We start from the raw sequence: 57,671 nt of genomic DNA on the forward strand, positions 1-57,671 counted from the left end.
CAGCGCGATGAGGGTACGGCGCTGGCCGCTGGCTGGCATAACGCGACCTGGTCGGCTGACCTCGGTACTACGCCGCTGGGTTTTGAAGTCACGAACTGGACCGGCGGGCTGAGCTGGAAAACCGATGTGAAACAGCTCGGCGTCACACTCACTGCCTCACGCAGGCCGATCGCCAGTTCGCTGCTCTCCTATGCCGGGACGCGCGATCCCGCCGCCAATGGTGGCAAAAGCTGGGGCGGCGTAGTGGCCACGGGCGGCAGCATCGGGCTGAGTTACGATCAGGGCGGGGCGCATGGCGTCTGGGGCGACATCAGTGCGCATCAGATCACCGGTAAAAATGTCGCCGATAACAGCCGCGAGCGGCTGATGGGCGGCTACTACTACAAGCTCATCAACAGCGACAACCGCCGTGCGACCGTCGGGCTGAACAGCATGCTCTGGCACTATCAGAAGGATCTCAGCGATTACACCTTCGGCCAGGGCGGTTACTACAGTCCGCAGCAGTATCTCTCTTTTTCCGTGCCGGTGACCTGGCGGCAGCGGACAGAGAACTGGTCGTTTGATCTGGGCGGCTCCGTCTCCTGGTCCCATTCGAAAACCAGTGCGCAGCAGCGTTATCCGGTTAATCCGGGTTATACCCTGGCCAGTAATCCGTCTTCTGCCAGCAGTTCCGGCGGCGGTACGGGCTATACGCTGCAGGCAGTGATTGAGCGACGGCTGACGTCGAACTGGTTTATTGGTGCGGGTGTCGATATTCAGCAGGCGAAGGATTACACCCCGAGTCATGGTCTGCTCTATGTGCGCTATGCTGCCGACGGCTGGGAAGGCGATCTCGATATGCCGCCACAGCCGCTGATCCCTTACGCAGATTTTAAATAACACGGAACGGGAAAAAGCAGGACTTTTCAGACGGTAAAAAAGTCAGTTTATGGGATATACTGGCGGGCATTGTCCTGTCTGCTATCTGGGCTTTTTTCATCGTCGGGAGAGAATTTTTTTGCGCGTAAGCCGATCACTTACGATAAAGCAGATGGCGACAGTTTCGCTGGTTGCGGTTATCACCATCAGTATCTTTATCGTCATCCAACTGTTTCATTTTGTGCAGCAGCGCAGGATTGACTATGCCCAGCAGATGGAGAATATCGCACACACCGTCCGCCAGCCGCTGTCGGAAGCGGTGCTGCGTGCCGATATTTCTCAGGCCGAACGCATTCTTCATTCACTGAAGCCAGCCGGTATTTTATCGCGCGCCGATGTGGTGCTGCCGAATGCGTTCCAGGCCCTGCACGCCGACTTCGAGACGGAAAAACCGGTGCCGCTTCTGGTGGCCCGCCTGTTTGAGCTGCCGGTGCAGATTACCCTGCCGCTCTATTCGGTGGAAAATACCGGGATGCCGAAGCCGCTGGCCTATCTGGTGTTGCAGGCTAACTCGACGCGCGTCTACCAGTTTATCCTTAGCACGCTCTCGACCATGATCATCACCTACCTGCTACTGGCGCTGATCCTCTCTGTGGCGATCAGCTGGTGCATCAACCGGCTGGTGGTGCATCCGCTGCGCAATCTCTCACGGGAATTGCAGGAGCTGCCACCGCAGTCGATTCTGACGCATAAACTGACCCTGCCGCAGAGCCACCGCGATGACGAAATCGGCATGCTGATCCGCAGCTACAACCGCAATCAGCAGGTGCTGGAGTCGATTCATGACGAGATGAGTCGGCTGACTACCCATTTTGCCGTCACCGATCTGCCTAACCGTACGCTGTTTCTGGCGCTGGTCGAGCAGTTTATGTGCAACCCTGAACAGCCATTGGGTCTGATGGTGATCCGCATTGAAACGCTGCAGGAAGCTAACGGCGTACTGAGCGATGAGCAGCGCGATACGCTGATGCTGACGCTGGTGGAGAAGATCCGGCATACGCTGGATGACCATACCCTGCTGGCACAGACCGGTGTCAGCGACTTCGTGCTGTTAATGAAGCGCGCCAGTAATCCGTTCCGTGCGCTGCGCCTGGCGCGCAACCTGATGATTCGCCTGAATCAGCCGGTCAACCTGCATCAGTTGCAGCTGCGTCCTAACGTCAGTATCGGTCTGGCGCTGCGCGACGATCGGCCGCTGAGCGCGAATGAGCTGCTTGATCGCGCGACCTCGGCGATGATGTCGGCCCGTCATCAGGGCAAAAATCAGATCCTGTTCTTTGACGCCGCGCTGACCGAGCGTGCCCAGAAGCGTCTGACGCAGGAGCATGACATTCTGCAGGGGCTGCACGATGAGCAGTTCGCCCTTTACCTGCAACCTCAGGTGGATATGCGCACCGGCACGTTAACCGGCGCAGAAGCGCTGCTGCGTATGCGCCAGCCAGATGGCAGTTACGGTCTGACCGAAGAGTTTATTGCCAGTGCCGAAGAGATTGGCGTGATTAGCGCGATTGGCCGCTGGGTGTTTGAAGAGGCGTGCCGCATTCTGGCTGGCTGGCAGCGACAGGGCATTATGCTGCCGTTGAGTGTGAATATTTCCGCGGTTCAACTGCGGGATACCGGCGTAGTTTCTCATCTGCAATCTTTGCTGGCGCGCCACCGCATTGCACCTGGTACCCTGGTGCTGGAAGTGACAGAGACGGCTCAGCTTGACGATGCGGAACAGGCGATATCGATGCTGCGACTGTTGCAGCAGACCGGCGTGGCGGTGGCGCTGGATGATTTCGGCATGGGCTATTCCAACCTGAACTATCTCCATCAGCTCAAAGCGTTGCCGGTTAACAAACTGAAGATGGATCGCAGCTTTGTGGCGGCACTGCCGCATGACGACACCATGGTCCGCATCGTGGCGGCCATCGCCGAGATTATTCATCTTGAGGTGATTGCCGAAGGCGTGGAAACGGCAGAGCAGCGCGACTGGCTGCTGGCGCGCGGTATCGCTATCTGTCAGGGCTATCTCTATGCGGAAGCGCTGCCGGTGAGCCGATTCAACCAGACGTGGATCGAAAACTCCTCACTGCCGCAATAATTGCCTGATTCATTGATTTTGCGAGAATTTTAGTTACAAAACCCCTTGCTGAAGCGTTTCAGTTCAGAATTACGATCCCAGGGTTTCCTGGGCGTTTGTCACCCTGTATTAATCACGTAAACAGAGTGTTATTTTCGGGTTACTGTCAGGCGCCACCTCTGTTGCCCGCCAGTCACAATAACGAATCCGACAACATCACCTCACGGCGTTAGTGGACACCTGTTTATGAAAACCTCACTTTTTAAAAGCCTTTACTTCCAGGTGCTGATGGCGATTGGCATCGGCGTTTTGTTAGGCCATTTTTACCCGGAGTTAGGGACTCAGATGAAGCCGCTGGGAGATGGCTTTGTTAAATTAATCAAGATGATTATTGCCCCGGTGATTTTCTGTACCGTGGTGACCGGCATTGCTGGCATGGAAAGCATGAAAGCGGTAGGGCGGACCGGCGCAGTAGCCCTGCTCTATTTTGAAATTGTCAGCACCATCGCGCTGATTATCGGCCTGATCGTGGTGAACGTTGTGCAGCCAGGTGCCGGGATGAACGTTGATCCTGCCACGCTGGACGCCAAAGCCGTGGCGATGTACGCCCAGCAGGCAGAACAGCAGGGCATCGTTCCCTTCCTGCTGGATATTATTCCTAACAGCGTGATTGGCGCCTTTGCCAGCGGCAACATTCTGCAGGTATTGCTGTTCGCCATTCTGTTTGGTTTTGCCCTGCATCGCCTGGGTAACACCGGCACGCTGATTTTCAACGTGATTGAAAATTTCTCAAAAGTGATTTTCGGCATCATTAACATGATCATGCGTCTGGCACCGATAGGAGCATTTGGCGCAATGGCGTTTACTATCGGTAAGTATGGCGTGGGATCACTGGTGCAGCTCGGCCAGCTGATTATCTGCTTCTACATCACCTGCGTGCTGTTTGTGGTGATCGTGCTGGGGCTGATTGCGCGTCTGTTTGCCGGATTCAGCATCTTTAAGTTCATTGCCTATATCAAAGAAGAGCTGCTGATTGTGCTGGGAACCTCCTCTTCCGAGTCTGCGCTGCCGCGTATGCTGGATAAGATGGAGAAACTGGGCTGTAAGAAATCAGTGGTCGGGCTGGTGATCCCCACCGGTTACTCCTTTAACCTCGACGGCACCTCGATTTACCTGACCATGGCGGCGGTATTTATCGCTCAGGCGACCAATGCGCACATGGATATCTTCCATCAGATTACGCTGCTGGTAGTGCTGCTGCTCTCCTCGAAAGGCGCAGCGGGGGTAACCGGAAGCGGATTTATCGTACTGGCGGCGACGCTCTCTGCGGTAGGACATCTGCCGGTGGCGGGTCTGGCGCTGATACTCGGTATTGACCGCTTTATGTCCGAAGCCCGTGCGCTGACTAACCTGATCGGTAACGGTGTGGCGACCGTGGTGGTCGCGAAGTGGGTCGATCAGCTGGATCATAAACAGCTGACCGACACGCTGGCAGGCCGTAATAAGGAGAATAAAGCGTCTGAATCTTCAATTTAATCATTGAATTTCACTTAAATCCCCACAAATGCCCGCTGTCGCTTGCCCTGACAGCGGGCATTTGCATAATGAACCCCACTTGTTTTTTTTGACGTTTTTCACTTCGTTGCGCGACATCCTGAGCTTCCTGTGGTCAAACACTCTGTTGTTGGATAACAGCGCGATTCGGCGCCAGCCGATTCGTTAATAACAGCGGCAATATGCGCCAGTGATAACGATATTTGAATTATTTGAGTAGGGGTTCACATGCAGGGCACCAGAATTCGGCTTTTGGTTGGTGGATTAGTGCTGGCAGGCAGCTTTGGTCTCCAGGCAGAAACGCTGCAACCGGATCCGGCCTGGCAGGAAGGCAAGCTGGATAATGGATTTAACTGGCAGTTACTGGCCACACCGCAGCGCCCCAGTGACCGCATTGAACTGCGGCTGGTGGTGAACACCGGTTCGCTGGTGGAAAGTGCGCAACAGACCGGCTTCAGCCATCTGCTGTCGCGTCTGGCGATGGTGCATAACACGGCGCTCGATACGCAGCAGCAGCGCGCGCTATGGCAACAGGCGATGGATCCTCAGCATCCGCTGCCGCCCGTCATCGCCTCCTATGATTCCACCCAATATAATCTGAGTCTGCCGAATAACCGCCCCGAGCTGCTGAAAGAAGCGCTGAACTGGCTGGCAGCCACGGCAGGCAATATGGCGATCACTGAAGAGGTGGTTAACACCGCGCTGGCCGCTTCCGATCCGGTGGCGACCTGGCCGAAAGATCCGCAGGATGTCTGGTGGCGCTACCGACTGAAAGGCTCCGCGCTGCTGGCGCACGATCCCGCTGCACAGCCCCGTGCGCCGGTTGATTTAACCCAGCTCAGCGATTTTTATCATCAGTGGTACACCCCGGACGCGATGACGCTCTACGTGGTAGGCAACGTCGACAGCCGTAACCTCTCTGAACAGATTAACAAAACCTTCTCGGCGTTAACCGGCAAACGTGAAACCCCTGCGCCACTGCCCACCCTGTCGCCGCTGCCGCACGAGCCGGTGAATCTGGTCAGCAGCAACATGACCCAGGATCGCCTCTCACTGGTGTGGGATACGCCGTGGCAGCCGATCCGTGACTCTCAAAATCTGCAGCGTTACTGGCAGGGCGATCTGGCCCGTGAAGCGCTGTTCTGGCATGTGCAGCGTGCACTCAGCGACAGCAAGGCACAGGGCATCCAGGTCGGATTTGACTGCCGTGTGCTTTACCAGCGTGCGCAGTGTTCCATCAACCTGGATGGGCGCAATGAAAATCTGGCGCAGAATATGAATCTGGTGGCCCGTGAGCTGGCAAACGTGCGTGATAAAGGTTTACCGCAGGAGGAGTTTGATGCGCTGATGGCGCAGAAGCTGCTGGAGCTGAACAAGCTGTTTACCACGTATGCCCGTACCGACACCGATGTGCTGATGAGTCAGCGCCTGCGCTCGCAGCAGAACGCCGTGGTTGATATCGCGCCTGAGCAGTATCAGAAGCTGCGTCAGACTTTCCTGGCCGGCCTGACCCGTGAACAGCTGAACCAGGAGCTGCGCCAGCAGCTGACGCAGGAGCTGATGATGGTTCTGATTCAGCCGGAAGGCGAAGCAGAAACCAACGTGAAGAGCCTGCAAAACAGCTGGGACAAAGTGATGTCACCATCAGCGGCACCGGCGACCAGCAATGAAGCCAGTCCGCCGGATAGCAACGTCAAAGACGTTCCGCCCGCCGCGTAACGTCAGGTTTTTGCCCTGAGCCACTCGGTCACTAACATCGGCCAGCTGGCGAGGGGCAAATCTGCCACGCCACGGATACCAAATCCGTGCCCGCCTTTCTGATAGAAATGCACCTCTGCCGGAACCTTGTGCTCACGCAGCGCGCCGAAAAACGCCATGCTGTGATTCACGGAGACATCATCATCGTCGGCGGCGTGGATTAACAGCGTCGGCGGCACCAGCGGATGAACCCGGGTTTCCATTGAGTAGGCTTCAATCGTTTTCTGATCCGGCCACGCACCCAGCAGGCGGGTTCTGGCACCTTCGTGGGCGATGCCGTCACGCATGCTGATCAGGGGATAGACCAGTACCATCGCATCCGGACGCGGCGAGAAGTTTTCAGCGCCATCCTGCACCGGATAGAGTTTCTCTGCGAAACGCGTGCCCAGACTGGCTGCCACGTGGCCACCCGCCGAAAAGCCCATCATCACAATGTATTTACCGTTCAGGCCACGCTGCGCCCGATCACGCAGGACGCGAACCGCACGCTGTGCATCGGCCAGCGGCGCATCGGGGCCTTCGTGATGCCCGTCGTAGGGCAGACGATAGGTCATGACCGCCAGGGTATAGCCCATGGAGGTAAAGAAGGTCGCCAGCGCGCTGCCTTCACGATCGATCATTACACGCTGATAGCCACCGCCCGGTGCAACCAGCAGGGTAATGCCGTTGGATTCGACCGGATGCCAGATCGCCATCTCCGGGCAACGCACGCCGGTAGCGGCGCGATCGTAAGGCTCATACTCTTTTGCCATATCGACAATCTGCGGTTCGGCGCGGGAGTCGCTGGCGCCTGGCGCATCACCGTGTGGCCAGATATTAATAATTTCTGTGTGCATAAATAGATCCTGATGCGGGGAATATTTTAATTGTTTTGTTCGCGGCCGGAGAGAACAGCGTCCTGCTGTCTTTTGATTAAAAGATGGTCTTTTTTCAGGCGGTCGTCCATCCGAAAAGGGTGAATCTGACCAGATTCGGACTATGCCTGGAGTGAGATCTGTCTGCGTAAATCATTAATTTTAATCAATAAATTATAAGAGGGATTAACGGGGATTGCCGCAGGGTGTCTTTTATTAACCACTAATTTTCAGCTTAAGGTAAATGGTTGGCACGGGCCGCTTTGTTAGCCGCAATTTACCGGATATCACACTGTTTGCTGTTAAGACGACATAATGCTTTTAATGACAGAGTGATCTCCGCCTCGATGCTGAGATGAATGTGCCAGTCTCATTTGGGAATGGTCAGCATCATTGACCATGAGGCAGTTTCCTGTTGGTTGATGCGGTTTAACATAACATCATCCGTCTGTTCACAACGGTAAGATGCATGCCATGTTTGATACCGATCTCTCCACCAGACAAACCTTTGGTCGCCTGTGGCCGACAATTTCTCCCTTCAGGCTGGGACTGCTGGTTGCGGGTGTTGCCCTGATCGTCAATGCTGCTATAGACCCGTTTATGCTGACGTTACTGAAGACGCTGCTGGACGATGTGATTGGCAAAAATAACCACGGCATTCTGGCCTGGATGCCGCTGTTGATTATCGGGCTGATCCTGATCCGCGGTGTCAGCGGCTATATCTCCAGCTACTGCATCTCCTGGGTGTCAGGCAAAGTGGTCATGACCCTGCGGCGTCGGCTGTTCAGTCACATGATGGGCATGCCGGTATCGTTCTTTGATCAGCAATCAACCGGCACGCTGCTCTCCCGTATCAGCTACGACTGCGAACAGGTCGCGTCTTCCTCGTCCGGGTCGCTGGTCACGGTAGTACGTGAAGGGGCCTCGATTCTCGGCCTGTTTGTCATGATGTTCTACTACAGCTGGCAGCTTTCACTGATCCTGCTGGTTCTGGCTCCCATTTTGTCGCTGGCGATCCGCATCGTCTCCCGGCGCTTCCGCCGCATCAGCAAAAATATGCAGAACACCATGAGGCAGGTGACCTCTCATGCAGAGCAGATGCTGAAAGGCCATAAAGAGGTGCTGATGTTCGGCGGTCAGCAGGTTGAGACCGACCGCTTCGGCCAGGTCAGCAACAAAATGCGTCACCAGGGAATGAAAATGGTCTCGGCGACCTCGCTCTCCGATCCGATTATTCAACTGCTCGCCTCCTCCGCACTCGCCTTTGTGCTCTATGGAGTTTCGCGATGTCACCTTTACCTATCCGGAGGCGGAAACACCGGCGCTGCAGCATATCAATCTGACCCTTCCCGCCGGTAAAACCGTGGCGCTGGTCGGCCGTTCCGGTTCGGGTAAATCGACCCTCGCCAGCCTGCTGACGCGCTTTTACGACATCGACAGCGGCGAAATTTTGCTGGATGGGCATGACCTGCGTGATTATTCACTGGCCTCGCTGCGCGAGCAGATGGCGCTGGTCTCTCAGCATGTTCACCTGTTCAACGACACGGTCGCCAACAACATTGCTTATGCCCGCACCGACGTCTTCCGCCGCGAGGAAATTGAAAAGGCGGCAGAGATGGCTCATGCCATGGAATTCATTAATAAAATGGATAACGGACTGGATACGGTGATTGGGGAAAATGGGGTGCTGCTGTCGGGTGGACAGCGTCAGCGCATCGCGATTGCCCGCGCCCTGTTGCGCGACAGCCCGATTCTGATCCTCGACGAAGCGACCTCGGCCCTGGACACCGAGTCTGAACGCGCAATTCAGTCTGCGCTGGAGACGCTGCAACAGAACCGGACCACGCTGATCATCGCTCACCGGCTCTCAACCATTGAAAAAGCAGACGAAATTCTTCTGATTGAAGAGGGGAGAATCGTGGAGCGCGGCTCGCATCAGCAGCTGCTGCAACAGAACGGCGCGTATGCGCGGCTCTATCAGATGCAGTTCAGTCAGCCGCTTTGTGCGTAAGAGGCATGAATGCCCAAAGCTAAAAAATGCGCCCTGGGGCGCATTTTTCGTCATCTACATTCGCAGAGCGATCTTTACGACGCTAACTGCTTCAGTATCACTCAGGCATCGCCGCTACCGGAATAATCGCGCCGCGATGCTGAATCACGGTGCTGGCGGTCAGGTGTCCGCGCTGCGCGGCGGCCTCCGCTGAGGCACCCGTCAGACGACGCGCCAGATATCCGGCACTGAATGAATCGCCAGCGGCTGTCGTATCGATCACTTTCTCTTTCGCCAGATGTACCGCAGGCACCTCGATCAGCGGCGCATCGCCGATAGCGACCAGACAGGAGTCTGCACCCCGCTTAATGACGATTTCGCTGGCACCGGCCTGACGGGTACGCGCAATAACGTCATCGAGTGGCTGCTCGCCCCACAGCAGATGTTCATCATCCAGCGTCAGGAAAGCGATATCGGTACAGTTCAGCATGGCGCGATACGCAGCCTGCGCGCTGGCGCGATCGGCCCATAAACGCGGGCGGTAGTTGTTATCAAAAATCACCCTGCCGCCATTCGCCCGGCAGCGGGCCAGCAATGCCATCAGCTTCTCACGGCTTGCCGGCGGCAGAATCGCCAGACTGATGCCGCTAAGGTAGAGATAATCGTAGTGCGACAGCTGTTCGGCTATCTCTGCGGATTGCGGGCTGTCGAGCCAGTAACGCGCGGCAGCATCACTGCGCCAGTACCAGAAGGTACGCTCGCCATCGGCATCGGTTTCAATCACATACAGGCCCGGCATCTTATTATCGAGGCGCTGAATCAGGTCCGTATTCACCTTTTCCTGCTGCCAGGCGGCGATCATCTGATCGCTGAACGAATCCGTGCCCAGCGCGGTAACATAATCGACCCGTAACTGCTGCTCATCAACCTGGCGGGCAAGATAAACGGCCGTGTTAAGGGTATCGCCGCCAAAGCCCCGCTTAATGTTCTCACCCTTTTCGGACAGCTCAATCATGCATTCGCCGATGATGGCGATTTTCTTCTGCGTCATGGTTTCAGACCTGTAGTGAAATATCGCCTTAGTCTCGCGTCTGGTATGGCAGACGTCAATGATTTTAAAACGGTGTTTTAATTTAACTTAAGGCGCTGAAAGGCCCCGATCCGGGCGATAAGAGCGGCTAATTTCGGCCTGTTTTACCGATTATGCTAACGAATCGGCTGGTAAACTTCCCGTTTTCATACGGCCGCTCCATTCATCTCATTATCACAGGCATTTACGATAATCACTTCAGTCTCCCGTTTTGGAGACGTGTTACCAACCAGGAAAATAGCATGGTGATGGAGAATATTAGCCAATGGCTGCCGTCTTCAACCGACCTTAATCTCCACACGGAAACGCCGCTCTTCTGGCAACAATGTCATCGACGCTATCGGTTTCAGCCGATCTATCGGGTAACCGGTCGGTTACTCGCCATTGAACTGCTGACCGCCGTTTATCATCCCATGGCGCCGGAACGGAATCTCTCGCCTGAAGCCTGGTTTGCCGGACTCGACATCGCTCAGCGCCTGAACGTCGTGTATGAGCAGCTTGAACTTCTCGCCGAATGGACTGCATTTTTTGAACGCAATGATGTGGTCGCCTCGGTCAACATAGACGGCCCCTCACTGCTCGCCATTCAGCATCGACCTGCTATTCGCCAGCTTATCGCCCGGTTGCCCTGGATACGCTTTGAACTCACCGAGCATCAGGTGCTGCCGCAGGAGGAGAAAGTAGCGAAAATTCCTGAGCTGGGGGCGCTGTGGCTGGATGATTTCGGTTCGGGTATGGCCAATTTCTCGGCGCTGACCCAACTCAACTATGATTACATCAAGCTCTCGCGCGACCTGTTTGTTTTGCTGGGCACCACCGATGAAGGACGCAGCCTGTTTTCGATGCTGCTGGCGCTGATCAATCGCTATTGCAACGGCGTCATTGTTGAAGGCGTTGAGACGGAAGCGCAGTGGCAGCAGGTTAAAGTGTCCCCCGCTATCGCGGCCCAGGGCTACTACTTTTCGCGGCCTGTCCCATTTTCTGAACTGAATCATCTCACTATCCAGCTTCCCTGATGCCGTTGCTCGCCGTCTCGACTATCTTTAACGCAGACCGTGAATGTGCAAGGAGAAAGCGTAATGTCGCGTACCGGGAAAATAGTCAGCTGGGTAGCAGGAATTCTGGTGTTATTAATCGTGGTGATCATCGTCGTCATCGCCACCTTTGACTGGAATCGCCTGAAGCCCACCATCAATCAGAAAGTCTCTGCCGAATTAAACCGTCCCTTTGCGATACGGGGAGATCTGGGTATCGACTGGGCAAGAAATCGCGACGAGGCTGGCTGGCGGCGCTGGGTGCCGTGGCCGCAGGTGCACGCGGAAGATATCATGCTGGGCAATCCGCCAGACATTCCTGACGTCACCATGGTGCATCTGCAACGTGTGGATGCCACGCTGTCACCGCTGTCGTTGCTGCATAAAGAGCTGTTTATTCCGTGGATTAAGCTGCAGCGCCCTGATGCCCGGCTGATCCAGACCGCGGATAAAAAGAACAACTGGACCTTTACCCTGGCCAATAGCGACAAAGACGAGAAGAATGCTGCGCCGTCTGCGTGGTCCTTCCGTCTGGATAATATTCTGTTTGATCAGGGACAAATCCGTTATCGCGATGCCGTTAACCGTGCAGATGTCACGGTGCAGGTTAATCCGCTGGGTAAACCAGTGCCTTACGCGCAGATTGCCGGCGGCAACGATCAGCAGAAGGGCGCGGGCGATTTTGTCTTTGGCTGGAAAGCCAGTGGCACCTATAACAACGAGAATCTCAGTGGCGACGGCAAAATCGGCGGCATGCTGTCGCTGCGCAGCCAGAACACTCCGTTCCCGATTCAGGCCGATGTGCGCAACGGCTCCACGCGCGTGCAGGTGACGGGCGGGTTGCAGGATCCGATGAACCTCGGCGGGCTTAACGTGCGGCTGCGCTTCGCAGGCGATACGCTGGCGAATCTCTATGGCCTGACCGGCGTCCTGTTGCCTGACACACCCCCTTATGAAACTGATGGCCATCTGATTGCGAAATTCAATGGCGAAAAAGGTGCGGTCTACCGCTATGAGAAATTCAACGGACACATTGGCGACAGCGATATTCATGGCTCGCTGATTTACACGCAGGGCAAACCCCGTCCGACGCTGACCGGCGAACTGACCTCGGAGCAGCTGCGTATGGCCGATCTGGGGCCGCTGATTGGCGTGGACTCCGGCAAAGGCAGTGAAAAAACCGCGCAGGCCAAAGCCCGTCGCGGTGAGAAATCGAATCAGCCTGCCGACCGCGTGCTGCCGCATGATAAATTTGAGACTAAAAACTGGGACGTGATGGATGCCGATGTGAAGTTCAGCGGCAAACGAATCGAACACAGTAATTCCCTGCCGTTAAGCGATCTCTATACCCACTTACAGCTGAAAAGCGGCGATCTGCTGCTGGATCCGCTGCGCTTTGGTGTGGCAGGCGGCAGTCTCAACAGTACCATCCGGCTGGAGGGCGATCGATCGCCGATGCGTGGCCGGGTTGACCTTCATGTCCGTAAGCTGCAGCTGCGTCAGCTCTTCCCGACGGTGGACGCAATGAAGAACAGCCGTGGTCAGCTCAATGGCGATGCCAGCTTTACCGGCACTGGTAACTCAGTGGCCGATCTGCTGGCGACCAGCAACGGTCAGCTTAAGTTGCTGATGAATGATGGACTGATCAGCCGCAGCCTGATGGAGATTGCCGGACTCAACGTCGGTAACTACGTGGTGGGTAAGCTGTTTGGCGATGACCAGGTGCGTATCAACTGTGCTGCGACCGATCTCAGACTGCAAAACGGTGTGGCGACGCCTAACCTGTTTGTGTTTGATACCGAGAACGCGATTATCAATGTGTCAGGTAATGCGAACTTCGCCAGTGAGCGGCTGGATCTGTCGGTGAATCCGGAGAGCAAGGGCATCCGCATCGTGACGCTGCGCTCCCCGCTCTACGTGCGCGGCACCTTTAAAAATCCGGATGCAGGCGTGAAAGCGGGGCCACTGCTGGCCCGCGGTGCCGCTGCCGTGGCACTGGGTGCGGTCGTCGGTCCGGCAGCGGCCCTGCTGGCCATGATCTCGCCAAGTGATAACGAAGACAATCAGTGCAGCACCGTCCTGCAGCAGATGAAACAGAAGAAGTAACTAGTTGCGGTAGAGCACTTTGATAATGTGATAACCAAAGCCGGTCTTTACCGGCCCGTAAGGCGTCAGCAGCGGGCAGGTAAAGACCGCTTTATCAAAGGCCGGCACCATCTGTCCCTGCCGGAACTCGCCCAGATCGCCCCCCTTACGGCCGGAAGGACAGGTTGAGTGCTTCTTTGCCAGCTCCTGAAAATTGCCGCCTTTCGCCAGTTTCGCCAGAATCTCTTTTGCCAGCGCTTCCTCTCTGACCAGGATGTGTAAAGCCGCCGCGGTTTTCGCCATGTTGGTATCTCGGTTGTGTATAATTGCCGCCCAGTATAAACCCCTTTCTTTTGATTCAATCAGGCGATTTCTTTTATGCGTTTAAACCCCAGCCAACAACGTGCCGTCGAATTTGTTACCGGTCCCTGTCTGGTGCTGGCGGGCGCGGGATCGGGTAAAACCCGCGTGATTACCAACAAAATCGCCCATCTGATTCGTGAATGTGGCTATCAGGCGCGCCACATCGCCGCGGTAACGTTTACCAATAAAGCTTCGCGCGAAATGAAAGAGCGTGTGGCGCAGACGCTGGGCCGCAAAGAGGCGCGCGGCCTGCTGATCTCAACCTTCCATACGCTGGGACTGGAGATCATCAAACGCGAAACGGCGGCGCTGGGCATGAAGTCGAACTTCTCGCTGTTCGACGATCAGGATCAGCTTGCCCTGCTGAAAGAACTGACCAAAGAGTGGCTGGAAGAGGATAAGACGCTGTTGCAGCAGCTTATCTCCACCATCTCGAACTGGAAAAACGATCTGATCGATCCGCAGGGCGCTGCTGCGCAGGCGAAATCACAGCAGGATAATATCTTTGCCCACTGCTATGCCCTCTATAGTCAGCATCTCAAGGCGTGCAACGTGCTGGACTTTGATGACCTGATCCTGCTGCCGACGCTGCTGCTGCAGCGTAATCAGGAAGTGCGTGAGCGCTGGCAGCAGCGTATCCGCTATCTGCTGGTGGATGAGTATCAGGACACCAACACCAGCCAGTATGAGCTGGTTAAGCTGCTGGTTGGCACACGCGCGCGCTTCACGGTCGTCGGCGACGATGACCAGTCGATTTACTCCTGGCGCGGCGCACGGCCGCAGAATCTGGTGCTGCTGAATCAGGATTTCCCGGCGCTGGAGGTGGTGAAGCTGGAGCAGAACTACCGCTCTTCGCAGCGCATCCTGAAGGCGGCCAATATCCTGATTGCCAATAATCCGCACGTCTTTGAGAAGCGGCTCTTTTCGGAGCTGGGGCAGGGCAGCGAGCTGAAAGTGCTGACCGCCAACAGCGAAGAGCATGAGGCGGAGCGGGTCACCGGCGAACTGATCGCGCATCACTTTATTAACCGCACGCAGTACAAAGATTACGCGATTCTGTATCGCGGCAACCATCAGTCACGGACCTTTGAAAAGTTTCTGATGCAGAACCGCATCCCCTATCGCATCTCTGGCGGCACCTCCTTCTTCTCCCGGCCGGAGATTAAAGATCTGCTCGCCTATCTGCGTGTGCTGACCAATCCTGAGGATGACAGCGCGTTTCTGCGCATCGTTAATACGCCGCGCCGCGAGATTGGCCCGGCCACGCTGCAGAAGCTCGGTGAATGGGCCAACCTGCGCAGCAAGAGTCTGTTTAACGCCAGTTTTGATGTCGGTCTGGGGCAGACGCTGAGCGGCCGTGGTCTGGAGCATCTGCAGCGCTTCACCCACTGGCTGAATGAGATTATCCAGCTGAGCGAACGTGAGCCGGTGAATGCCGTCCGCGATTTGATTCGCGGCATCGACTACGAAAGCTGGCTGTTCGAAACCTCGGGCAGCCCCAAAGCCGCCGAAATGCGGATGAAAAACGTCAACACGCTGTTTCAGTGGATGACTGAAATGCTCGAAGGCAGCGATATCGATGAGCCGATGACGCTGGCGCAGGTGGTGACGCGCTTTACCCTGCGCGACATGATGGAGCGCGGTGAAAGCGATGAAGAGCTGGATCAGGTGCAACTGATGACGCTGCACGCCTCTAAAGGTCTGGAGTTCCCCTATGTGTTCCTGGTGGGCATGGAAGAGGGACTGCTGCCGCATCAGAGCAGCATCGATGAGAACAATATCGAAGAGGAGCGTCGCCTGGCTTACGTGGGGATCACGCGGGCGCAGAAAGAACTGACTTTTACCCTGTGTCGCGAACGCCGGCAGTATGGCGAGTTAATCCGGCCAGAACCGAGTCGTTTCCTGCTGGAGCTGCCGCAGGACGATCTGCAATGGGAGACCGAGCGCAAAGTGGTCAGTGCGGAAGAGCGTATGAAAACCGGGCAGAGTCGGGTCGCCGGATTGAGAGCGATGCTGGATAAGGCGAAGAAGAGTTAAACCTCGCAGGAGGCGAAGGAAATTCGCCTCACGCGGGTGCTATTACGACAGGGTTAACAACCAGTGGACGTAAGACTGATAGTGGCTTTCCTGCTCCAGCAGTTCGCTGCGCAGCGGATGCGCCTCCAGCCAGCCTGCGGGCAGGGTCAGATGCAGGGCATCATCGTCTGCCAGTAGCCGCACTGCAGGCAGGGTGTCATCGCGACGGCGGGTGGAGAAAATAATCGCCAGCCGCAGCAGACGGCACATCCGTTCCGCCAGACGCGGCGGCAGCGCGTTTTGCTGAGTCAGCAATGCCAGATCGATGCTGCCGCTCTGATTTTGCAGTAAACAGGCCAGCAGCTTCTTCTGCGCCGGTGTGAAGCCAGGCAGATCGAGGTGACGCACCAGATACGCCGCGTGCTGTGGCGCATGACGGAAGTCGACGCTCAGGCCAATTTCGTGGATCGCGCAGGCGCTGAGCAGCAGCTCACGACAGCGCTGATCCAGCTTCCACGGCGTGGAAACCTGACGGAAAAAACTCTCAGCCAGCTGACGCACGCGGTCTGCCTGTTCGACATCAATGCTGAAACGGCGCTGGACGTTGTGCAGCGTACGGGTACGGATATCGCGGTCAATCGGCAGATGAAGCATGCCGTAAACCAGTCCTTCCCGCAGTGCACCACCAGCCAGCGTCATGCTATCAATGCTGAGCGTCTGGAAGATAGCGATCAGGATCGACAGGCCGCTGGGGAACACCAGTGCCCGTTCCAGCGTCAGTCCTTCAATTTCCAGCTCTTCCAGTTTGCCGCACTGAATGGCGCGCTGCTTCAGCTGCTGCAGTTTATTCAGCGTGATGCGCTCATCCATACCCTGCGCCACCATGATCTCCTGCAGCGCCTGAACCGTGCCGGATGCACCGACACAGGCCTGCCAGCCCTGCGCACGCAGCTGCGCGGCAATCGGCTGGATCATCTCACGGGCCGCCTGCTCAGCCTGGTCGAAGTTCTCTTTTGCCAGATGACGATCGCTGAAGAAGCGCTCCAGCCACGTCACACAGCCCATCGACAGGCTGAACAAGACGGATGCGTGTGAGCCGTCGCCGGTAGCCAGTTCGGTACTGCCGCCGCCGATATCGACCACTAAGCGCTTGTCGGAACCGCCGGTAGTGTGGGCCACGCCCTGATAAATCAGGCGCGCCTCTTCTTCACCGCTGATGACGTTAATGGTACAGCCGAGAATCTGCTGGGCGGTGTCGAGGAAGGTCTGCGCATTGGCAGCCAGACGCAAGGTGGCGGTCGCTACCACGCGAATCTGATCGGGGGGAATATCCTGCAGTTGTTCAGAGAAGAGTCTGAGGCATTGCCAGCCACGCGACATCGCGTCGGCTGACAACAGGTTATTTTTATCCAGACCGGCAGCAAGGCGAACCTTACGCTTAATTTTTGCGACGGTCTGAATACTGCCAGAGACTTCGCGCACCACCAACATATGAAAGCTGTTAGACCCTAAATCGATCGCTGCATAAAGTGACGACGCGCTGAGCATGGTGGCCTAACCTGAACGTTTGCGGTTGTTGTTGCGTGGAGCTCCGCGACGATTGGCGTTATTCCCTCCGCGACGCTGGCCATTGCCGGTACGGCTGCGTTGCAGACGCTTAGGCGGCGGTAAATCGGTTAACAACGCTTCGCTGCTGTACTTGCTGACCGGAATGCTGTGGCCAATGTACTCTTCAATTGAAGGCAGGTTCAGTGCGTACTCTTCACAGGCCAGGCTGATAGAGTGTCCGCTGGCGCCGGCACGACCGGTACGGCCAATACGGTGAACGTAATCTTCACAGTCATCTGGCAGATCGTAGTTAAAGACGTGCGTCACAGCCGGAATGTGCAGGCCGCGAGCGGCTACATCGGTGGCGACCAGAATATCCACATCACCTTTGGTGAAATCATCCAGAATGCGCAGGCGCTTTTTCTGAGCCACGTCGCCGGTCAGCAGACCAACGCGGTGTCCATCGGCAGCCAGATGGCCCCAGATATCTTCACAGCGGTGCTTGGTGTTGGCGAATACAATGGCGCGATCGGGCCACTCTTCTTCCAGCAGGGTCTGCAGCAGGCGCATTTTCTCTTCGTTAGACGGATAGAAAAGCTCTTCCTGAATGCGATGGCCGGTTTTTTGTTCCGGTTCCACTTCGACATATTCAGCACTGTTCATGTGCTCAAACGCCAGTTCACGGACGCGGTAAGAGAGCGTCGCCGAGAACAGCATGCTCAGACGCTGCGTAGCGGGCGGCATGCGTCGGAACAGCCAGCGGATATCTTTAATAAAGCCGAGATCGAACATGCGATCGGCTTCGTCCAGCACCATGACCTGAATGGCGCCGAGATTGACATGATTCTGCTTCGCGTAATCGATCAGGCGGCCGGTGGTTGCCACCAGAATATCAACGCCCTGTTCCAGCACTTTCAGCTGTTTGTCATAACCGTCTCCGCCATAGGCGAGACCCAGTTTCAGGCCGGTTGAGGCGGTAAGGGGTTCGGCATCCGCATGAATCTGTACAGCAAGTTCACGCGTCGGCGCAAGAATTAAAGCCCGTGGCTGGTTAACCTGACGACCTTCCGCCGCAGGATGAGAGAGAAGATGATGAAACGTTGACGTCAGAAACGCCATCGTTTTGCCGGTACCGGTTTGCGCCTGGCCTGCAACATCACGCCCTGAAAGCGTAAAAGGCAGAGCTAACGCCTGAATCGGCGTGCAGTATTGAAAGCCTTTACTATCAAGGGCTTCCACCACTTTTGGGTGCAGGGCGAAGTCGGAAAACTTCTGTTCAGTTAAGTGTGTTTTGCTCATAGTGTGGTAGAATATCAGCTTACTATCGCTTTACGAAAGCGTATCCGATGAAATAAAGTCAACCAACATTGGTATATATTACGCCAATTCGCCAGGCATAATCTTTGGAGTAAAACATGAGCAGCGATAAAATCGTTCATCTGACTGATGACAGTTTCGACACCGACGTGCTGAAAGCCGACGGCGTTACACTGGTAGATTTCTGGGCTGAATGGTGTGGTCCTTGCAAAATGATCGCGCCCATCCTTGATGAAGTTGCAGAAGAGTATGATGGCAAGCTGACCATCGCTAAGCTGAATATTGATGACAACCCAGGCACGGCACCGAAATACGGCATTCGTGGTATCCCGACGCTGCTGCTGTTTAAAAATGGCGAAGTCGCCGCGACCAAAGTGGGCGCGCTGTCTAAAGGCCAGCTGAAAGAGTTCCTGAACGCCAACCTGGCGTAATTCAGGGCTGAACGTCTGGCAGTGGTGAATTTATCTCCTGCTGCTGGACGTTCGCTTTCGGGCGTGCTAAGTTACCAATACTGCATTACGAACTTACCTTGTAGTTTGCATCTGAAAGTTTTCCCTTGTTGAACCCTGTCGCCCTGTACCTTATAAAGATAGAACGGTTCAGCAATCTTACGGTTAGCTCCAACTCTGGCATCACATTCGGACATCTGCCTGCATACCGATCGCCATTTCATACGATGATCGTCGGGAAGAGCCGAAAAGAGCCATTAACGGCATGGATTAATTGCCATACCACTCACGACAAACATTCCGAGTATTACCCCGAGTTTAAGAACCCATCACTATGAATCTTACCGAATTAAAGAATACGCCGGTTGCTGAGCTGATTACTCTCGGCGAAAATATGGGGCTGGAAAATCAGGCTCGCATGCGCAAGCAGGACATTATCTTTTCCATCCTGAAGCAGCACGCGAAAAGCGGCGAAGACATCTTTGGTGATGGCGTGCTGGAGATTCTTCAGGATGGATTTGGATTCCTCCGTTCCGGAGACAGCTCCTACCTCGCCGGCCCTGATGATATCTACGTTTCCCCCAGCCAAATCCGCCGCTTTAACCTCCGCACTGGTGACACCATCTCTGGCAAAATCCGTCCACCAAAAGAAGGTGAACGTTATTTTGCGCTGCTGAAAGTTAACGAAGTTAACTACGACAAGCCGGAAAACGCGCGTAATAAGATTCTGTTCGAAAACCTCACGCCGCTGCACGCAAATAAACGTCTGCGTATGGAACGGGGTAATGGCTCAACGGAAGATTTAACCGCTCGCGTACTCGATCTGGCATCACCGATCGGTCGTGGCCAGCGTGGTCTGATCGTGGCACCGCCGAAAGCCGGTAAAACCATGCTGCTGCAGAACATCGCGCAGAGTCTGGCGTACAACTACCCGGATTGCGTGCTGATGGTGCTGCTGATTGACGAGCGCCCGGAAGAAGTGACCGAGATGCAGCGTCTGGTTAAAGGCGAAGTTATCGCCTCAACCTTCGATGAACCTGCTTCGCGCCACGTTCAGGTTGCTGAAATGGTGATCGAAAAGGCCAAGCGTCTGGTTGAGCATAAAAAAGATGTCATCATCCTGCTCGACTCCATCACACGTCTGGCGCGTGCCTACAACACCGTGGTGCCTGCTTCAGGTAAAGTCCTGACCGGTGGTGTGGATGCCAACGCCCTGCATCGTCCAAAGCGTTTCTTTGGTGCTGCACGTAACGTGGAAGAGGGCGGAAGCCTGACCATCATCGCGACCGCGCTGGTTGATACCGGTTCGAAGATGGATGAAGTGATTTACGAAGAGTTTAAAGGTACCGGTAACATGGAACTGCATCTCGCCCGTAAAATTGCTGAAAAACGCGTCTTCCCGGCGATTGATTACAACCGTTCTGGTACGCGTAAAGAAGAGCTGCTCACCTCTCAGGAAGAGCTGCAGAAGATGTGGATCCTGCGTAAGATTATTCACCCGATGGGCGAAATCGACGCAATGGAATTCCTCATCAACAAGCTGGCGATGACCAAAACCAATGATGAATTCTTCGATATGATGAAGCGTTCATAATCCGATACTGCCAGGCCGGACCACAGATTCGGCTTTTTTAGTTCAAATGCGCAGAAAATCGACCTTACGCCACGTCTCAACGTGGCGTTTTTCATTTGTGAGCTATAGGATTGAACACTGGCAGGAGCATTTATAATGACTGTGGTAGTGATGGCGAATTTATGACCGTTCGTCTGTCTCTTTATGCAGAATTCGGAATCCGACACAGCACCAGGTGCGCTTTTTCGCGTATTGTGGTGCGGGATGTTAGCTGAGAGCGTTTAACGTGAATTTACTCACTATGAGTACTGAGCTTGGTTTAATTTTTCTCTTTTCCCTGGCTTTCCTCTTTTTTGCTCGAAAAGCAGCTAAAAAAATTGGTTTAGTTGACAAGCCTAACTCACGTAAACGTCATCATGGCGCGATTCCGTTGGTGGGCGGCATTTCCGTGTTCGCAGGTATCTGCTTTACGTTTGCCATCACCAACTACTATCTGCCACACGCGCTGCTCTATCTGGGCTGCGCCGGGGTTCTGGTGCTGGTTGGCGCACTGGATGACCGATTCGATATCAGCGTCAAAATTCGCGCGGTCGTACAGGCCATCGTCGCGCTGGTGATGATGTTTGGCGCAAAACTCTATCTGCTCAGCCTGGGCTTTATCGTGGGTCCGTTCGAGCTTATCGTGGGGCCCTTCGGCTATGTGCTGACCCTGTTTGCCGTCTGGGCTGCGATCAACGCCTTTAATATGGTAGACGGGATCGATGGTCTGCTGGGCGGACTCTCCTCGGTCACCTTTGCCGCGATGGGCATCATCCTCTACTTCGACGGCCAGACCAGCCTTGCGATGTGGTGCTTTGCGATGATTGCTGCCACGCTGCCCTATATTCTGCTTAACCTCGGCTTCCTGGGGCGTCGCTTCAAAGTCTTTATGGGCGATGCCGGCAGCACCATGATCGGCTTCACCATTATCTGGATTCTGCTGGAAACGACGCAGGGCCTGAGCCATCCCATTACACCCGTTACCGCACTCTGGCTGATCGCCATTCCGCTGATGGATATGGTGGCGATTATGTATCGTCGTCTGCGCAAAGGCATGAGCCCGTTCTCGGCCGATCGTCAGCACATCCACCATCTGATTATGCGTGCCGGTTTTACCTCGCGTCAGGCCTTTGTCCTGATTACCGTTGCGGCGGCCATCCTCGCTGGTATCGGTGTACTGGGTGAATATCTGGCGTTCATTCCGGAGTGGGTGATGCTGCTGCTGTTCCTGGGCGCTTTTATGGTTTATGGCTACTGCCTGAAGCATGCGTGGCGCGTGGCGCGACGCGTCCGGCGTATCAAGCGTCGTCTGAGCCATCATCGCGAAGCAAAAAATAAATGAACCCGATGCTGAAAAAGGATACCTCTGCCATGCCTGCTGACGTTGTGGACAACGAACTGGATATTCGCGGCCTGAGCTGCCGTTTATGGCGTGGCAAACGCTGGATTGTCGGGCTGGCGCTGCTGTTTGCTCTGATCGCCTGGCTGGCGACGCTTCTATTGAAACAGGTCTGGAGCACCACGGCGATCACCGATCGCCCGACGGTGAACATGCTGGGCTCTTACTATGCGCAGCAGCAGTTCCTGACCAATCTGGATGTGCGCAACAATGCCCTGACGCTGGCTGCACCGTCACCGACGGTGATGGATCAGGTTTATCAGGAGTTCACCATGCAGCTTGCCTCCTGGGATACGCGTCGGGAGTTCTGGCAGCAAACGGATTACTACAAGAACCGTAAAACCGGCAATGCGCATAACGATGCCGCGCTGCTCGACGATTTGATCGGCAACATCCTGTTCACGCCCGCAGACGCAGCACATAACCTGCCCGATAACGTCAAACTTAAAGCGGAAACAGCAGGCGACGCTAACAATCTGCTGCGGCAGTACATCGCTTACGCCAGTGAGCGCGCCGCGCGTCATCTGAATGATGAGTTAAAAGGGGCCTGGCGGGCGCGTACCGATCAGTTGCAGGCGCAGGTAAAACGTCAGGAAGATGTGGCTAATGCGGTATTCCAGCGCCAGCAGCATCGGCTGGAGCAGGCGCTGAAGATTGCCAGCCAGCAGGGCATCAACGAGAAACAGACGCGCGAAGCGGGTGAGAACCTGGCAGACAGCGACCTGTTCCTGCTGGGCCAGCCCGTTCTGCAGGGACAGCTGGATACCCTGCGCGCCACCGGTCCGGAATTTGATATCAGCTATGATCAGAACAGAGCAATGCTGACCACGCTGCAGACCGGGCCAAAACTGAACAGCCAGTTCCAGACCTACCGTTATCTGCGTACGCCGGAAGAGCCGGTATCACGTGACAGTCCGCGACGTCTGTTCATGATGATTATGTGGGGTGCCGTTGGGGCATTAACAGGCGCGGGAGTGGCGCTGGCACGTCGTCCGCGTCTGATGTCAGACACGCATGATTGAGAGAAACAGTGTGAAAGTTCTGACCGTATTTGGTACTCGTCCGGAAGCGATTAAAATGGCGCCGCTGGTGCAGGCGCTGTCGCAGGATCCCGCTTTTGAATCGCGACTGTGCGTGACCGCTCAGCATCGCGAAATGCTCGATCAGGTGCTGCGTCTGTTCAAGCTGGAGCCGGACTATGATCTCAATATTATGCGTCCTGAACAGGGGCTGACCGAGATCACCTGCCGCATTTTAGAGGGCATGAAAACCGTCCTGCTCGACTTCAGACCGGATATCGTGCTGGTGCATGGTGATACCACCACGACGCTGGCGGCGAGTCTGGCGGCTTTTTATCAGCAAATCCCCGTCGGGCATGTGGAGGCAGGTCTGCGTACCGGCGATCTCGCCTCGCCGTGGCCGGAAGAGGGTAACCGTAAGCTCACTGGCCATCTTGCCCGCCTGCATTTCACGCCTACCACCCGCTCGCGTCAGAACCTGTTGCAGGAGAATCTGCCCGATGCGCGCATCGTCGTCACCGGTAATACGGTCATTGATGCACTGCTGTGGGTTCGCGATCGGGTGCTGGACGACAGTAATCTGAACGCACAACTGGCGGCGCGCTATCCGTTTCTCGACCCGGATAAGAAACTGGTACTGGTTACCGGCCACCGGCGTGAAAGCTTTGGCGGCGGTTTTGAACGTATTTGCAGCGCGCTGGCGCAGATTGCCCGCCAGCATCCCGAGGCGCAGATTGTCTATCCGGTACATCTCAATCCCAATGTCAGCGAGCCGGTTAACCGGATACTCAGCGGCATTGAGAATATCATTCTGATTGAACCGCAGGAGTACCTGCCTTTTGTCTGGCTGATGAACCGCGCCTGGCTGATCCTTACCGATTCCGGCGGCATCCAGGAGGAAGCGCCTTCACTGGGCAAGCCGGTGCTGGTGATGCGCGACACCACCGAGCGTCCTGAAGCCGTCGATGCCGGAACCGTCAGACTGGTGGGAACCGATATCGCCAGAATCGTCGCCAGCGTCAGCGAATTGCTGAGTGATGACGATGCCTGGCAGGCGATGAGCCATGCCCATAATCCGTATGGCGATGGCAAAGCCTGTGGTCGTATTTTACAAGCCTTAAAAGATAACCGAGCCGAATTATGAGTTTTGAAACCATCTCCGTGATTGGACTGGGATACATTGGGCTGCCGACGGCAGCCGTTTTTGCCTCAAAGGGAAAAAAAGTGGTGGGCGTGGATATCAACGCGCGCGCCGTAGAAACCATCAATCGTGGCGCGATCCACATTGTGGAACCCGATTTAGATCAGGTGGTGCATGCGGCCGTGACGCGTGGCGACCTGCGCGCCACCACGCAGCCTGAAGCCGCTGACGCTTTTTTGATCGCCGTACCGACGCCATTCAAAGATGATCATCAGCCCGACCTGCGCTTTGTGAAAGCCGCGGCGGAGTCGATCGCGCCGGTTCTTAAAAAGGGCGATCTGGTGATTCTGGAATCGACCTCGCCGGTGGGCAGCACTGAACAGATGGCCGACTGGCTGGCTGCGGCGCGTCCCGACCTGCGTTTTCCGCAGCACGGAGAGACGCCCGATATTTTTGTCGCCTACTGCCCGGAGCGCGTGCTGCCCGGCCAGGTGATGGTTGAGCTGATTAACAATGACCGGGTGATTGGCGGCATGACGCCTGCCTGTTCCGCCCGCGCCAGCGAGCTTTATCGGCTGTTTTTAAAAGGCGAATGCGTTGAAACCAACGCCCGTACAGCCGAGATGTGCAAGCTGACCGAAAACAGCTTCCGTGACGTGAATATCGCCTTTGCCAATGAGCTGTCGCTGATTTGTGCCGACCAGGGAATTAACGTCTGGGAGCTGATTGCGCTGGCGAATCGCCATCCGCGCGTCAACATTCTGCAGCCGGGTCCGGGCGTTGGGGGGCACTGTATCGCCGTCGATCCCTGGTTTATCGTGGCGCAGAATCCCGAATTAGCTCGCCTGATCCGCACCGCGCGCGAGGTGAATGACGCCAAGCCGCAGTGGGTGCTGGACCAGGTGAAAACCGCGCTGGCGGACTGCCTGACCCAGACCGGCAAGCGCGCCAGCGATATCACCATCGCCTGCTTTGGCCTGGCCTTTAAACCCAATATCGACGACCTGCGCGAAAGCCCGGCGGTGGGCGTGGCCCAGAAGATTGCCGAATGGCACAGCGGCACCACCTGGGTGGTTGAACCGCACATTGAGCAGCTTGCTGACTCGCTGGCTGACAAAGCAGAGCTGGTCTCCTGCGAGCAGGCGCTGGCACAGGCCGATATTCTGGTGATGCTGGTCGATCACCGCGCCTTCCGCGCCATTGATGCCGCCGACGTTCAGCAGAACTGGATTGTCGACACTAAAGGTGTCTGGCGATGAAGCGCTTTCTGATTACGGGTGCGCTTTACCCTCTAAACGGCTGATCTGTGTGGCCGCCTGGCGTAACGGCTGGCTCAGTGATGACCAGCTGCGTGCTGCCGGTGAAGCGCTGACAAAAACCGGCTACGGCCAATACCTGCTGGATTTATTGCATGCCCGTCCACGTCAGTATTAATCCCCTTAGCTGGGAAAGTGCATTCTTCGGTGTTGAGACCGTGCGGCTGGAGCTGGAAGGTGACATTCCGCTGGAGCAGGCGCTGCACCATCCTTGTGCGCTGATGCAGATGAAAGTCGCGGCCAGCGAGACGGCGCTGATTGATACGTTGCAGCAGCATCAGTTCCAGCTGGCAGAAGGCGAAGCGGACCTGGCGCTGGCGGTTAACGAGACGGAACGTCAGGCGGGGATTCGTATTGCGCGCGAAGCACAAATCCCGCAGCTGCGTGATGCAGCGTCTCAGCTCTTCAGCCAGAGTCGTTTTCGCGCGCCCTGGTATGCACCAGACGCCAGCGGCCGTTTTTATGCGCAGTGGATTGAGAATGCGGTGCGCGGAACGTTTGACGATCAATGCCTGGTGGCCAGTGACGCCACAGGTCAGCTGCAGGGTTTTGTGTCGCTGCGCGCGGTGGACGGCGATGCCCGTATTGGTCTGCTGGGCGTGCTGCCTGACGCGCAGGGCCAGGGACTGGGTCAGCGACTGCTGCTGGCGGCGGCGGACTGGGCGCGGGTAAGGCAGCTGGTTCAGCTTCGGGTGGCTACCCAGCTCAGTAATCTCACGGCGATGCGCCTCTATTTACGCAGCGGTGCCCGGCTCGACAGCACCGCCTACTGGTTTTACAGGAAAGGTCATGATTCCATTTAATGCGCCCCCGATTGTGGGCACAGAAATCGAGTATATGCAGTCGGCGATGAACAGCGGCAAGCTGTGCGGTGACGGCGGATTTACCCGTCGCTGTCAGCAGTGGATGGAGCAGCGTTTTGGCAGCAAAAAAGTGCTGCTGACGCCCTCCTGTACCGCTTCGCTGGAGATGGCGGCGCTGTTAATCGATCTGCAGCCCGGCGATGAGGTGATCATGCCGAGCTACACCTTTGTCTCAACCGCCAACGCCTTTGTGCTGCGCGGCGCGCGCATCGTGTTTGTCGATGTGCGCCCGGATACCATGAACATTGATGAAACGCTGATCGAAGCCGCCATCACTGAAAAAACCCGCGCCATTGTGCCGGTCCATTACGCAGGCGTGGCCTGTGAAATGGACACCATTATGGCGCTGGCGGCAAAGCATAAGCTGTTTGTGATTGAAGATGCAGCGCAGGGCGTGATGTCACGCTACAAAGGTCGCGCGCTAGGCACCATCGGTCATATTGGCTGCTTCAGTTTCCACGAAACCAAGAACTACACCGCCGGTGGCGAAGGTGGCGCGACGCTGATCAACGACGCCAGCCTGGTCGAGCGCGCCGAGATCGTGCGGGAAAAAGGCACTAACCGCAGCCAGTTCTTCCGGGGTCAGGTCGATAAATATACCTGGCGCGACATGGGATCGAGCTACCTGATGGCCGATCTGCAGGCGGCCTATCTCTGGGCGCAACTGGAAGCCGCTGAACGCATCAACCAGCAGCGGTTACGCATCTGGCAGCGTTATTATGACGCACTCCAGCCGCTGGCCGCCCAGGGCCGCATCAGTCTGCCGGTGATACCCGCCAGCTGCGAACACAATGCGCACATGTTCTACATCAAACTGCGCGATCAGGACGATCGCCAGGCGCTGATCAACTGGATGAAAGAAGCCGAGATACTGACGGTGTTCCACTATATTCCGCTGCACAGTTCACCTGCCGGTGAGCGTTTCTCGCAATTTGTCGGCGACGACCGCTTTACCACGCTGGAAAGTGAACGCCTGCTGCGCCTGCCGCTGTTTTATAACCTGTCGGATAATAATCAGAGCACGGTTATCAGCTCGCTGCTGAGCTTCTTTTCCTGATGTCATTAGCCAGAGCCTCAGTGTGGACCGCGTCGTCCACGCTGATAAAAATTGTGTCTGGTTTGCTGGTGGTCAAACTGCTGGCGGTCAGCTTCGGCCCCGAAGGTGTCGGCCAGGCGGGTAACTTCCGTCAGTTGATCACCGTACTGGGTGTGCTGGCGGGCGCAGGCATCTTCAACGGCGTCACCACCTATGTGGCGCAGTATCAGCAGCAGCCCGGACAACTCCGGGCGATGGTGGGCACGGCATCGGCTATGGTGCTGGGCTTTTCCGGCGTACTGGCGCTGCTGTTTCTGCTGGCGGCGGCACCCATCAGCACCGCGCTGTTTGGTCACGACCGCTATCAGGGCGTCATCCGCGTCGTCGCTTTTCTTCAGCTCGGCATCGCCTGGGCCAACTTTACCCTGGCGCTTCTGAAGGGCTATCGCGACGCGCGAGGTAATGCGCTGGCGCTGATTCTCGGCAGTCTGACTGGCGTGGCAGGCTATCTGCTCTGCTGGTGGCTGGGCGGCTATCAGGGCGCATTGATCGGCCTGGCGCTGGTGCCGGCTTTGTTGCTGCTGCCTGCGCTACTGATGCTGAAACGCCGCGCGCCGCTGCCGCTAAGCTGGCTGCGGCCACAGTGGCACCCTGAGCTGGCGCGTAATCTGGCAAAATATACCCTGATGGCGCTAATCACGGCCGTGACCCTGCCGGTTGCCTGGGTAATGATGCGTAACCTGCTGGCAGAGCAGGAGGGCTGGGCGCAGGTCGGATTGTGGCAGGGCGTCACCAGCATTTCCGATGCCTACCTGCAGTTTATCACCGCAACGTTTAGCGTCTGGCTGCTGCCGACGCTGGCGCGGCTCGACAACAAACGCGACATCGCACGTGAGATTGGCCGTGCATTGCGCTTTGTCCTGCCCGCCGTGGCGGTTGCCAGCTTTGGCGTCTGGGTACTGCGCGATTTCGCCATCAGCCTGCTGTTCTCTGAGGCTTTTCGCGGAATGCGCGATCTCTTTGTCTGGCAGCTGTGCGGCGATGTTTTTAAAGTCGGTGCCTATGTTTTCGGATATCTGGTTATCGCCAAAGCCTCGCTGCGCTTTTATGTTCTGACTGAGATCAGCCAGTTTCTGTTACTGACCCTGTTCTCACGCTGGCTGATCCCGTTACATGGCGCGACGGGTGCGGCGCAGGCCTATATGTTTACCTATATGGCTTACTTTGCCCTGTGTTGTGGCGCTTTCATTGTTTACTGCCGGAAAAAATGACTTTAATTCACGTTTTGGGATCGGATATTCCCCACCACAACCTTACGGTGCTGCGCTTTTTCAACGACGTTCTCAGCGTTGAGCTGCCTGTGGCTTCGCCACGCCATTTTATGGTCGTGACGCAGCAGCCAGAGAGCCTGGCTCCGTTCAGTGCGTTACAGATCGAGTGCTTCGCCAGCAAGAAAGCGCTGGCGCAGGCGGTACTGCAGCGGGCCAGGAATCGTCAGCAGCGGTTTTTCTGTCACGGTCAGTTTAACCCGTGGATCTGGCTGGCATTACTCAGCGGTAAACTGCGCCGTACACAGCTTTTCTGGCATGTCTGGGGCGCCGATCTTTATGAAGATTCGCGCAGCCTGAAGTTCCGCCTGTTCTATCTGGTGCGCCGGATAGCACAGGGACGGGTTGCGCAGGTTTTTGCGACCCGTGGTGACCTGCATCACTATCAGCAGCGCCATCGCCATGTGCCCGGTTCACTGCTCTATTTCCCGACCAGAATGCCAGATGCTGCCGTTGAGTCGGCGCCGTCAGAGCCGTTTACGCTGCTGCTGGGCAATTCGGGCGATCCGAGTAATCGGCACATCGAAGGCTTAAAGTCGATTCACGCACAGTTTGGCGAGCAGGTGCGCATCGAAGTCCCATTAGGTTATCCGCCAGGCAATGAGGCATATATCAGCCAGGTTCAGGCCGCAGCAGAGACGCTGTTCCCGAACGGGCAAGTTCATCTGCTGCGTGAAAATCTGGCGTTTGATGATTATTTAGTCCTGCTGGCGCGCTGCCATGTCGGTTATTTTATGTTTGAACGCCAGCAGGGGGTGGGAACACTCTGCCTGCTGATCCAGGCCAACGTGCCGTTTGTTCTGACCCGCAAAAATCCATTCTGGCGTGATGTGGCAGAGCAGCAGCTTCCGGTACTGTTCAGCGAAGATACGCTGTCGCCTGCAGTCATCGCCGAGGCACGCCGGCAGCTGATGCGCTGTGATAAACAGGCTATCGCCTTCTTTGCGCCCGGTTATCTGGCAGGCTGGCGTACAGCGTTACAGCTTAGCGAAGGGGAGTTGTCATGAGTCTTATGCAGTTTGGCGGCCTGCTGGTGGTCTATCTGCTGTCGCTGGTCTTTATTCTGACCCTGACCTGGCGGGAATTTAAGCGCGTCCGTTTTAACTTCCATCTGTTCTTTACGCTGCTGTTCTTACTGACCTTTTACTTCGGCTTCCCGCTGACCTCCGTGCTGGTGTTTCGCTTCAACGTGGACGTAATGCCGGTTGAGAATCTGCTGGAGGCGCTACTGTCGGCCACGGCGTTTTACGCCATTTATTACGTCAGCTATAAAGTGCGGCTGAAACCGGCGGGTGCGCCGCCGGCGAAGCCCTGGCTGCAGATGAACCGGGTTGAAACCCACCTGACCTGTGTGATTCTGGCGCTGGTCGCGCTGGGTACCGTGACGGTGTTCTTCATTCACAACGGTTTTCTGCTGTTCCGCCTGACCGCCTATAACCAGATTTTCTCCAGCGAAGTATCGGGCGTAGCGCTTAAACGCTTCTTCTATTTCTTTATTCCGGCGATGCTGATCCCCTACTTTTTACGCCCGACGCGCCGTAACTGGCTGCTGTTCCTGGTGGTGACCGTGGCCTTTGGTCTACTGACCTACGCACTGGTGGGCGGAACCCGCGCCAATATCATCATTGCGTTTGCCCTGTTCCTGTTTATCGGGATTACCCGTGGCTGGATCACCCTGTGGATGCTGGCAACGGCGGGTGTGATGGCGATTGCAGGGATGTTCTGGCTGGCGCTGCGCCGTTATAACCTCGACGTGATGGGCGATGAAGCGTTCTATACCTTCCTGTATCTGACGCGTGATACCTTCTCGCCGTGGGAGAATCTCGCCCGGCTGCTGGATAACTACGACAAAATTGAGTTTCAGGGGCTGGCACCTCTGTGGCGTGATTTCTACGTGTTTATTCCGACCTGGCTCTGGCCGGATCGACCGCTGGCGGTGTTGAACAGTGCCAACTACTTCACATGGGAAGTGCTGAATAACCATTCGGGCCTGGCGATTTCACCCACGCTGATCGGGTCGCTGGTGGTGATGGGCGGCGTCTGGGCCATTCCAGTTGGTGCTGTTGCGGTAGGAATGATTATTAAAGCCTTTGATGCGATCTATCAGCGTGGCTGCCTTGAGACGAACCGCTATACCGGTGCCATCCTGCAAAGCTTTTGTTTTGGCGCGGTGTTTAACATGATCGTACTGGCACGCGAGGGTCTCGATGCGTTCGGCTCACGAGTGGTGTTTTTCTGCCTCATTTTTGCTGCCTGTCTGGGCATGGCTAAATTACTTTTCTGGTTACTGGATCGCGCAGGTTTGATTCGCGACCGCAGCAGGCGGGTGTTGCACAGCCCGCTCTGATTAACCTCTGGGATTGACGGAAGATATGACAACGTTAACTGAGACGCCGCAGTACCGTATTCGCGGCGTTGATTTGTATGGCTTCGAAAACATGCCGTCGGCAGTGAATTTTCTGATGCCGCCGCAGAGCGTTCGCAGCGGTATTTTAGTGGCCATCAATGCGGAGAAGATCCTGACCGCTGAGCGGGATGAGGGATTGCGCACGCTGTTAGCGCAGGCGGAATATGCGTATGCCGATGGCATCAGCATCGTGCGCTCGATTCGTAAAAAGTATCCGCAGGCGTCAGTGCAGCGCATTGCGGGTGCTGATTTATGGGAAGCGCTGATGGAACGCGCCGGACGGGAAGGGACGCCGGTGTTTCTTATCGGCGGTCGCCAGCAGGTGCTGGATGAAACCTGCGATAAGTTACGTCGTCAGTGGAATGTGAATATTGTCGGTGCCCAGGATGGCTATTTTGCGCCAGCCGAGCAGGATGCGCTGTTTGCCCGGATTGCGGCCAGCGGTGCGAAGCTGGTGACCGTCGCGCTGGGCTCGCCACGTCAGGAGCTGCTGATGCTGGCGTGCCGTGCGTACTGGCCTGATGCCCTCTATATGGGCGTGGGCGGAACCTATGATGTTTTCACCGGCCATGTGAAGCGCGCGCCCAAAATCTGGCAGCGGCTGGGGCTGGAGTGGCTCTATCGTCTGATTCGGCAGCCGAGCCGCCTGCGCAGGCAATTAAAACTGCTTAAATATTTGCGCTATCACTGGCGCGGCGATCTCTGATATTGCTGATAAATGCCGCATTTTCAGGTATTACGAGAGTGGAAATGTACTATTTGTCGACGAAATGCACAAAGCGTAATCAAACGCGTCTTTTTATTTAAAAAGCACTAGACACGATGAGCGCTTATCTCTAGTATGCACATCCGCAACGGCGCTACGCGCCCGTAGCTCAGCTGGATAGAGCGCTGCCCTCCGGAGGCAGAGGTCTCAGGTTCGAATCCTGTCGGGCGCGCCATATCGTTTGTGCGCATGAGCTTCGGTGGTTGATTTACCGCGGTTGGCAGTAGAGATTTAAATGCTGCAGGTTTTAAACTTGTAACATTAAGAATAGTGGTGGCTATAGCTCAGTTGGTAGAGCCCTGGATTGTGATTCCAGTTGTCGTGGGTTCGAGTCCCATTAGCCACCCCAGATTTTGCTGGGAAACGCGAAGGTGGCGGAATTGGTAGACGCGCTAGCTTCAGGTGTTAGTGTCCTAACGGACGTGAGGGTTCAAGTCCCTCTCTTCGCACCAGGCAAAACAGTTAAAAAAATCGGCGAGTAGCGCAGCTTGGTAGCGCAACTGGTTTGGGACCAGTGGGTCGGAGGTTCGAATCCTCTCTCGCCGACCATTTTTAGAAACCTGTCTGAAAAGACAGGTTTTTTTTCGTCTGTAGAAAAGTGGGTGAGGACCTTTGCAGAGGGTTTAGGCAGGTACGGCGAGATAAGTTTGCTGTAAATCTGAGCCTGCGAAGGGAACACGGTCAGATCGGAAAGTCGCTTGAGCCATCCATGGCCGCTCGGCCCACGCCGTCCCTGGCGTGGGACGCTTTCCTCCTCTGCCCGTGTTCCCTGCGCGTTGAGCTTCTTCATTGCTGCGGAATCACTCTGCCTTGATTTGGCCAATAGTCTAAGCAACGTCGTGAATCGCAGACAAATAAACCATTGTTATTGTTGAAATCACCGTAAGAATTACCTTGCTGTCTCCATCCAGAGACAGAGAAAATGCCAGCTGTCGCCTGATACCGACACTTCATGCCATATGCCGCTATGACCAGACTTATCAATCTGTTTAAGGCATTGATTTATAGTTATTTTAAAAATAAACCTTAACCTGGCACGGCTTGTGCAATACTTCTGCTGTAGATGCTCATTCCACCTCTTATGTTTGCTGATGCTACATAAACCTGGGAATGATGCAGAGCCAATTTTAGGTACCTGTTGTCTGCCTGCCTGTATCGCGAAAGCCTTACAGGGTTAACAGACACCACGTTGAGTCAGGTACCTCCCGGTTGTCTTACCGACCTGATCTTACACCTGCCACTGGCAGGTGTTTTTTTTGCCTGTAAGAATAGGGCGGCAGATTGCGGGCACAAAAAAGCCGGGCAAGCCCGGCTTTATCCTGTCTGACAACCGCATCAGGCGTTGGGATTATTCTTCAACGTCAGCAACAATCCTTCACGGCGCATCTTCGCGGCCTCTTCCGGACGATGCAGACGATCATAAACATCCGCCAGCCACGCATAATCAAACGCATCCGGACGCTGTGCCAGCGCCTGCTGCAGCGCGTCTGCTGCCTGCTGCCACTCACCATGACGCATCAGCAGCTGTCCCAGCGTACTGTGCAGCAACGGCGTTGCGCCATGCTGTTTGATCTGCTGGCGTAATGCCTTCTCCAGCGCTTCCGGATTACCGCTTTTGATGCGCGGCATCAGAAGCACCAGACGATCGTCATAATGACGCTTGAGGCCTTCCAGCACGATCGACTGTGCGGTGTCGTGATCGTTGCACTCAATCAGATGATCCGCCATTGCCACCTGCAGGGTCGTATCCTGACGGGTTTTGCGGCTCAGCGTGCTCCACCAGCGCTTCAGGCCATCGCTGCCCTGGTCGGCCATTGCCTGATTCATCAGACCCAGCCAGGCCTGCTGTTGTAACGCATCACGATGCAGCTCATCACCAACCTGTGACTTCTGCATAGCAGGCAGAATATCCAGCAGGGCACTCCAGGCACCCGTACGGACGTACGCCTGTTCAGCCAGGCGCAGCACTTCAGGGTGACGCGGAGCCACTTCCAGTAGACGGTCAATGCTGTGCCGCGCCGCATGATCTTCGTTACGGGCCAGCTGAATACGAGCGCGGGCAATTTCAACCGGAATGGTATTGCTTTCGGACAGCTCAGCAGCACGTTCAAGATGCTGATTGGCACGAATTTCATCGCCACGCTGCTGGGCGGCTTCGGCGGCCAGCAGGTAGTTCGCTACCGGCACATCGGCGTGATCGGCATCTTTAGACAGCAGTTTCTCCACCTGACGGTGATCGCCTTCTGCCAGCTTCATCAGCGCCGACTGAGTATGACGTTGTGCACGACGGCGCTTACGGCCGGTAAACCAGCCGCGGGTACGCGCCCCGGTGTGCAGCACACGACGCAGCAGCCATTCCACCGCCAGAATCACCAGCAGGCTGATAATAAGGATAATCACCAGGCCGGTGACGCTGGTTTCAATATTCCAGTTATCGGTCTGAATCAGCACGTAGCCCTGATGACCGGCAATCATCGGTCCCAGCACCACGCCTGCAATCAGCAGGATAAAGAGGATAAATACCTTAAGCATGCTTAGCCTCCCTGCTGATTAGCAGCGGCAGACGGTTGCGCCAACAGGTTCCGCACGCGCGTATGCATCAGCTGTTCCAGCAACGGCTGACTTTCCAGGTTATCCGGCAGATCCATGTTGATGTTCTGCTGGCTCAGCTCATCCAGCTGGGTAAGGAAGGCTTTGGTAGCGGCATCATTGGTGTCGTACCAGGCGCGAACCCAGGCGGACACGGTGTCGATAGATTGTTTATAAATCTCATCCTGATGACGCGGTACGGCCTGCGCAGCGATCAGCAGACGCGAGCGGATATTCTCACGCAGGTAAACATCCTGATTCGGAGCCAGCAGCGGCTGTGCGGTGTTATCGCGGCGGCGGATGGTAATAAAGTCATCCATAAAGTTATGCCAGCTTTTCACCAGATTCTGACGCCATTCGCGCACTGAACCTGAGAGTTCGCCGCCATCGCTGTCCATCGGCGCATCATCGCTGTCGTTGTCGGCCAGACGCAGATTATCAACGTTATTCGACAGCTGATTCAGTTTGAGGATCACGCCGTCGTAGTCGACCTGCGTAACGGAAGAGAGGTTACTGATATCCTGGGTCAGCGCACGACGCACATTCATTACGCTGGGATCGTTCATGTCAGCCAGGCTGGCATCGGCGCTTTTCAGCAGTGCAGCGGCGGTAGTGACATCCTGATCGCTCCAGAGTTTGCGGCCAGCCAGTTTCACCAGATAGTCCGCCTGTGCCAGCAGCCAGCTGCGCACGTCGTTGCCAGAAATTACAGCCACTTTTTCACGCAGCGTTTCCAGCTCTTTTGCTGACGCGGTCTGCTGCTGCTGTGCCGTCTGCAGGGCAGTTTCAGCGCCACTCAGTTGCTGTGTCAGCTGCTGTTTATCGCTGCTGGCCTGCTGCTGCAACGCGCTTAACTGATCGCTCAGCTTCTGATTGGTTTGTGCCTGTAAATCAGCCTGATGTTTCCCGTTAAGGTATAAACCCGCACCTATCGCCAGCGCGATGACAATCGCAACTGCACCCAACACCATGCCACCATTTTTCGCATTACGCGGTGGTGTGCTGTTGCTGGAAGGAGAGCGGTCGACCGCTGGGGTGGTTTCTTCAACCATGGCGGAGGAGTCTTTTTGTTCCGTCATATGTGGCACATCCCATTGTTAAAGTTCAGCGTAACGCGCGCAGCAGCGCATCGTTATCGGCACCATCGGCTACCTGAATATCCTGCCAACCCAATCCTGCGGCCAGGGTAGCCAAACGTTCACTGACGACTATCAGTCGGCAGTTGAGCAGCCATTCCTCGCGATCAACCGCGGGGAATAGCGAAAAAAGCTGTTGTAACATTTCACCGCTGGTCACCACCAGCACAGAGACGCCGCGATCGCGCCAGCGGCGGCCTTCAACCGGCCCGTCATAATGCTTCTGGCAGCGCTGGTAGCAGGCAGCAAACGTTACCTCAGCACCTCGCCGGGTTAATGTCTCCGCCAGCAATTCGCGTCCAGGATCGCCACGCAGAATCAGCGCACGTTTACCGGCAACCTGCTGAAGCGTGTTTATCCTGATCAATTCCTCACTGGTTTCATGCGCATGAGGCCAGGTCACCTGCTGTCCGCTGACGGTGTGAAACGCCAGCGCGGTGCTGCGACCAATTGCATAATAGTCCAGCTCAGTGGGCCATGCTTTGATCGCGTGCTGAGCGTAGTGAATAACCTGCTGAGAAAGAATAAAGACGAGGTCGCCAGCACGAAGTCCGGCGAGCTTGTGAGGCAGGGAATCGAGGTCAGCGCCCGGTGCAAATTCGATTAGCGGCAGGCTCCACGCCTGTTTGCCAAGGGCATGCAGGCGTGACACCAGCTCTGCCGCTGCGGGTTCCGGGCGCGTCACCAGGATGGTCATGCCGGCGGCTGCCCCTGGTAGACCTCTTTCAGGATTTCACGCGCGCCGCCGTTCAGCAGCTCATCGGCCAGTGAAATGCCCATCTGTTCAGCCTGCGCGCGGGGCCCACGACGTTCTCCGCTGACCATCACCCGGCCATCGGGCGCGCCGACCATGCCGCGCAGCCAGAGCTCATCGCCTTCCAGCACCGCGAAGCTGCCGATGGGCACCTGACAGCCCCCCTCTAAGCGCGTATTCATGGCACGTTCTGCTCTGACACAGACTTCGGTGTCATCGTGATTCAGCGCCCGTAACAGGTCAATTAAGACGCTATCGTTAAGACGGCATTCAATGCCGACCGCACCCTGGCCCACGGCGGGCAGGGAGACTTCGGCAGGCATCGCCTGGCGAATGCGATCTTGCATTCCCAGACGTTTCAGCCCGGCGACGGCAAGAATGATCGCGTCATATTCGCCGGCATCAAGTTTGCCGAGGCGGGTGCCGACGTTGCCACGCAACGAGCGGATCACCAGATCCGGACGGCGCGCGCTAATCTGGCACTGACGACGCAGACTGGAGGTGCCGACAACGGCGCCCTGTGGCAGCGCATCAATGGAGTCATAATGATGAGAAACGAACGCATCGCGCGGATCGTCGCGCTCGCAGATGGTCACCAGGCCCAGACCTTCAGGGAAACTGACCGGCACATCTTTCATAGAGTGCACTGCCATATCGGCACGGCCATCCTGCATTGCCAGCTCAAGCTCTTTGACAAACAGCCCTTTGCCACCGACTTTTGCCAGCGGCGTATCAAGAATGATGTCACCTTTGGTGACCATAGGCACCAGCTCAACGCGCAGTCCCGGATGGGCACTCATGAGTCGTTGCTGTACATAATGTGCCTGCCATAATGCGAGCGGGCTTTGTCTTGTAGCAATTCTGAAAATTTTGTCTAACATGCTGTTAACCATTTTTATCGTTCACTGAATATCCTATCATCTCTGGGTGAATACTGTCAGTTTCAACGGATTGAAAACGGCCTGTGTGCGGTTTCAGGCCCGGTTTATCAAGCCATAGCGTGGCAACCCGTGCCGAAAAGGCGGGAAGCTGGTAAGAACGTGCTAAACTGTTAAGTAGCGCAACTTTCTTTACGGTCAATCTGCCGAGTGATAGATTGATCACGTTTCCAGCAATTATCTGCCCACTTTTTTACTTTTAATAAGCGGCAGAGCGTGGAAACAGGGTGCTTAAACACTGGGACAATCAGGCGAAACGTCTTGTACCTCTACATTGAGACACTGAAACAGAGACTGGATGCAATCAACCAGCTGCGCGTTGATCGTGCGCTGGCTGCCATGGGACCCGCTTTTCAGCGCGTCTACAGTCTGCTGCCAACCTTATTACATTATCAACATCCGCAGATGCCGGGTTACCTTGAAGGTAGCGTTCCACATGGCATCAGCTTCTTCACGCCTGATGAAAATCAACGCCAGCTGCTGGCCGACCTCACCGGCGACAGCGATCTGCGCCATGCCGATGCGCCGAAAGGTGAAATGCCGATCACCGCTATCTACTCTATGGGCAGCACCTCGTCTGTCGGCCAGAACAGCATCTCCGATCTTGATATCTGGGTCTGCCATCAATCCTGGCTCGATAATGAAGAGCGCCTGAATCTGCAGCGCAAATGCACGCTGTTGCAGAAGTGGTGCGTCTCAATGGGCGTGGAAGTCAGTTTCTTCCTGATTGACGAGAACCGCTTCCGTCACAACGAAAGCGGCAGCCTGGGCGGTGAAGATTGCGGTTCAACCCAGCACATTTTACTGCTGGATGAGTTTTACCGTACCGCGGTTCGTATGGCGGGCAAACGCATCCTGTGGAATATGGTGCCGGGCGAAGAAGAGCATCATTACGACGACTACGTGATGTCGCTGTATGCCAAAGGCGTGCTGACACCCAATGAGTGGCTTGACCTGGGCGGCCTGGGCACGCTGTCGGCGGAAGAGTATTTCGGTGCCAGCCTGTGGCAGCTCTATAAAAGTATCGACTCGCCTTATAAAGCCGTACTGAAAACGCTGCTGCTGGAAGCTTACAGCTGGGAATACCCGAACACGCAGCTGCTGGCGATGGATATCAAACAGCGCCTGCACGACGGCGAAATCATCTGCTTCGGACTTGATCCTTACTGTATGATGCTGGAGCGCGTTACGCACTACCTGACCAGCGTTGACGATCAGCCGCGCCTTGACCTGGTGCGTCGCTGCTTCTATCTCAAAGTGTGTGAAAAGCTCAGCACCGACGATCATCAGCAACGCACCGGCTGGCGTCGCGAGATCTTATCGCAGCTGGTGAAAGAGTGGGGCTGGAACGAAGAGAAGATCGCCATTCTGGACAACCGTGCCGGGTGGAAAATCGAGCGGGTGCGCGAAGCCCATAACGAATTGCTGGATGCGATGATGCAGAGTTATCGCAACCTGATCCGCTTTGCCCGTCGCAATAACTTAAGCGTCAGCGCCAGCCCGCAGGATATCGGTGTATTGACCCGTAAACTGTATGCCGCGTTTGAAGCGCTGCCGGGCAAAGTGACGCTGGTGAATCCACAGATTTCGCCCGATCTTTCTGAACCGAATCTGACCTTTATTCATGTGCCGCCTGGCCGCGCTAACCGTTCCGGCTGGTATCTCTATAACCAGGCACCAGACATGGATTCGATCATCAGCCATCAGCCGCTGGAATATAACCGCTACCTGAACAAGCTGGTGGCGTGGGCCTGGTTTAATGGTCTGCTGACCCGCAAAACCCGGCTGCATATTAAAGGCAATGAGACCTGCGATCTGGCGCGTCTTCAGGAACTGGTCAACGATGTTTCCAGCCATTTCCCGCTGCGTCTGCCTGCACCGACGCCAAAAGCGCTTTACAGCCCGTGCGAAATCCGGCACCTCGCGATTATTGTTAACCTTGAACACGATCCGACGGCGGCCTTCCGCAATCAGGTGGTGCACTTCGACTTCCGCAAACTGGATGTCTTTAGCTTTGGTCAGCAGCAGCAGTGCCTGATTGGCAGCATTGATCTGCTCTATCGCAACTCCTGGAATGAAGTGCGTACGCTGCACTTCAGCGGCGAACAGGCGATGATCGAAGGGCTGAAAACTATTCTCGGCAAGATGCATCAGGATGCCGCACCGCCGGATACGGTAGAAGTGTTCTGCTACAGCCAGCATCTTCGCGGGCTGATTCGCACGCGCGTGCAGCAACTTGTCTCAGAGTGCATTGAGCTACGCCTCTCCAGCACGCGTCAGGAGCCGGGCCGCTTTAAAGCGCTGCGCATGGCGGGTGAGACCTGGGGTCTGTTCTTTGAACGCATGAGCGTCTCGGTGCAGAAGCTGGAAAACGCGGTAGAATTTTATGGCGCGATCTCCAATAACAAGCTGCATGGGTTGTCGATCAAAGTCGAAACGAATCAGACGCCGCTGCCACCGGTGGTGAACGGCTATGCCAGCGAAGGCATCATTCAGTTCTTCTTTGAAAACACCACGGATGAGCGCGGCTTCAACATCTATATCCTCGATGAGAGCAATCGGGTTGAGGTTTATCATCACTGTGAAGGCAGCAAAGAGGAGCTGGTGCGCGACGTCAGTCGCTTCTACTCCTCGTCACACGATCGCTTTACCTATGGCTCGAGCTTTATCAACTTCAACCTGCCGCAGTTCTACCAGATTGTGAACACCGGTGAGCGATTCCAGGTGATCCCGTTCCGGAGTCAGACGCTGACGCAGCTCTGTACAACGCAGCCTGACAACGACAACAGCGACTATCAACCGCGCTATCAGGTGCATTGATGCTGACGGGCTGCCTGCTCTCTGCAGGTAGCCGCTATCTTCCTGGCCTGTCACCCGGTTCACGCTATTTGCGGGGATTTCCTGTTGCTTTTCCACCTTCAACTGCGATGATAAGCATCCAGGTAAAGGACATTAAGAGCATAAAGAATGAAGAAAGTAATAAGCCTGTTGGCCATGACACTGGCAGTAATCAGCCTTGCAGGTTGTGGTCTGAAAGGACCGCTCTACTTCCCGCCGAAGGACCAGCCGAAGAAACAACAAGCCCCAACCGAACGCCAGAAAGCGGATGCCACTAAAGCCGATGTCGGCGGGCTGGTGACCGGCAATTCAGGCGTAAAAGCGAACTAATCTGATGGCTTATCCGGCGGAGCAAAAAATGCAGTTCTCCAAAATGCACGGTCTCGGCAACGATTTTATGGTTGTGGATGCGGTGACACAAAACGTCTTCTTTTCGCCGGAACTGATCCGCCGGCTGGCCGATCGTCATCTGGGGATCGGTTTCGATCAGCTGCTGATTGTTGAACCGCCTTACGATCCCGATCTCGATTTTCACTATCGCATTTTCAACGCTGACGGCAGTGAAGTGGCCCAGTGCGGTAACGGTGCGCGCTGTTTTGCCCGCTTTGTTCAGCTGAAAGGGCTGACCAACAAAAGCGATATTCGGGTCAGTACCCAGAATGGCCGCATGGTCCTCACCGTGACGCCTGATGACCACGTGCGCGTGAACATGGGTGAGCCCAACTTTGAGCCTCAGCAGGTGCCGTTCCGCGCTAACAAAGCTGAAAATCTCTATCTGCTGCGCGTGGCCGAACAGACGGTGATGCTGGGTGCGGTGTCGATGGGGAATCCTCACTGCGTCATCCAGGTTGAAAGTGTTAAAACCGCGCAGGTTGAACTGCTTGGCCCGATTCTGGAGAGCCACGAGCGCTTCCCGGATCGCGTCAATGTCGGTTTTATGGAGATCATTAATCCCGAACATATCCGGCTGCGCGTCTACGAACGCGGAGCGGGTGAAACGCAGGCGTGCGGCAGCGGCGCCTGTGCTGCCGTTGCATGTGGCATTCAGCAGGGCATTCTGGCACCGAAAGTGCGTGTCGATCTGCCTGGCGGGACGCTGCATATCTCCTGGAAAGGCGCCGGTCAGCCACTCTATATGACCGGGCCTGCGACACACGTCTACGATGGGTTTATTCATCTATGAAAAATATCGAAGAGCAGGCTGACAGTTCGGTTCTGCTGGACGATCAGGCCGTCAGTGATTATCTGCGGCAGAATCCCGATTTCTTCATCCGTAATGCCCGTGAAGTTGAACAGATGGCGGTGCCGCATCCGGTGCGCGGCAGTGTGTCCCTGGTCGAGTGGCATATGGCGCGGCAACGCAACCACATTCAGCGGCTGGAAGAAGAGATCACACTGCTGATGGAGCAGGCCAGCGCGAACCATGAGCTGTTTGACCGTTTGCTGTCGCTGGAAAGTCATCTGGCCGCGGCTGATTCGCTGCAGGATATGCTCAACCGTCTGCATCGCTGGGCGCGTGAGCTGGGCCTGGCGGGTGCCAATGTGCGGCTGTTCAGCGACAAATGGCTGCTGGGTGCCCCCTCCGATTTCTTCCAGCTGAGCCTGTCGCGTCAGGCGTTTGAGCCGCTGCGTATTCAGCGTTTCGGCAACCAGCACCACTATCTCGGTAATATCAATGGGCCGGAACTGCTGCTGCTGCTGCCACAGGCCAAAGCAATTGGCTCGGTTGCGATGTCGCTGATGGGCGAAGAGGGCGATCTCGGCGTGCTGGTGTTCAGCAGTCGTGACAGCCAGCACTATCAGTCGGGCATGGGGACGTTGCTGTTGCAGCACCTGTCACAGATGATGCCTGGCCTGCTTTCCCGCTGGGTTGAGCGCGCATGAGCAGCGCGCTGCAGGAGGCCGTCGACGGATTTCTGCGCTACCTGAAAGTGGAGCGCCAGCTGAGTCCGTTAACCCAGAGCAGCTATGCGCGCCAGCTTGCCGCGCTGGTGGCAATTGCGGATGAGATGAAGCTCGGCAGCTGGGCGCAGCTGGAACCGGCGCAGGTGCGCAGCATGGCGGCGCGTAGCCGTCGCGCCGGACTCTCAGCCAGCAGCCTCGCGCTGCGCCTCTCCGCCCTGCGCAGTTTTCTCGACTGGCAGGTAAGCCAGGGTTTGCTCTCCGCCAATCCGGCCAAAGGGGTGATGACGCCGCGTAAAGCGCGCCATCTGCCTAAGAATATCGATGTGGATGAAGTGAATCAGCTGCTGGAGATCGACCTTAACGATCCGCTGGCGGTGCGCGATCGCGCGATGCTGGAAGTGATGTATGGCGGCGGGCTGCGTCTCTCCGAGCTGGTAAATATGGATTGCCGCCACGTCGACCTCGATTCCGGCGAAGTGTGGGTCGTGGGCAAGGGTAGCAAAGAGCGCCGGGTGCCGATTGGCCGCACGGCGGTCACCTGGATCCAGCACTGGCTGCCGCTGCGTGAAACCTTCGGCGGCCAGGATGATGCGCTGTTCCTGTCGACGCGCGGCAACCGCATCTCCCCCCGTAACGTGCAGAAACGCTTTGCCGAATGGGGCGTCAGACAGGGTGTGGCGAGCCATATCCATCCGCATAAGCTGCGGCACTCTTTTGCCACGCATCTGCTGGAATCCAGCGGCGACCTGCGCGCCGTACAGGAGTTGCTGGGGCATGCGAACCTCTCGACGACCCAGATCTACACCCATCTCGACTTCCAGCATCTGGCTTCGGTGTATGACGCTGCGCATCCCCGCGCCAAACGAGGAAAGAACGAATGAAGTTTTATCGTCCGCTGTCGGCCATTAAAGCCATGACCTTCGACCTTGATGACACGCTCTACGATAACTACCCGGTGATCCGTCGCACCACGCTGGAGTCTCACGCCGCTTTGCAGGCTTTTCATCCGGCGCTGCGTGACTTCACGCCGCAGGATTATCAGCAGCTGCGCGATCAACTGCTGCAGCGTGAGCCTGAAATCTATCATGACGTTTCAGAGTGGCGACGCCGTTCGGTGGAGCTGGCGATGCTCAATATCGGCCTCTCTGCTGCGGAAGCGACCGCGGGGGCGGCAGACGTGATGGCGGTGTTCCATCAGTGGCGGAGTCAGGTCGAGATGCCGGATGAGACGCATCAGACGCTGAAAGCGCTGGCAGAAAAAATCCCGCTGGTGGCGGTCACCAACGGCAACGCCAGCCCGGAAAAAATGGGCATTGCTGAATACTTTCAGTTCACGCTGCGGGCCGGACCTGACGGGCGCGCCAAGCCGTGGCAGGATATGTATCAGCTTGCCGCGCAACGCCTTGATATCGCGCCACAACACATTCTGCATGTGGGCGACGACCTGACTACCGATGTCGCCGGCTCACTGCGCTGCGGCATGCAGGCCTGCTGGATTAACCTGCGACAGGGTAACCTGATGCATATCCCGGATGCGCGCCTGTTGCCGCACGTCGAAATTTCGCGGTTGGCATCACTCACCTCACTGCTATAATGGCTGTAAATTTATCCAGTCGTCTCCCTTTTTTCTGCCAGGCCGCTGTGCTTTATCCGGCGTCCGTGGCGCCGCCTGACTGGCCGCGACACTGCCTTGCGGCAGGCGGAATAAACAACGCGACGACGACGCTTTTTCTCTGGTAAACGGTGCTTATGGACGTTTCTGAACTGCTCGATGGTTTGAATGACAATCAGCGCGCGGCCGTTGCGGCTCCGCGCAGTAACCTGCTGGTGCTGGCAGGCGCGGGCAGTGGTAAAACGCGGGTGCTGGTGCATCGCATTGCGTGGCTGATGTCAGTAGAGAACTGCTCACCCTATTCGATTATGGCGGTGACCTTTACCAATAAAGCAGCCGCCGAGATGCGTCACCGTATCGAGCATCTGATCGGCACCAGCCAGGGCGGGATGTGGATCGGGACTTTCCACGGTCTGGCGCACCGTTTACTGCGCGCCCACCATCTTGACGCCGGCCTGCCGCAGGATTTTCAGATCCTCGACAGCGAAGACCAGCTGCGTCTGCTCAAGCGCCTGATTAAATCCATGAACCTTGATGACAAGCAGTGGCCTGCGCGTCAGGGCATGTGGTACATCAACGGCAAAAAAGATGAAGGCCTGCGGCCAAAGCACATTGAAAGCTATGGCAATCCGATTGAGCAGACCTGGCTGCGCATCTATCAGGCCTATCAGGAAGCCTGCGATCGCGCCGGTTTAGTCGACTTCGCCGAGCTGCTGCTGCGCGCCCATGAACTCTGGCTCAACAAGCCGCATATCCTCAATCACTACCGCGAACGCTTTACCAACGTGCTGGTGGATGAGTTTCAGGATACCAACAACATTCAGTACGCCTGGATTCGGATGCTGGCGGGCGACAGCGGCCGGGTGATCATCGTGGGCGATGATGACCAGTCGATCTACGGCTGGCGCGGCGCACAGGTCGAGAATATTCAGCGCTTCCTGCAGGATTTCCCTGGTGCAGAAACGATCCGTCTGGAGCAGAACTACCGCTCAACCAATAACATTCTGAAAGCGGCTAACGCCCTGATCGCCAATAACAATGGCCGTCTGGGTAAAGAGCTCTGGACCGAAGGCAGCGATGGCGAACCGATCTCTATCTACTGCGCCTTTAATGAGCTGGATGAAGCGCGCTTCGTGGTCAACCGCATCAAGGTCTGGATGGAGAACGGCGGTGCGCTCAACGACTGCGCCATTCTCTATCGCAGCAACGCCCAGTCGCGCGTGCTGGAAGAGGCGCTGCTGCAGAGCAGTATGCCGTACCGTATTTATGGCGGCATGCGCTTCTTCGAACGTCAGGAGATCAAAGATGCGCTCTCCTATCTGCGTCTGATGGCGAACCGCAATGACGACGCCGCCTTTGAGCGCGTAGTGAATACCCCGACGCGCGGCGTGGGCGATCGCACGCTCGACGTGGTGCGTCAGACGGCGCGTGAACGTCAGATGACGCTGTGGCAGGCCACGCGCGAACTGCTGCAAAGTCGCGCACTGGCTGGCCGCGCCGCGTCTGCGCTGCAACGCTTCTGTGAGCTGGTCGATTCACTGGCTACCGAAACCGCCGAATTACCGCTGCATGTTCAGACCGACCGGGTTATCAAAGACTCCGGCCTGTGGCTGATGTATGAGCAGGAAAAAGGCGAAAAGGGTCAGGCGCGTATCGAAAACCTTGAGGAGCTGGTGACGGCAACGCGTCAGTTCAGCTATCAGGATGAAGATGAAGATCTGATGCCGCTGCAGGCCTTCTTATCCCATGCGGCGCTGGAAGCGGGCGAAGGTCAGGCAGACAAATGGCAGGATGCGGTTCAGCTGATGACGCTGCACTCGGCCAAAGGGCTGGAGTTCAGTCAGGTCTTTATCGTCGGTATGGAAGAGGGGATGTTTCCGAGCCAGATGTCGCTGGATGAAGGTGGACGGCTGGAAGAGGAGCGTCGTCTGGCGTACGTCGGTGTGACCCGCGCGATGCTCAAGCTGACGCTGACCTACGCTGAAACCCGCCGACTCTATGGTAAGGAAGTGTATCACCGGCCTTCCCGTTTTATCGGCGAACTGCCCGAGACCTGCATTGAAGAAGTGCGTCTGCGCGCCAGCGTCAGCCGTCCGGTCAACCATCAGCGGATGGGTGCGCCGGTGACCAAAAATGACAGTGGATTCGCGCTGGGCCAGCGTGTTCATCACGCAAAATTTGGCGAAGGCACCATCATAAATCTGGAAGGCAGCGGCGAACACAGCCGCCTGCAGGTGGCGTTTCAGGGGCAGGGAATCAAGTGGCTGGTGGCGGCTTACGCGAAGCTGGAAACGCTTTAGCGTGCGGTTGACGGCTTTTTCGTCTCAGCGTAACATGCGCCCACTATTATCATGAGAGGACAATGCCTTGGACACGCCCAGTCGATGCTGGCTCAATGACCTGGATACCAGGCATAACATCTAAGGCTACCTCTTTACGCGGGTAGCCTTAGCGGTTATCAGCGACCTCCCTTTTTGATTCCGTCGCGCGAGTCAGCACTGATTTATCTCTGAAACTCTGTTTCCGTGTTCAGGCCGCACGTTCCATGTTGAGGAACGGCGGACCGCCTTGTCCCATTTAGTCTGCAATGGGGAGTATTGCTATGCTGAGCGCATTTAAACTGGATCACAGCCGCCTGACGCGACTGGAGCTGGAAGACGAAAACGACAAACTGACCACCTCCGTCTGGGTCGATCTGATCGAGCCGGAAGAGGGCGAACGTGACCGGGTGCAGACCGAGCTGGGCCAGAGCCTGGCAACACGGCCAGAGCTGGAAGATATCGAGGCCTCGGCACGCTTCTTCGAAGATGAAGATGGTCTGCATATCCACTCCTTCTTCTTCTATGAAGATGCTGACGATCACGCCGGTAACTCCACTGTGGCATTCACCATTCGTGAAGGCCGCCTCTACACGCTGCGTGAACGTGAGCTGCCCGCTTTCCGCCTCTATCGCATGCGTGCCCGTAACCAGACCCTGATCGACGGCAACGCCTTTGAGCTGCTGCTGGACCTGTTTGAAACCAAAATCGAACAGCTGGCGGATGAAATCGAGAACATCTACAGCGCGCTGGAGAAACTCAGCCGGGTGATCATGGAAGGTCAGCAGGGCGAAGAGTACGATCAGGCGCTGTCACGCTTAGCGGAACTGGAAGATATCGGCTGGAAGGTGCGTCTCTGCCTGATGGATACTCAGCGCGCCCTGAACTTCCTGGTGCGTAAAGCGCGCTTACCGGGCAATCAGCTGGAGCAGGCGCGGGAAATTCTGCGCGATATCGAATCGCTGCTGCCACATAACGAATCGCTGTTCCAGAAGGTCAACTTCCTGATGCAGGCGGCGATGGGCTTTATCAATATCGAACAGAACCGCATCATCAAGATCTTCTCGGTGGTCTCGGTAGTGTTTCTGCCGCCGACGCTGGTCGCTTCCAGCTACGGGATGAACTTCGAGTTTATGCCGGAACTGAAGTGGAGCTTCGGTTATCCCGCGGCTATCGGCCTGATGATTCTGGCCGGACTGGCGCCGTATCTCTACTTCAAACGTAAAAACTGGCTTTAGAAAAGCAACGGGCCATCTGAGATGGCCCGTTCTGCTGGCTCCCGTCCCGATTTCTGCGTACTCTGACCCTCCTGTTTTTACAAAAAATTAACTTCTTATGGACGCTTTTTCGTTACGCACGCAGTGGACGCTGCTGCTGCTGATTTCCGTATTGCTAGGTGCGGTGCTGCACTATTTTCACGTGCCTGCCGCGCTGCTACTGGGACCGATGATAGTGGGTGTGGTGATGGGCCTGTCGGGTGCCACACTGCGGATTGATAAACGATTCTTCCTGCTTGCCCAGGCGGTGCTGGGTTGCATGATTGCCCAGAGCCTCTCTCCTTCGATTCTGACACCGCTGATTCAGGAGTGGCCGATCGTGTTAGCGGTGCTGCTGCTGACACTGGCGGCCAGCGGCCTGTCCGGCTTTCTGCTGGTACGCTTCAGCCATCTGCCTGGTCCGACCGGCGCATGGGGCTCGTCGCCGGGCGGTGCTTCGGCCATGGTGGCAATGGCGGGTGACTTCGGCGCTGATGTACGGCTGGTAGCGTTTATGCAGTATCTGCGGGTGCTGTTTGTCGCCTCGGCCGCCGCGCTGGTCGCGCGTATCGGGCTGGGCGATGAAGCGTACAGCATCTCGCTGCTCTGGTTTCCCGCGCTGAATTATGGCTTTGCGATTACGCTGGTGGTGATGCTGACGGGCGCGTGGCTGGGCACACGACTGCGCATTCCCTCTGGCGCATTACTGCTGCCCGCGCTGGCGGGTGCGGTACTGAACAGCAGCGGCATCGCAGTGTTACAGGTGCCGGAATGGCTGCTGGCCGTGGCCTATGCGCTGATTGGCTGGAGCGTCGGATTACGTTTTACCCGCCCGATCTTTCTGCTGGCACTGCGCACGCTGCCGCAGATGCTGGCCTCAATCTTCGGGCTGATGCTGTTGTGTGGCGGACTGGCGTGGATACTGACGCGCATGCTGGATATCGATCTGATGACGGCCTATCTCGCCACCAGCCCAGGCGGGCTGGACACGGTGGCGATTATTGCTGCGGGAACCCAGGTCAACATGGCATTTGTAATGGCAATGCAGACGTTGCGTCTCTTTACCATCCTGCTGACCGGCCCGGCTTTAGCGCGCTTTATTTCACGCTATGCGCGCGCGGGAACGGAATGAAAACGCCACCGCATCACAGACAAACACCAGCAGCGCCAGCCAGATAAAGCCAAACGTCACCATCTTATCTGGCGTGATAGTTTCACCGTAAAACGCCACCGCCAGCACAAACATCAGTGTCGGGCCGAGGTACTGGAAGAAGCCCACGGTGGAGAGGCGCAGCCGGCTGCAGGCCGCCGCAAACAGCATCAGTGGAATGGTGGTTACAATACCTGCTGCAATCAGTTTCAGGTTGAGACTCAGCGGGTTCGCCGATAAATGGCTGGTGGCGCTGTCGGCAAAGCCGAACAGGTAAATCGCCGCCAGCGGAAACAGCCACAGGGTTTCAATCAGCATACCGCTCTGTGCATCGACCTGGATCTTTTTGCGCATCAGACCATAAACGGCAAAGCTCAGGGCCAGGCCGAGTGCGATAACCGGCAACGATCCAAACTGCCACAGCTGTACCAGCACGCCGACGGTTGCCAGCAGCACGGCCAGCCACTGCAGACGGCGAAAACGTTCGCGCAGAAACAGCATGCCGAACACCACGTTGATCAGCGGGTTAATAAAGTAACCCAGGCTGGCTTCCAGCATATGCTGATTGTTGACCGCCCAGATAAACAGCAGCCAGTTGCCGCCAATCGTCAGTGCCGTGATCGCCAGCAGCAGCACTTTTTTAGGCTGGCGCAATACGCTGCGAACGCCGGGCCAGCTGCGGCTCAGGGTAATCAACAACAGCATAAAGAGTGCCGACCAGATCACCCGGTGCGTCATGATTTCTGTGGCGGGAACCTGTTTGACCAGCTTGAAATAGGCGGGCGCAATGCCCCAGATAAAGTAGGCACCCAGTGCAAAGCCAACGCCCTGGCGGGTTTGTTGCGTATCCATATGCGATCCATTCAATGGCGTAGTTAGCCGATAAGATAGGTAGCGGTAGCCGTGGCGATATAATCGCCCTGTTGATTGTGCAGTTCCACGCGCGCCACGGCGACTTTGTTACCGGCCCGCAGCAGGCTGCTGGTGGCGGTGAAGCGCTCGCCGCGTCCGGGACGCAGATAGTCAACGCGCATATCGATGGTGCCCATGCGTGACAGACGCTGGCGCAGATCCGCTTCGCTGATGCTCTCCTGACGGGTTAACGCATTGCTGACGCAGACCATGCCCGCCGCCACATCGAGGACGGATGCGATAACACCACCGTGCAGAATCTGCTGCGCCTGATTGCCCACCAGCATGGATTTATTATTGAAGCTGATTTCAGCGTAGTCTGCGTCAAGACGCATCAGCTCCAGGCCTAACGCCTGATTAAACGGCATGTGATAAACAAAAATTTCGCCGACCAGCTGGCGAGCGTCCTGCGGTGTCAGCACGGGTGATGACATGATGATGTGTCCTGAAAAAATCGGGCCAGAGGGGCGCGGAACATGAATGAGTTGTGTATTCTATGCCGCCTGCGAGGGTGTTTCCAGTTTAAGAAATCAGCACTCATGCTCACTGCCATTTGCGTGTAGAATGGCCTGCTTTTGACAACACCCTTTCAGTTATTCTGATACGCAGCTGCTCACCGGAGAATTTTATGCGTAAGCATCGCGCCTTGCTGGCGGCAATGTTGATATTTCCTGCGCTGGCGCAGGCGGATGAAGCCCGGATTAAAGAGGTTCATGACGCGCCACAGGTTCAGGGCAGCATTATTGCTAACCTGCTGGAGAAGCATGATAACCCGTTTGTTCTCTATCCTTACGAGAACAACTATCTGCTCTACACCTATACCAGCGACCTCAATAAAGAGGCGATCTCCTCTTATAACTGGGGTGAAAACGCCCGCAAAGATGAAGTGAAATTCCAGCTCAGTCTGGCATTTCCGTTATGGCGCGGTATTCTGGGCGACAACTCGGTGCTGGCAGCCTCTTATACCCAGCGTTCCTGGTGGCAGCTGTCGAATAGTGCTGAGTCATCACCTTTCCGTGAGACCAACTATGAGCCGCAGATTTTTCTCGGCTGGGCGACCGACTACTCGCTGGCGGGCTGGACCTTACGGGATGTTGAAGTGGGTCTGAATCATCAGTCCAATGGACGAAGTGATCCGACCTCACGAAGCTGGAACCGTGTCTATGCGCGTCTGATGGCGGAGAATGGTAACTTCCTTGCGGAAATCAAACCCTGGTATCGTATCCCTGAAGGAGCGAGCAGCGATGATAATCCCGACATCACCAAATATATGGGTTACTACCGCACCCGGCTGGGCTATAAGCTCGGCGACAGTATCTTCAGCGTAGAGGGCAACTATAACTGGAACAGCGGTTATGGCGGCGCGACAATGGGCTGGAGCTACCCTATCAGCGAGCACGTCCGCTTCTATACTCAGGTGTTTAGCGGCTACGGTGAATCACTGATCGATTACAACCATCGCCAGACGCGTCTGGGTGTGGGTGTAACGCTTAACGACTTGTTCTAATCCCTAACGTAAGACAGGAATCGCGTGGCAACCTCGGCAGTTCTTAATCAGGAAGCGCTGGCTCAGCAGGTATTGCAGGATACCTTCGGCTACCAGCAGTTTCGTCCCGGTCAGCAGACGATCATTAATCAGGCGCTGAGCGGACGCGACTGTCTGGTGGTGATGCCCACCGGCGGCGGTAAATCGCTCTGTTATCAGATCCCGGCGCTGGTGCGCGAAGGGCTGACACTGGTGGTGTCGCCGCTGATCTCACTGATGAAAGATCAGGTCGATCAGCTGCTGGCGAACGGCGTGGCGGCAGCCTATCTCAATTCCACCATGACGCGCGATCAGCAGCAGACGGTGATGGCTGACTGCCGTACCGGCCGGGTTAAGCTGCTCTACATCGCCCCAGAACGCCTGATGATGGATAATTTCCTGGAAAGTCTGGCGCACTGGCAACCGGCGATGCTGGCGGTAGATGAGGCGCACTGTATTTCACAGTGGGGCCACGATTTCCGTCCGGAATATGGTGCACTCGGGAAGATGCGTCAGCGCTTCCCGGAATTACCGGTCATGGCATTGACGGCGACTGCGGACGAAACCACCCGCAACGACATCGTTAACCTGCTGCACATGCAGGATCCGCTGATTCAGATCAGCAGCTTTGACCGCCCCAATATTCGCTACACGCTGGTGGAAAAATTCAAACCCACCGATCAGCTGCTGCGCTACGTTCAGGATCAGCGCGGCAAATGCGGCATTATCTACTGCAATAGCCGGGCGAAGGTGGAAGACACCGCCGCGCGGCTGCAAAGCCGGGGTTTCAGCGTCGGGGCGTATCATGCCGGCATCGACAGCGAACAGCGTGCCCGCGTGCAGGAAGCGTTCCAGCGTGACGATCTGCAAATCGTAGTGGCGACCGTGGCTTTTGGCATGGGTATCAACAAGCCCAACGTCCGTTTTGTGGTCCACTTCGATATTCCGCGCAACATCGAGTCCTACTATCAGGAAACCGGACGAGCCGGACGTGATGGTCTGCCCGCCGAAGCGATGATGCTCTACGATCCGGCAGATATGGCCTGGCTGCGTAAATGCCTGGAAGAGAAAGTGCCGGGGCCCTTGCAGGATATTGAACGCCACAAGCTCAACGCCATGGGCGCGTTTGCTGAAGCACAGACCTGCCGCCGCCTGGTGCTGCTGAATTATTTTGGCGAGGGTCGCCAGCAGCCGTGCGACAACTGCGATATCTGCCTTGATCCGCCGAAACGGTATGACGGCCTGGTTGAAGCGCAAAAAGCGCTCTCCGGCATCTATCGCGTCGGCCAGCGGTTCGGCATGGGCTATATCGTTGAGGTCCTGCGCGGGTCCAACAACCAGCGCATCCGTGAACAGGGTCATGACAAACTGCCGGTTTATGGACTGGGCAAAGATCAGAGCCACGAACACTGGGTCAGCGTGTTACGTCAGTTAATCCATCTGGGGCTGGTGACGCAGAACATTGCTATGCACTCGGCATTACAACTCACCGAAGCAGCGCGGCCGGTGCTGCGCGGTGAAGTGCCACTGATGCTGGCGGTGCCGCGTTTAATCACCGCGAAAACAAAGAGCAGCGGTCCGGCGAAGTTTCACGGTGGTAACTACGATCGCAAACTGTTCGCTAAGCTGCGTAAGCTGCGAAAAGCGATCGCCGACGAAGAGAATATTCCGCCTTACGTGGTGTTCAATGACGCCACGCTGATAGAGATGGCAGAACAGATGCCGGTCAGCGCGTCCGAGATGCTTAGCGTCAACGGCGTGGGGCACCGCAAACTGGAGCGCTTTGGCAAACCCTTCCTGGTGATGATCAAAGAGCATCTTGATGATGAAGAGTAAAGGACACTAATCATGCTGATGTTATTCGCAACCGTGGCGCTGGTACATCTGGTGGCGCTGATGAGCCCCGGCCCTGATTTCTTTTTCGTATCGCAAACCGCCGCCAGCCGCTCGCGTAAAGAGGCGATGATGGGGGTACTGGGTATTACGCTGGGTATCGTTGTCTGGGCGGGCGTGGCGCTGATGGGCCTGCATCTGATCCTGGAAAAAATGGCGTGGCTGCATCAGATTATTATGGTCGGCGGTGGCCTCTATCTGCTCTGGATGGGCTGGCAGCTGATGCGCTCGGCGCGTCAGCGTCATAAGCAGCCGCAGCAGGATGAGCCGGTGGTAGAGCTGCCGAAACGCGGCATGAGCTTTCTCAAGGGCCTGCTGACCAACCTGTCGAATCCTAAAGCGATTATTTACTTCGGCAGCGTATTCTCGCTGTTCGTCGGTGACGATGTCGGTTCAGCAGAGCGCTGGGGTCTGTTCCTGCTGATTGTTGGTGAAACCTTTGCGTGGTTTACGCTGGTGGCGGCTATCTTTGCGCTGCCGTGGATCCGCGCGAAGTATCAGCGGCTGGCGAAGTGGGTAGATGGTATGGCTGGAGTTCTGTTCGCCGGTTTTGGTATCCACCTGATTATTTCGCGTTAAGCCCTAATGCCGGAGAGCGTGCTGCGCATCCGGCAGTCATTTCACCTCCTGTTGCCTCTTTCTGAACTTCACCTGGGTGATGGCTATCACAATCCAGGCCTGCTGACGTCTCTCTGCTGTCATCGCTGACAAAAAGTCACCCTTCGTTAATTAATGAAACCATCACCTCCGGTATGGTCGTATCGACGGACTCTTTTTCATGGAGAGGATGATGCGGGTAAAACCCCTTTTACTATTGTTTATCGCGGCCTGTATCAGCGCCTGCGCTTCCCCTGATGCTGCCCATAATCGCGTCTCTGAAACGGCAGAAGTAGATAGCGTGTCGGCTATCCTGTCGCAGGCACGCCCGGCATCAGAGCAGCCGCAAGGCGAAAGGATTAGCCAAATCTCTGCCGCGTTTCTCGGTACGCCTTATCAGGCGCATACGTTAACTGGTTCGATCAATACGCCGGAAGCGCTGGTGATCAATTTCAACGAAGTGGATTGTTTTACGCTGCTTGATTATGTCCAGGCGCTGAGCCGAAGCCATGACCGCGCCAGCTTTGAGGCTAGCCTGATTCGGACCCGCTACGCTGGCGGTGAGGTCAGCTTTCTGAAGCGCCGCCACTTCTTTTCCGACTGGTTCGCTGAGAACCCGCGCAATGCCGATGATGTCACCGGGACCCTCAGCCCGGATGCGGTGACGGTAGTGAAGCAGCTCAATCATCAGGCTCGTGGAAAAGAACAGGTGCCCGGTCTGGGTATCATTCCTCGCCGCATCACCTACATTCCGGCCCGGGCGATCACACCAAAGGTGCTGGCGCAAATCCACACTGGCGATTACATCGGGGTTTACACCCCCGCGCAGGGGCTGGATGTCACGCATGCCGGAATTGCCGTCCGGCATGATGGCCGGTTGTGGTTCAGGAACGCCTCATCACTGGCCGTTAATCGCAGGGTTGTCGATACGCCGTTCAGGGAATATATGCAGTCGAAGCCGGGCATGATTGTGTTGCGTGCGGTGCCACTGAGAGCGCCGTAGCGGAGCCTGGAAAGAAATTGCGCGCCGGATTCGGCGCGTAAAGTCTTAAGCGATTTTTCTGGCGCTGGCCAGCAGCGCGCCCACCGCCATAAACAGCCAACGAAAATGCGGTTCATCAACTTCATCTGCTTTGGCCCTTTAATCCAGCCAGCAATGCGGGTGGCCAGCGTGGCGTAGCCAATCATCACGATGATATCGACCACTACCGTGGTCACGCCCAGCACCAGATACTGCATAAACAGCGGCTGATGCGGCTGGATAAACTGCGGGAACAGCGCCGCCAGAAAAACGATACTTTTCGGGTTGGTGAGATTAACCAGCACGGCACGTTTGAACAGGCGACGACGCGGCATCGCTCTGGCGACCGCATCCAGATCGATGCCACCCGCTGAGCGCCACTGCTGAATACCCAGCCAGACCAGATAGGCTGCACCGGCCCATTTCAGAATTTCAAACGCCAGCAGCGACTGCGAAAACAGTGCGCCCAGACCGATGCCGACCAGCACGATGTGCAGCGCCAGGCCGACCTGTAAACCGGAGATAGAGGCCACCGTGCCGCGATAGCCGTGGCTGATACCGGTACTCATGGTATTGATTGCGCCGGAACCGGGTGACAGGCTGAGAATTGTGGTAGTAAGCAGGTAGGTCAGCCACCATTCGATGGTCATGGGTCAGGCTCTCTTTAGTCGCGGATTTGTGACACAATACGCCAGAAATAAGCGCGGCGCTACGGCCTGCGCAGGGCGTTCAGGACTCTGTATCCGGTCATCAGGAGGGCGAATGAATCAACACAAAGCCAGCTGGCTGCGACGGGAAAAAGCCTTTGCTGCCTTCGCCACCGGGCCGCTGCTCGATTTCTGGCACCGTCGGGAGGAGCTTGAGTTTACCGGCGTCGGCAATCTGACGCTGCGTTATGTTCGCTTCACATCGCCGCAACACAAGCGTGTGATCCTGATTGTGCCGGGACGCATCGAGAGTTACATAAAATATCCTGAGCTGGCGTACGATCTGTTTCACTGCGGATTTGATGTGGTGATCCTGGACCATCGCGGTCAGGGGCGTTCCGATCGCCTGCTGGAAGATTCACACCGCGGTCACGTGGCAGAATTCACGCATTACGTTGACGATCTTGAAACGCTCTATCTGAAAGAGATCGTCAGCGGCCATTACCAGCAGCGCTATGCGCTGGCTCACTCAATGGGTGGTGCAATCTTAACGCTGTTTCTGGCGCGTCAGCCGCAGGCGTTTCATGCAGTCGCGCTGGTGGCACCGATGTTTGGCATCGCCTTACCGTTGCCCTCTTTTCTGGCTCATCGTATCCTGGACTGGGCGGAGAAACGTCCAGCCTTACGCGATGGCTATGCGCTCGGCACCGGACGCTGGCGCGCGCATCCGTTTGGCATTAACCGGCTGACCCATAGCGCCGAGCGTTACCGGCGTAACCTGCGTTTTTATGCGGACGATCCGGCGATTCGTGTGGGCGGACCGACCTACCATTGGGTACGCGAAGGCATCCATGCGGGGCGCAACATCATCAGTCAGGTGGATAAGATCACTACGCCGCTGCTGCTGTTACAGGCCAGCGACGATCGGGTGGTCGACAATCGTTCGCAGGACCTGTTTTGTGCCGCGATGGCGGCGGCGGGTCATCCGTGTGAAGGTAATCAGCCACGGGTGATCGATGGCGCGCGTCACGAGATCCTGTTTGAAAAAGATGAGATGCGTGCCGAAGCACTCAATGCAGTGGTCGACTTTTTTTCATCGCACCACTGACGTTATTTATCCGACCGGTAAAAACCGGCAGAACCAGATACCCGAGGTTTTCATGTATCACATCGTTGCATCCGATCTGGATGGCACGCTGCTTTCTCCCGAACATCGCCTGACCCCTTTTGCACGTGAAACGCTGCAGCAGCTGGTCGCTAAGGATATTCACTTTGTCTTCGCCACCGGCCGTCATCATATTGATGTCGGACAGATGCGCGACAGCCTGGCGATTCCGGCTTATATGATCACCTCGAACGGCGCGCGCGTGCACAACGCAGAGGGCGAGCTGGTGTTCAGTCATAATCTGGATGAGGATATCGCCAGCGACCTGTTTGGCCTGCAGTATCATCACAGCGATATTCTGACGCACGTTTACCGCGACGATGAGTGGTTTGTCAGCCGTTCAAGCCCGGCTGAGCAGGACTATTTCCGCGAGTCAGTGTTCAACTATCAGGTCTATGAGCCGGGCCTGCTGCCAACCAGCAACATCAGCAAGGTCTTTTTTACCTGCGAAAACCCTGAGCATCTGATCCCAATGGAGCAGGCGATTGAAGCGCGCTGGGGCGATCGGGTTAACGTCAGTTTCTCGCTGCCAACCTGCCTGGAAGTCATGGCGGGCGGCGTGTCGAAAGGACATGCGCTGGAAGCGGTCGCGAAAACGCTGGGTCACTCGCTGGAGAGCTGCATTGCCTTTGGCGACGGTATGAATGATGTGGAGATGCTGAGCATGGCGGGCAAGGGCTATATCATGCAGAACGCCCATCAGCGCTTAAAAGATACGCTGCCGGAGCTGGATGTGATTGGTTCGAATGCCGATGATGCGGTGCCGCAGACGCTGCGCACGCTCTATCTTGCTTAAACAGCCTGCGTTAAAAGGGCCGGATAGCCGGCCCTTTTTATTGCCGTCAGGCCAGGGTCTTTTTGTGTTTGTGTTCGCTGACCATGGTCAGTAACAGCAGAATAACCGCCAGCACACAGCCCGTAATCATCACCATAAAGCCGCCGTCCCAGCCGAAGTAATCGACGGTGTAACCGACAATGGCGCTGGCCGCGACCGAGCCACCCAGGTAACCGAACAGGCCGGTAAAGCCCGCCGCCGTCCCAGCTGCTTTTTTCGGTGCCAGCTCCAGCGCATGCAGACCAATCAGCATCACCGGACCGTAGATCAGGAAGCCAATCACGATCATGCAGGCCATGTCGACGCCAGGATTGCCCGCCGGGTTGAGCCAGTAAATCACGGTCGCAATGGTCACCAGCGTCATAAAGAATACGCCGGTCGCACCGCGATTACCCCGGAACACTTTGTCCGACATCCAGCCACACAGCAGCGTTCCCGGAATCCCCGCGTATTCATAGAGGAAGTAGGCCCACGACGATTTATCCAGCGTGAAGTGTTTGACTTCGCGCAGATAGGTTGGTGACCAGTCGAGGATGCCGTAGCGCAGCAGATAGACAAAGACGTTGGCCAGCGCGATGTACCACAGCAGCTTGTTCGGCAGCACATACTTCATGAAGATCTGTTTTGCCGTCAGCTCCTCTTCGTGGCTGGC

At 56.3% G+C, this 57,671-nt stretch carries 47 protein-coding genes, 4 tRNA genes and 2 pseudogenes (2 of these 53 only partly in view); 40 read left to right on the forward strand and 13 right to left on the reverse strand.

The window, feature by feature from the left end:
• From bcsC to FA92_RS18375, 4 genes are all read left to right on the forward strand, one after another.
• Positions 1–879, forward strand: partial view of a cellulose synthase complex outer membrane protein BcsC gene (bcsC, locus tag FA92_RS18360; RefSeq protein WP_033784407.1) — the 3' end only. The gene continues 2,589 nt to the left of window position 1, outside the view; 879 of the gene's 3,468 nt are visible here — the last part of the coding sequence; its start codon lies beyond the left edge, outside the window; it ends in the stop codon at positions 877–879.
• Between the two features lie 118 nt (positions 880–997).
• A complete protein-coding gene (gene hmsP, locus FA92_RS18365; RefSeq protein ID WP_033784408.1) occupies positions 998–3,004 on the forward strand; it encodes a biofilm formation regulator HmsP in 2,007 nt (668 codons plus the stop codon).
• Positions 3,005–3,229: 225 nt separating this feature from the next.
• Positions 3,230–4,519 (forward strand): dicarboxylate/amino acid:cation symporter, encoded by a 1,290-nt coding sequence (locus tag FA92_RS18370; protein ID WP_013359658.1) that lies wholly within the window; start codon positions 3,230–3,232, stop codon positions 4,517–4,519.
• A gap of 246 nt (positions 4,520–4,765) precedes the next feature.
• Positions 4,766–6,256, forward strand: a complete 1,491-nt coding sequence (locus FA92_RS18375; protein ID WP_033734794.1) for a pitrilysin family protein — start codon at positions 4,766–4,768, stop codon at positions 6,254–6,256.
• 2 nt (positions 6,257–6,258) lie between these two features.
• Here FA92_RS18375 and FA92_RS18380 read toward each other — a convergent pair whose 3' ends face one another.
• Positions 6,259–7,131 (reverse strand): alpha/beta hydrolase, encoded by an 873-nt coding sequence (locus FA92_RS18380; protein WP_013359660.1) that lies wholly within the window; start codon positions 7,129–7,131, stop codon positions 6,259–6,261.
• Between the two features lie 483 nt (positions 7,132–7,614).
• Between FA92_RS18380 and FA92_RS18385 the strand changes: the two are divergent.
• Positions 7,615–9,160: pseudogene (locus tag FA92_RS18385) on the forward strand (ABC transporter transmembrane domain-containing protein).
• Positions 9,161–9,257: 97 nt separating this feature from the next.
• On the opposite strand, the gene FA92_RS18390 reads toward FA92_RS18385, so the two are convergent.
• Positions 9,258–10,190, reverse strand: a complete 933-nt coding sequence (locus FA92_RS18390) for a sugar kinase (protein ID WP_033784409.1) — start codon at positions 10,188–10,190, stop codon at positions 9,258–9,260.
• A gap of 281 nt (positions 10,191–10,471) precedes the next feature.
• Here FA92_RS18390 and pdeH point away from each other — a divergent pair, with 281 nt between their 5' ends.
• Positions 10,472–11,245, forward strand: coding sequence for a cyclic-guanylate-specific phosphodiesterase (gene pdeH, locus FA92_RS18395; RefSeq protein WP_013359664.1), 774 nt, complete (start codon positions 10,472–10,474; stop codon positions 11,243–11,245).
• Between the two features lie 63 nt (positions 11,246–11,308).
• Entirely contained in the window at positions 11,309–13,369 is a 2,061-nt protein-coding gene (locus FA92_RS18400; RefSeq protein WP_033784410.1) for an AsmA family protein, read from the forward strand.
• Here FA92_RS18400 and ppiC read toward each other — a convergent pair whose 3' ends face one another.
• Positions 13,370–13,651 carry a peptidylprolyl isomerase PpiC gene (gene ppiC / locus FA92_RS18405; protein ID WP_033784411.1) on the reverse strand — a complete coding sequence of 94 codons (282 nt, stop codon included), beginning with the start codon at positions 13,649–13,651 and terminating at the stop codon, positions 13,370–13,372.
• Between the two features lie 75 nt (positions 13,652–13,726).
• On the opposite strand from ppiC, the gene rep reads away from it, so the two are divergent.
• Positions 13,727–15,748, forward strand: coding sequence for a DNA helicase Rep (gene rep, locus FA92_RS18410; RefSeq protein WP_033784412.1), 2,022 nt, complete (start codon positions 13,727–13,729; stop codon positions 15,746–15,748).
• Positions 15,749–15,790: 42 nt separating this feature from the next.
• Here rep and gppA read toward each other — a convergent pair whose 3' ends face one another.
• A complete protein-coding gene (gppA, locus tag FA92_RS18415) occupies positions 15,791–17,275 on the reverse strand; it encodes a guanosine-5'-triphosphate,3'-diphosphate diphosphatase (protein ID WP_013359669.1) in 1,485 nt (494 codons plus the stop codon).
• 6 nt (positions 17,276–17,281) lie between these two features.
• A complete protein-coding gene (rhlB, locus tag FA92_RS18420) occupies positions 17,282–18,574 on the reverse strand; it encodes an ATP-dependent RNA helicase RhlB (protein ID WP_013359670.1) in 1,293 nt (430 codons plus the stop codon).
• A 116-nt stretch (positions 18,575–18,690) separates the two neighbouring features.
• Between rhlB and trxA the strand changes: the two genes are divergently transcribed.
• From trxA to FA92_RS18505, 17 genes are all read left to right on the forward strand, one after another.
• Positions 18,691–19,023 (forward strand): thioredoxin TrxA, encoded by a 333-nt coding sequence (gene trxA / locus FA92_RS18425; protein ID WP_003851963.1) that lies wholly within the window; start codon positions 18,691–18,693, stop codon positions 19,021–19,023.
• Between the two features lie 352 nt (positions 19,024–19,375).
• A complete protein-coding gene (rho, locus tag FA92_RS18430; protein WP_003851960.1) occupies positions 19,376–20,635 on the forward strand; it encodes a transcription termination factor Rho in 1,260 nt (419 codons plus the stop codon).
• Positions 20,636–20,915: 280 nt separating this feature from the next.
• Positions 20,916–21,995, forward strand: a complete 1,080-nt coding sequence (gene wecA / locus FA92_RS18435) for a UDP-N-acetylglucosamine--undecaprenyl-phosphate N-acetylglucosaminephosphotransferase (RefSeq protein WP_033784413.1) — start codon at positions 20,916–20,918, stop codon at positions 21,993–21,995.
• Between the two features lie 5 nt (positions 21,996–22,000).
• Complete coding sequence (wzzE, locus tag FA92_RS18440; protein ID WP_255359549.1) at positions 22,001–23,074, forward strand: ECA polysaccharide chain length modulation protein; 1,074 nt, start codon at positions 22,001–22,003, stop codon at positions 23,072–23,074.
• 10 nt (positions 23,075–23,084) lie between these two features.
• Entirely contained in the window at positions 23,085–24,215 is a 1,131-nt protein-coding gene (gene wecB, locus FA92_RS18445; protein ID WP_033784696.1) for a UDP-N-acetylglucosamine 2-epimerase (non-hydrolyzing), read from the forward strand.
• Positions 24,212–25,471, forward strand: a complete 1,260-nt coding sequence (wecC, locus tag FA92_RS18450; protein WP_033784414.1) for a UDP-N-acetyl-D-mannosamine dehydrogenase — start codon at positions 24,212–24,214, stop codon at positions 25,469–25,471. The genes wecB and wecC overlap by 4 nt, the downstream gene beginning before the upstream one ends.
• Positions 25,443–25,646: a hypothetical protein gene (locus tag FA92_RS23680; protein ID WP_239780553.1), complete on the forward strand. Its 204-nt coding sequence runs from the start codon at positions 25,443–25,445 to the stop codon at positions 25,644–25,646. The genes wecC and FA92_RS23680 overlap by 29 nt, the downstream gene beginning before the upstream one ends.
• Positions 25,624–26,331: a dTDP-4-amino-4,6-dideoxy-D-galactose acyltransferase gene (rffC, locus tag FA92_RS18460; RefSeq protein WP_033784416.1), complete on the forward strand. Its 708-nt coding sequence runs from the start codon at positions 25,624–25,626 to the stop codon at positions 26,329–26,331. The genes FA92_RS23680 and rffC overlap by 23 nt, the downstream gene beginning before the upstream one ends.
• Positions 26,318–27,448 carry a dTDP-4-amino-4,6-dideoxygalactose transaminase gene (rffA, locus tag FA92_RS18465; RefSeq protein WP_033784417.1) on the forward strand — a complete coding sequence of 377 codons (1,131 nt, stop codon included), beginning with the start codon at positions 26,318–26,320 and terminating at the stop codon, positions 27,446–27,448. Before rffC ends, rffA begins: the two co-directional genes overlap by 14 nt.
• On the forward strand, positions 27,448–28,698 hold the full coding sequence (gene wzxE / locus FA92_RS18470; RefSeq protein ID WP_033784418.1) for a lipid III flippase WzxE: 1,251 nt from the start codon (positions 27,448–27,450) through the stop codon (positions 28,696–28,698). Before rffA ends, wzxE begins: the two co-directional genes overlap by 1 nt.
• On the forward strand, positions 28,695–29,762 hold the full coding sequence (locus FA92_RS18475; protein ID WP_033784419.1) for a TDP-N-acetylfucosamine:lipid II N-acetylfucosaminyltransferase: 1,068 nt from the start codon (positions 28,695–28,697) through the stop codon (positions 29,760–29,762). The genes wzxE and FA92_RS18475 overlap by 4 nt, the downstream gene beginning before the upstream one ends.
• Positions 29,759–31,102: an ECA oligosaccharide polymerase gene (wzyE, locus tag FA92_RS18480; RefSeq protein WP_013359679.1), complete on the forward strand. Its 1,344-nt coding sequence runs from the start codon at positions 29,759–29,761 to the stop codon at positions 31,100–31,102. The genes FA92_RS18475 and wzyE overlap by 4 nt, the downstream gene beginning before the upstream one ends.
• A gap of 25 nt (positions 31,103–31,127) precedes the next feature.
• Positions 31,128–31,868 (forward strand): lipopolysaccharide N-acetylmannosaminouronosyltransferase, encoded by a 741-nt coding sequence (wecG, locus tag FA92_RS18485; RefSeq protein ID WP_033784420.1) that lies wholly within the window; start codon positions 31,128–31,130, stop codon positions 31,866–31,868.
• 158 nt (positions 31,869–32,026) lie between these two features.
• Positions 32,027–32,103 (forward strand) — tRNA-Arg (locus FA92_RS18490).
• Between the two features lie 98 nt (positions 32,104–32,201).
• Positions 32,202–32,277: transfer RNA gene (locus tag FA92_RS18495), tRNA-His, on the forward strand.
• Between the two features lie 16 nt (positions 32,278–32,293).
• Positions 32,294–32,380, forward strand: a tRNA-Leu gene (locus FA92_RS18500).
• A 20-nt stretch (positions 32,381–32,400) separates the two neighbouring features.
• Positions 32,401–32,477: transfer RNA gene (locus tag FA92_RS18505), tRNA-Pro, on the forward strand.
• 786 nt (positions 32,478–33,263) lie between these two features.
• Here FA92_RS18505 and hemY read toward each other — a convergent pair.
• Genes hemY through hemC form a run of 4 tightly spaced genes read right to left on the reverse strand, consistent with a single transcriptional unit; the run spans position 33,264 to position 37,288 of the window.
• The gene (gene hemY, locus FA92_RS18510) at positions 33,264–34,460 is read right to left on the reverse strand and encodes a protoheme IX biogenesis protein HemY (protein WP_033784421.1); all 1,197 of its coding nucleotides are present in this window, start codon (positions 34,458–34,460) and stop codon (positions 33,264–33,266) included.
• Between the two features lie 2 nt (positions 34,461–34,462).
• On the reverse strand, positions 34,463–35,596 hold the full coding sequence (gene hemX / locus FA92_RS18515; protein WP_033784422.1) for a uroporphyrinogen-III C-methyltransferase: 1,134 nt from the start codon (positions 35,594–35,596) through the stop codon (positions 34,463–34,465).
• A 25-nt stretch (positions 35,597–35,621) separates the two neighbouring features.
• Entirely contained in the window at positions 35,622–36,350 is a 729-nt protein-coding gene (hemD, locus tag FA92_RS18520; RefSeq protein WP_013359683.1) for a uroporphyrinogen-III synthase, read from the reverse strand.
• The gene (hemC, locus tag FA92_RS18525; protein ID WP_033784697.1) at positions 36,347–37,288 is read right to left on the reverse strand and encodes a hydroxymethylbilane synthase; all 942 of its coding nucleotides are present in this window, start codon (positions 37,286–37,288) and stop codon (positions 36,347–36,349) included. Before hemC ends, hemD begins: the two co-directional genes overlap by 4 nt.
• Before the next feature lie 318 nt (positions 37,289–37,606).
• Between hemC and FA92_RS18530 the strand changes: the two genes are divergently transcribed.
• From FA92_RS18530 to FA92_RS18570, 9 genes are all read left to right on the forward strand, one after another.
• On the forward strand, positions 37,607–40,165 hold the full coding sequence (locus tag FA92_RS18530) for a class I adenylate cyclase (RefSeq protein ID WP_033784423.1): 2,559 nt from the start codon (positions 37,607–37,609) through the stop codon (positions 40,163–40,165).
• 147 nt (positions 40,166–40,312) lie between these two features.
• Positions 40,313–40,513 carry a lipoprotein gene (locus tag FA92_RS18535; protein WP_013359686.1) on the forward strand — a complete coding sequence of 67 codons (201 nt, stop codon included), beginning with the start codon at positions 40,313–40,315 and terminating at the stop codon, positions 40,511–40,513.
• A 28-nt stretch (positions 40,514–40,541) separates the two neighbouring features.
• Positions 40,542–41,366 (forward strand): diaminopimelate epimerase, encoded by an 825-nt coding sequence (dapF, locus tag FA92_RS18540; RefSeq protein WP_033734938.1) that lies wholly within the window; start codon positions 40,542–40,544, stop codon positions 41,364–41,366.
• A complete protein-coding gene (locus FA92_RS18545) occupies positions 41,363–42,067 on the forward strand; it encodes a DUF484 domain-containing protein (RefSeq protein WP_013359688.1) in 705 nt (234 codons plus the stop codon). The genes dapF and FA92_RS18545 overlap by 4 nt, the downstream gene beginning before the upstream one ends.
• Positions 42,064–42,969 (forward strand): tyrosine recombinase XerC, encoded by a 906-nt coding sequence (gene xerC, locus FA92_RS18550; protein ID WP_033784424.1) that lies wholly within the window; start codon positions 42,064–42,066, stop codon positions 42,967–42,969. Before FA92_RS18545 ends, xerC begins: the two co-directional genes overlap by 4 nt.
• Positions 42,966–43,682, forward strand: a complete 717-nt coding sequence (yigB, locus tag FA92_RS18555) for a 5-amino-6-(5-phospho-D-ribitylamino)uracil phosphatase YigB (RefSeq protein ID WP_033784425.1) — start codon at positions 42,966–42,968, stop codon at positions 43,680–43,682. The genes xerC and yigB overlap by 4 nt, the downstream gene beginning before the upstream one ends.
• A 155-nt stretch (positions 43,683–43,837) precedes the next feature.
• Entirely contained in the window at positions 43,838–46,000 is a 2,163-nt protein-coding gene (gene uvrD, locus FA92_RS18560; protein WP_033734817.1) for a DNA helicase II, read from the forward strand.
• A gap of 302 nt (positions 46,001–46,302) precedes the next feature.
• Positions 46,303–47,256 carry a magnesium/cobalt transporter CorA gene (corA, locus tag FA92_RS18565; RefSeq protein WP_013359692.1) on the forward strand — a complete coding sequence of 318 codons (954 nt, stop codon included), beginning with the start codon at positions 46,303–46,305 and terminating at the stop codon, positions 47,254–47,256.
• A gap of 97 nt (positions 47,257–47,353) precedes the next feature.
• The gene (locus tag FA92_RS18570; RefSeq protein WP_033784426.1) at positions 47,354–48,406 is read left to right on the forward strand and encodes an AbrB family transcriptional regulator; all 1,053 of its coding nucleotides are present in this window, start codon (positions 47,354–47,356) and stop codon (positions 48,404–48,406) included.
• Here the strand turns inward: FA92_RS18570 and rarD are convergent.
• Entirely contained in the window at positions 48,377–49,276 is a 900-nt protein-coding gene (gene rarD / locus FA92_RS18575) for an EamA family transporter RarD (protein WP_013359694.1), read from the reverse strand. The two genes, FA92_RS18570 and rarD, sit on opposite strands and share 30 nt — an antisense overlap.
• Positions 49,277–49,299: 23 nt before the next feature.
• The gene (locus FA92_RS18580; protein WP_033734820.1) at positions 49,300–49,770 is read right to left on the reverse strand and encodes a thioesterase family protein; all 471 of its coding nucleotides are present in this window, start codon (positions 49,768–49,770) and stop codon (positions 49,300–49,302) included.
• 194 nt (positions 49,771–49,964) lie between these two features.
• On the opposite strand from FA92_RS18580, the gene pldA reads away from it, so the two are divergent.
• The 4 genes from pldA (at position 49,965) to FA92_RS18600 (ending at position 54,354) form a co-directional block, all read left to right on the forward strand.
• Positions 49,965–50,843 (forward strand): phospholipase A, encoded by an 879-nt coding sequence (gene pldA / locus FA92_RS18585; RefSeq protein ID WP_033784427.1) that lies wholly within the window; start codon positions 49,965–49,967, stop codon positions 50,841–50,843.
• 24 nt (positions 50,844–50,867) lie between these two features.
• A complete protein-coding gene (gene recQ, locus FA92_RS18590; protein WP_033784428.1) occupies positions 50,868–52,697 on the forward strand; it encodes an ATP-dependent DNA helicase RecQ in 1,830 nt (609 codons plus the stop codon).
• Between the two features lie 12 nt (positions 52,698–52,709).
• On the forward strand, positions 52,710–53,333 hold the full coding sequence (gene rhtC, locus FA92_RS18595) for a threonine export protein RhtC (protein WP_033734822.1): 624 nt from the start codon (positions 52,710–52,712) through the stop codon (positions 53,331–53,333).
• A gap of 211 nt (positions 53,334–53,544) precedes the next feature.
• Positions 53,545–54,354 carry a DUF1460 domain-containing protein gene (locus FA92_RS18600; RefSeq protein WP_072008991.1) on the forward strand — a complete coding sequence of 270 codons (810 nt, stop codon included), beginning with the start codon at positions 53,545–53,547 and terminating at the stop codon, positions 54,352–54,354.
• A 45-nt stretch (positions 54,355–54,399) separates the two neighbouring features.
• Here FA92_RS18600 and rhtB read toward each other — a convergent pair.
• Positions 54,400–55,022: pseudogene (gene rhtB, locus FA92_RS18605) on the reverse strand (homoserine/homoserine lactone efflux protein).
• Between the two features lie 112 nt (positions 55,023–55,134).
• Between rhtB and pldB the strand changes: the two are divergent.
• Positions 55,135–56,127 carry a lysophospholipase L2 gene (gene pldB / locus FA92_RS18610; protein ID WP_033784430.1) on the forward strand — a complete coding sequence of 331 codons (993 nt, stop codon included), beginning with the start codon at positions 55,135–55,137 and terminating at the stop codon, positions 56,125–56,127.
• 52 nt (positions 56,128–56,179) lie between these two features.
• The gene (yigL, locus tag FA92_RS18615) at positions 56,180–56,980 is read left to right on the forward strand and encodes a sugar/pyridoxal phosphate phosphatase YigL (RefSeq protein ID WP_033784698.1); all 801 of its coding nucleotides are present in this window, start codon (positions 56,180–56,182) and stop codon (positions 56,978–56,980) included.
• A 46-nt stretch (positions 56,981–57,026) separates the two neighbouring features.
• On the opposite strand, the gene glpT is transcribed toward yigL, so the two are convergent.
• Positions 57,027–57,671: the final stretch of a glycerol-3-phosphate transporter gene (glpT, locus tag FA92_RS18620; protein WP_033784431.1), read on the reverse strand. The gene runs 696 nt beyond the window's last position; 645 of the gene's 1,341 nt are visible here — the last part of the coding sequence; its start codon lies off the right edge, out of view; it ends in the stop codon at positions 57,027–57,029.

It is taken from the genome of Pantoea sp. 9140, from assembly GCF_000745295.1.
Lineage (GTDB): Bacteria > Pseudomonadota > Gammaproteobacteria > Enterobacterales > Enterobacteriaceae > Pantoea > Pantoea vagans.

What these genes read in the sequence shown, in the direction of transcription:
- xerC (WP_033784424.1), top strand. Translation starts at nt 42,064, where the DNA reads ATGAGCAGCGCGCTGCAGGAGGCCGTCGACGGATTTCTGCGCTACCTG.
- FA92_RS18535 (WP_013359686.1), top strand. Translation starts at nt 40,313, where the DNA reads ATGAAGAAAGTAATAAGCCTGTTGGCCATGACACTGGCAGTAATCAGC.
- FA92_RS18600 (WP_072008991.1), top strand. Translation starts at nt 53,545, where the DNA reads ATGCGGGTAAAACCCCTTTTACTATTGTTTATCGCGGCCTGTATCAGC.
- FA92_RS18400 (WP_033784410.1), top strand. Translation starts at nt 11,309, where the DNA reads ATGTCGCGTACCGGGAAAATAGTCAGCTGGGTAGCAGGAATTCTGGTG.
- FA92_RS18370 (WP_013359658.1), top strand. Translation starts at nt 3,230, where the DNA reads ATGAAAACCTCACTTTTTAAAAGCCTTTACTTCCAGGTGCTGATGGCG.
- FA92_RS18475 (WP_033784419.1), top strand. Translation starts at nt 28,695, where the DNA reads ATGACTTTAATTCACGTTTTGGGATCGGATATTCCCCACCACAACCTT.
- wecC (WP_033784414.1), top strand. Translation starts at nt 24,212, where the DNA reads ATGAGTTTTGAAACCATCTCCGTGATTGGACTGGGATACATTGGGCTG.
- wecG (WP_033784420.1), top strand. Translation starts at nt 31,128, where the DNA reads ATGACAACGTTAACTGAGACGCCGCAGTACCGTATTCGCGGCGTTGAT.
- wzxE (WP_033784418.1), top strand. Translation starts at nt 27,448, where the DNA reads ATGTCATTAGCCAGAGCCTCAGTGTGGACCGCGTCGTCCACGCTGATA.
- rffC (WP_033784416.1), top strand. Translation starts at nt 25,624, where the DNA reads ATGCCCGTCCACGTCAGTATTAATCCCCTTAGCTGGGAAAGTGCATTC.
- dapF (WP_033734938.1), top strand. Translation starts at nt 40,542, where the DNA reads ATGCAGTTCTCCAAAATGCACGGTCTCGGCAACGATTTTATGGTTGTG.
- trxA (WP_003851963.1), top strand. Translation starts at nt 18,691, where the DNA reads ATGAGCAGCGATAAAATCGTTCATCTGACTGATGACAGTTTCGACACC.
- hemY (WP_033784421.1), bottom strand. Translation starts at nt 34,460, where the DNA reads ATGCTTAAGGTATTTATCCTCTTTATCCTGCTGATTGCAGGCGTGGTG.
- rffA (WP_033784417.1), top strand. Translation starts at nt 26,318, where the DNA reads ATGATTCCATTTAATGCGCCCCCGATTGTGGGCACAGAAATCGAGTAT.
- wzzE (WP_255359549.1), top strand. Translation starts at nt 22,001, where the DNA reads ATGCTGAAAAAGGATACCTCTGCCATGCCTGCTGACGTTGTGGACAAC.
- corA (WP_013359692.1), top strand. Translation starts at nt 46,303, where the DNA reads ATGCTGAGCGCATTTAAACTGGATCACAGCCGCCTGACGCGACTGGAG.
- pldB (WP_033784430.1), top strand. Translation starts at nt 55,135, where the DNA reads ATGAATCAACACAAAGCCAGCTGGCTGCGACGGGAAAAAGCCTTTGCT.
- pldA (WP_033784427.1), top strand. Translation starts at nt 49,965, where the DNA reads ATGCGTAAGCATCGCGCCTTGCTGGCGGCAATGTTGATATTTCCTGCG.
- FA92_RS18380 (WP_013359660.1), bottom strand. Translation starts at nt 7,131, where the DNA reads ATGCACACAGAAATTATTAATATCTGGCCACACGGTGATGCGCCAGGC.
- FA92_RS18570 (WP_033784426.1), top strand. Translation starts at nt 47,354, where the DNA reads ATGGACGCTTTTTCGTTACGCACGCAGTGGACGCTGCTGCTGCTGATT.
- rhtC (WP_033734822.1), top strand. Translation starts at nt 52,710, where the DNA reads ATGCTGATGTTATTCGCAACCGTGGCGCTGGTACATCTGGTGGCGCTG.
- hemC (WP_033784697.1), bottom strand. Translation starts at nt 37,288, where the DNA reads ATGTTAGACAAAATTTTCAGAATTGCTACAAGACAAAGCCCGCTCGCA.
- ppiC (WP_033784411.1), bottom strand. Translation starts at nt 13,651, where the DNA reads ATGGCGAAAACCGCGGCGGCTTTACACATCCTGGTCAGAGAGGAAGCG.
- hemD (WP_013359683.1), bottom strand. Translation starts at nt 36,350, where the DNA reads ATGACCATCCTGGTGACGCGCCCGGAACCCGCAGCGGCAGAGCTGGTG.
- rho (WP_003851960.1), top strand. Translation starts at nt 19,376, where the DNA reads ATGAATCTTACCGAATTAAAGAATACGCCGGTTGCTGAGCTGATTACT.
- rep (WP_033784412.1), top strand. Translation starts at nt 13,727, where the DNA reads ATGCGTTTAAACCCCAGCCAACAACGTGCCGTCGAATTTGTTACCGGT.
- wzyE (WP_013359679.1), top strand. Translation starts at nt 29,759, where the DNA reads ATGAGTCTTATGCAGTTTGGCGGCCTGCTGGTGGTCTATCTGCTGTCG.
- FA92_RS18580 (WP_033734820.1), bottom strand. Translation starts at nt 49,770, where the DNA reads ATGTCATCACCCGTGCTGACACCGCAGGACGCTCGCCAGCTGGTCGGC.
- rhlB (WP_013359670.1), bottom strand. Translation starts at nt 18,574, where the DNA reads ATGAGCAAAACACACTTAACTGAACAGAAGTTTTCCGACTTCGCCCTG.
- gppA (WP_013359669.1), bottom strand. Translation starts at nt 17,275, where the DNA reads ATGCTCAGCGCGTCGTCACTTTATGCAGCGATCGATTTAGGGTCTAAC.
- yigB (WP_033784425.1), top strand. Translation starts at nt 42,966, where the DNA reads ATGAAGTTTTATCGTCCGCTGTCGGCCATTAAAGCCATGACCTTCGAC.
- yigL (WP_033784698.1), top strand. Translation starts at nt 56,180, where the DNA reads ATGTATCACATCGTTGCATCCGATCTGGATGGCACGCTGCTTTCTCCC.
- uvrD (WP_033734817.1), top strand. Translation starts at nt 43,838, where the DNA reads ATGGACGTTTCTGAACTGCTCGATGGTTTGAATGACAATCAGCGCGCG.
- FA92_RS18375 (WP_033734794.1), top strand. Translation starts at nt 4,766, where the DNA reads ATGCAGGGCACCAGAATTCGGCTTTTGGTTGGTGGATTAGTGCTGGCA.
- hemX (WP_033784422.1), bottom strand. Translation starts at nt 35,596, where the DNA reads ATGACGGAACAAAAAGACTCCTCCGCCATGGTTGAAGAAACCACCCCA.
- rarD (WP_013359694.1), bottom strand. Translation starts at nt 49,276, where the DNA reads ATGGATACGCAACAAACCCGCCAGGGCGTTGGCTTTGCACTGGGTGCC.
- pdeH (WP_013359664.1), top strand. Translation starts at nt 10,472, where the DNA reads ATGGTGATGGAGAATATTAGCCAATGGCTGCCGTCTTCAACCGACCTT.
- FA92_RS18390 (WP_033784409.1), bottom strand. Translation starts at nt 10,190, where the DNA reads ATGACGCAGAAGAAAATCGCCATCATCGGCGAATGCATGATTGAGCTG.
- wecA (WP_033784413.1), top strand. Translation starts at nt 20,916, where the DNA reads ATGAGTACTGAGCTTGGTTTAATTTTTCTCTTTTCCCTGGCTTTCCTC.
- FA92_RS18545 (WP_013359688.1), top strand. Translation starts at nt 41,363, where the DNA reads ATGAAAAATATCGAAGAGCAGGCTGACAGTTCGGTTCTGCTGGACGAT.